General features: G+C 59.9%; 37 protein-coding genes and 1 pseudogene. 17 read left to right on the top strand and 21 right to left on the bottom strand.

Features of this window, described 5'->3' with window-relative positions; genetic code table 11:
* Positions 1–626: DEAD/DEAH box helicase (locus AC1DVH_RS05365; RefSeq protein WP_477752917.1), on the bottom strand; the 626-nt coding region annotated here is incomplete at its 3' end.
* A 192-nt stretch (positions 627–818) separates the two neighbouring features.
* Between AC1DVH_RS05365 and AC1DVH_RS05360 the strand changes: the two genes are divergently transcribed.
* Positions 819–2,117 (top strand): mechanosensitive ion channel family protein, encoded by a 1,299-nt coding sequence (locus AC1DVH_RS05360; protein ID WP_477752916.1) that lies wholly within the window; start codon positions 819–821, stop codon positions 2,115–2,117.
* Between the two features lie 125 nt (positions 2,118–2,242).
* On the opposite strand, the gene AC1DVH_RS05355 is transcribed toward AC1DVH_RS05360, so the two are convergent.
* The gene (locus AC1DVH_RS05355) at positions 2,243–2,887 is read right to left on the bottom strand and encodes a hydrolase (RefSeq protein ID WP_108218556.1); all 645 of its coding nucleotides are present in this window, start codon (positions 2,885–2,887) and stop codon (positions 2,243–2,245) included.
* Positions 2,888–3,045: 158 nt separating this feature from the next.
* Here AC1DVH_RS05355 and AC1DVH_RS05350 point away from each other — a divergent pair, with 158 nt between their 5' ends.
* Positions 3,046–3,933, top strand: coding sequence for a LysR family transcriptional regulator (locus AC1DVH_RS05350; protein ID WP_108218555.1), 888 nt, complete (start codon positions 3,046–3,048; stop codon positions 3,931–3,933).
* 135 nt (positions 3,934–4,068) lie between these two features.
* On the opposite strand, the gene AC1DVH_RS05345 is transcribed toward AC1DVH_RS05350, so the two are convergent.
* The 3 genes from AC1DVH_RS05345 to AC1DVH_RS05335 all read right to left on the bottom strand — a co-directional run bounded on the left by AC1DVH_RS05345 (position 4,069) and on the right by AC1DVH_RS05335 (position 6,437).
* Entirely contained in the window at positions 4,069–4,935 is an 867-nt protein-coding gene (locus tag AC1DVH_RS05345; protein ID WP_477752915.1) for a carboxylate/amino acid/amine transporter, read from the bottom strand.
* A 355-nt stretch (positions 4,936–5,290) separates the two neighbouring features.
* Entirely contained in the window at positions 5,291–5,890 is a 600-nt protein-coding gene (locus AC1DVH_RS05340; protein WP_108218553.1) for an FMN-dependent NADH-azoreductase, read from the bottom strand.
* A gap of 232 nt (positions 5,891–6,122) precedes the next feature.
* Positions 6,123–6,437, bottom strand: coding sequence for a 3-phosphoglycerate kinase (locus AC1DVH_RS05335; protein WP_477752914.1), 315 nt, complete (start codon positions 6,435–6,437; stop codon positions 6,123–6,125).
* A gap of 49 nt (positions 6,438–6,486) precedes the next feature.
* On the opposite strand from AC1DVH_RS05335, the gene AC1DVH_RS05330 reads away from it, so the two are divergent.
* From AC1DVH_RS05330 to aqpZ, 5 genes are all read left to right on the top strand, one after another.
* Positions 6,487–7,410, top strand: a complete 924-nt coding sequence (locus AC1DVH_RS05330) for a PA3225 family LysR-type transcriptional regulator (RefSeq protein ID WP_008018223.1) — start codon at positions 6,487–6,489, stop codon at positions 7,408–7,410.
* 14 nt (positions 7,411–7,424) lie between these two features.
* Positions 7,425–8,228: an alpha/beta fold hydrolase gene (locus tag AC1DVH_RS05325; RefSeq protein ID WP_477752913.1), complete on the top strand. Its 804-nt coding sequence runs from the start codon at positions 7,425–7,427 to the stop codon at positions 8,226–8,228.
* A gap of 3 nt (positions 8,229–8,231) precedes the next feature.
* Positions 8,232–8,789, top strand: a complete 558-nt coding sequence (locus tag AC1DVH_RS05320; protein WP_477752912.1) for a peptidylprolyl isomerase — start codon at positions 8,232–8,234, stop codon at positions 8,787–8,789.
* A 94-nt stretch (positions 8,790–8,883) separates the two neighbouring features.
* Positions 8,884–10,716 carry an ABC transporter ATP-binding protein gene (locus AC1DVH_RS05315; protein WP_477752911.1) on the top strand — a complete coding sequence of 611 codons (1,833 nt, stop codon included), beginning with the start codon at positions 8,884–8,886 and terminating at the stop codon, positions 10,714–10,716.
* A 298-nt stretch (positions 10,717–11,014) separates the two neighbouring features.
* The gene (gene aqpZ / locus AC1DVH_RS05310) at positions 11,015–11,713 is read left to right on the top strand and encodes an aquaporin Z (RefSeq protein ID WP_477752910.1); all 699 of its coding nucleotides are present in this window, start codon (positions 11,015–11,017) and stop codon (positions 11,711–11,713) included.
* An 11-nt stretch (positions 11,714–11,724) separates the two neighbouring features.
* Here the strand turns inward: aqpZ and AC1DVH_RS05305 are convergent, their stop codons facing one another.
* Positions 11,725–12,849, bottom strand: a complete 1,125-nt coding sequence (locus AC1DVH_RS05305; protein WP_477752909.1) for a GNAT family N-acetyltransferase — start codon at positions 12,847–12,849, stop codon at positions 11,725–11,727.
* Between the two features lie 280 nt (positions 12,850–13,129).
* Here AC1DVH_RS05305 and AC1DVH_RS05300 point away from each other — a divergent pair, with 280 nt between their 5' ends.
* Positions 13,130–14,461 (top strand): putative porin, encoded by a 1,332-nt coding sequence (locus tag AC1DVH_RS05300; RefSeq protein WP_477752908.1) that lies wholly within the window; start codon positions 13,130–13,132, stop codon positions 14,459–14,461.
* A gap of 255 nt (positions 14,462–14,716) precedes the next feature.
* Here the strand turns inward: AC1DVH_RS05300 and AC1DVH_RS05295 are convergent, their stop codons facing one another.
* From AC1DVH_RS05295 to aceK, 3 genes are all read right to left on the bottom strand, one after another.
* On the bottom strand, positions 14,717–15,838 hold the full coding sequence (locus AC1DVH_RS05295; protein ID WP_477752907.1) for a beta-ketoacyl-ACP synthase III: 1,122 nt from the start codon (positions 15,836–15,838) through the stop codon (positions 14,717–14,719).
* Positions 15,839–16,184: 346 nt separating this feature from the next.
* A complete protein-coding gene (gene hrpA, locus AC1DVH_RS05290) occupies positions 16,185–20,096 on the bottom strand; it encodes an ATP-dependent RNA helicase HrpA (RefSeq protein WP_477752906.1) in 3,912 nt (1,303 codons plus the stop codon).
* Positions 20,097–20,274: 178 nt separating this feature from the next.
* Complete coding sequence (gene aceK / locus AC1DVH_RS05285; protein ID WP_477752905.1) at positions 20,275–21,993, bottom strand: bifunctional isocitrate dehydrogenase kinase/phosphatase; 1,719 nt, start codon at positions 21,991–21,993, stop codon at positions 20,275–20,277.
* Positions 21,994–22,152: 159 nt separating this feature from the next.
* Between aceK and AC1DVH_RS05280 the strand changes: the two genes are divergently transcribed.
* A complete protein-coding gene (locus tag AC1DVH_RS05280) occupies positions 22,153–23,061 on the top strand; it encodes a DMT family transporter (protein ID WP_477752904.1) in 909 nt (302 codons plus the stop codon).
* A gap of 177 nt (positions 23,062–23,238) precedes the next feature.
* On the opposite strand, the gene AC1DVH_RS05275 is transcribed toward AC1DVH_RS05280, so the two are convergent.
* Positions 23,239–24,177 (bottom strand): aspartyl/asparaginyl beta-hydroxylase domain-containing protein, encoded by a 939-nt coding sequence (locus tag AC1DVH_RS05275; RefSeq protein ID WP_477752903.1) that lies wholly within the window; start codon positions 24,175–24,177, stop codon positions 23,239–23,241.
* Positions 24,178–24,442: 265 nt separating this feature from the next.
* Positions 24,443–25,417 carry a cysteine synthase A gene (gene cysK, locus AC1DVH_RS05270; protein WP_477752902.1) on the bottom strand — a complete coding sequence of 325 codons (975 nt, stop codon included), beginning with the start codon at positions 25,415–25,417 and terminating at the stop codon, positions 24,443–24,445.
* A 129-nt stretch (positions 25,418–25,546) separates the two neighbouring features.
* Between cysK and AC1DVH_RS05265 the strand changes: the two are divergent.
* Positions 25,547–25,648, top strand: a pseudogene (locus AC1DVH_RS05265) (hypothetical protein); the annotation flags it as partial.
* Here AC1DVH_RS05265 and AC1DVH_RS05260 read toward each other — a convergent pair.
* Complete coding sequence (locus AC1DVH_RS05260) at positions 25,647–26,147, bottom strand: DUF2442 domain-containing protein (RefSeq protein WP_477752901.1); 501 nt, start codon at positions 26,145–26,147, stop codon at positions 25,647–25,649. The pseudogene AC1DVH_RS05265 and the gene AC1DVH_RS05260 overlap by 2 nt on opposite strands.
* On the bottom strand, positions 26,135–26,365 hold the full coding sequence (locus tag AC1DVH_RS05255; RefSeq protein WP_191624905.1) for a DUF4160 domain-containing protein: 231 nt from the start codon (positions 26,363–26,365) through the stop codon (positions 26,135–26,137). Before AC1DVH_RS05255 ends, AC1DVH_RS05260 begins: the two co-directional genes overlap by 13 nt.
* A gap of 204 nt (positions 26,366–26,569) precedes the next feature.
* Here AC1DVH_RS05255 and AC1DVH_RS05250 point away from each other — a divergent pair, with 204 nt between their 5' ends.
* Both AC1DVH_RS05250 and AC1DVH_RS05245 read left to right on the top strand, forming a co-directional pair.
* The gene (locus AC1DVH_RS05250; protein WP_007984829.1) at positions 26,570–27,415 is read left to right on the top strand and encodes an AAA family ATPase; all 846 of its coding nucleotides are present in this window, start codon (positions 26,570–26,572) and stop codon (positions 27,413–27,415) included.
* A 12-nt stretch (positions 27,416–27,427) separates the two neighbouring features.
* Positions 27,428–28,606: a vWA domain-containing protein gene (locus tag AC1DVH_RS05245; RefSeq protein WP_008049176.1), complete on the top strand. Its 1,179-nt coding sequence runs from the start codon at positions 27,428–27,430 to the stop codon at positions 28,604–28,606.
* A 119-nt stretch (positions 28,607–28,725) separates the two neighbouring features.
* Here AC1DVH_RS05245 and AC1DVH_RS05240 read toward each other — a convergent pair whose 3' ends face one another.
* The 4 genes from AC1DVH_RS05240 to AC1DVH_RS05225 all read right to left on the bottom strand — a co-directional run bounded on the left by AC1DVH_RS05240 (position 28,726) and on the right by AC1DVH_RS05225 (position 32,462).
* The gene (locus tag AC1DVH_RS05240; RefSeq protein ID WP_477752900.1) at positions 28,726–29,652 is read right to left on the bottom strand and encodes a 5-oxoprolinase subunit C family protein; all 927 of its coding nucleotides are present in this window, start codon (positions 29,650–29,652) and stop codon (positions 28,726–28,728) included.
* The gene (gene pxpB, locus AC1DVH_RS05235; protein ID WP_477752899.1) at positions 29,649–30,353 is read right to left on the bottom strand and encodes a 5-oxoprolinase subunit PxpB; all 705 of its coding nucleotides are present in this window, start codon (positions 30,351–30,353) and stop codon (positions 29,649–29,651) included. The genes AC1DVH_RS05240 and pxpB overlap by 4 nt, the downstream gene beginning before the upstream one ends.
* The gene (locus AC1DVH_RS05230) at positions 30,350–31,102 is read right to left on the bottom strand and encodes a 5-oxoprolinase subunit PxpA (RefSeq protein ID WP_477752898.1); all 753 of its coding nucleotides are present in this window, start codon (positions 31,100–31,102) and stop codon (positions 30,350–30,352) included. Before AC1DVH_RS05230 ends, pxpB begins: the two co-directional genes overlap by 4 nt.
* 73 nt (positions 31,103–31,175) lie before the next feature.
* Positions 31,176–32,462: an MFS transporter gene (locus tag AC1DVH_RS05225; RefSeq protein ID WP_477752897.1), complete on the bottom strand. Its 1,287-nt coding sequence runs from the start codon at positions 32,460–32,462 to the stop codon at positions 31,176–31,178.
* Positions 32,463–32,608: 146 nt separating this feature from the next.
* Here AC1DVH_RS05225 and AC1DVH_RS05220 point away from each other — a divergent pair, with 146 nt between their 5' ends.
* The 4 genes from AC1DVH_RS05220 to AC1DVH_RS05205 all read left to right on the top strand — a co-directional run bounded on the left by AC1DVH_RS05220 (position 32,609) and on the right by AC1DVH_RS05205 (position 38,901).
* Positions 32,609–33,538 (top strand): LysR family transcriptional regulator, encoded by a 930-nt coding sequence (locus tag AC1DVH_RS05220; RefSeq protein ID WP_477752896.1) that lies wholly within the window; start codon positions 32,609–32,611, stop codon positions 33,536–33,538.
* A 112-nt stretch (positions 33,539–33,650) separates the two neighbouring features.
* Positions 33,651–35,573 (top strand): IucA/IucC family protein, encoded by a 1,923-nt coding sequence (locus AC1DVH_RS05215; protein WP_477752895.1) that lies wholly within the window; start codon positions 33,651–33,653, stop codon positions 35,571–35,573.
* Positions 35,563–36,774 carry an MFS transporter gene (locus AC1DVH_RS05210; RefSeq protein WP_477752894.1) on the top strand — a complete coding sequence of 404 codons (1,212 nt, stop codon included), beginning with the start codon at positions 35,563–35,565 and terminating at the stop codon, positions 36,772–36,774. The genes AC1DVH_RS05215 and AC1DVH_RS05210 overlap by 11 nt, the downstream gene beginning before the upstream one ends.
* Positions 36,775–36,789: 15 nt before the next feature.
* Positions 36,790–38,901 carry a TonB-dependent receptor gene (locus AC1DVH_RS05205; protein WP_477752893.1) on the top strand — a complete coding sequence of 704 codons (2,112 nt, stop codon included), beginning with the start codon at positions 36,790–36,792 and terminating at the stop codon, positions 38,899–38,901.
* A gap of 44 nt (positions 38,902–38,945) precedes the next feature.
* Here the strand turns inward: AC1DVH_RS05205 and AC1DVH_RS05200 are convergent, their stop codons facing one another.
* The 4 genes from AC1DVH_RS05200 to ltrA form a co-directional block, all read right to left on the bottom strand.
* Positions 38,946–39,488, bottom strand: a complete 543-nt coding sequence (locus AC1DVH_RS05200) for a DUF2937 family protein (protein WP_477752892.1) — start codon at positions 39,486–39,488, stop codon at positions 38,946–38,948.
* Between the two features lie 13 nt (positions 39,489–39,501).
* Positions 39,502–40,278 carry a class II glutamine amidotransferase gene (locus tag AC1DVH_RS05195; RefSeq protein WP_108218526.1) on the bottom strand — a complete coding sequence of 259 codons (777 nt, stop codon included), beginning with the start codon at positions 40,276–40,278 and terminating at the stop codon, positions 39,502–39,504.
* 32 nt (positions 40,279–40,310) lie between these two features.
* Positions 40,311–40,808 (bottom strand): MFS transporter, encoded by a 498-nt coding sequence (locus AC1DVH_RS05190; RefSeq protein WP_477752891.1) that lies wholly within the window; start codon positions 40,806–40,808, stop codon positions 40,311–40,313.
* Positions 40,809–40,903: 95 nt separating this feature from the next.
* Positions 40,904–42,601, bottom strand: a complete 1,698-nt coding sequence (gene ltrA / locus AC1DVH_RS05185; RefSeq protein ID WP_477752890.1) for a group II intron reverse transcriptase/maturase — start codon at positions 42,599–42,601, stop codon at positions 40,904–40,906.
* Positions 42,602–43,789: 1,188 nt separating this feature from the next.
* On the opposite strand from ltrA, the gene AC1DVH_RS05180 reads away from it, so the two are divergent.
* The gene (locus AC1DVH_RS05180; protein ID WP_477752889.1) at positions 43,790–45,844 is read left to right on the top strand and encodes a S9 family peptidase; all 2,055 of its coding nucleotides are present in this window, start codon (positions 43,790–43,792) and stop codon (positions 45,842–45,844) included.
* Positions 45,845–45,953: the final 109 nt, after the last annotated feature.

Genomic DNA, 45,953 nt, shown 5'->3' with positions numbered 1-45,953 from the left:
GCGTTGAGTTGCAAGTGCTCAGGGTTGTTCAGGACCTTGGCGATCATCTCGCGCAGACCCGAACCACCGGTCGTAGCGGAGAACAGCATGGTCTGCTGACGGTTGGTGYACTCGTCCACCAGACGCTGCACGTCTTCGGCGAAGCCCATGTCGAGCATGCGGTCGGCTTCGTCGAGCACCAGTACTTCAACTTCCTTCAAGTCGAGGTTGCCGGCGTTCAGTTGCTCGATCATCCGGCCCGGCGTACCGATCAGGATGTCCGGCACCTTGCGCAGCATCGCGGCCTGGACCTTGAAGTCTTCGCCGCCGGTGATCAGTCCGGACTTGATGAAGGTGAACTGCGAGAAGCGTTCAACTTCTTTCAGGGTCTGCTGGGCCAGTTCGCGGGTCGGCAGCAGGATCAGGGTCTTGATGCTGACGCGGATTTTCGCCGGGCCGATCAGACGGTTGAGGATCGGCAAAACGAATGCAGCGGTTTTGCCGCTACCGGTTTGCGCCGTCACCCGCAGGTCACGCCCCTGGAGCGCCAGCGGGATGGCCGCGGCTTGCACAGGCGTTGGCTCGACAAATTTCAGCTCGGCCACGGCTTTGAGCAGGCGTTCGTGCAGGGCGAATTGGGAAAACACGGGTGCTACCTCGAAGAAATGCAAAAAAACAGCTGCATAGGGTAACGGTTTCGAGCGCTCAGGCCGAGTTTCTTTATACAAATGGCGGTAAACAGTTGGTTTTTTGTTGCCTGATTTTTCCCGAAACGTAATACAAAGCGCCTTAAATGCTCTAATCCCCTCTCGCGCCTTACAGAAGAATCGTTTTCGACCATGGATATCAAACAGCTCTGGACCAACGTCCTGGACCTTTGGGGTGCCCTCGACCAGCACCCGCTCGTGCACTCCAGCCTGTCGCTGTTGTTGCTGCTGGCAATTGCGCTGTTCCTCGGACGGGTGGCGCGTTACCTCATTCTGCACGCGGCAAAAATGCTTGGCCGCCAGCCGGCCTTGCACTGGGTCAATGATTTCCTGCAGAACAAGGTGTTCCATCGCCTGGCGCAGATCACGCCTTCGCTGGTGATCCAGTTCGGTCTCAATCTGGTGCCGGACCTGAGCAAGACCAGTCTGAATTTCCTCGGTAACGTCGCGCTGTCCTTCACCTTGCTGTTTCTGCTGCTGTCGGTCAGCGCCCTGCTCAATGCCCTGCTGGACATCTACGCCCGCACCGAGCACGCCCGCACCCGCTCGATCAAAGGCTATGTGCAACTGGCGAAAATGGTGTTGTACGTGTTTGGCGCGATCGTCATCGTCGCCACGCTGATCGACCGCTCGCCGCTGTTGTTGCTGTCGGGTCTGGGTGCCATGTCGGCGGTGATTCTGTTGGTATACAAGGACACCCTGCTGTCGTTCGTCGCCAGCGTGCAGTTGACCAGCAACGACATGCTGCGGGTCGGCGACTGGATCGAGATGCCACAGGTGGGTGCCGACGGCGATGTGGTGGACATCACCCTGCACACGGTCAAGGTGCAGAACTTCGACAAGACCATCGTCTCGATCCCGACCTGGCGCCTGATGTCCGAGTCGTTCAAGAACTGGCGCGGCATGCAGGCTTCCGGTGGGCGCCGGATCAAACGCAGTCTGTTCATCGACGCCAGCGGCGTACGCTTTCTGCGTGACGACGAAGAGCAGAAGCTGTCCCAGGTGCACTTGCTCACTGACTACATGACCCGCAAACAGGCCGAACTCAAGGCCTGGAACGAAGCTCAGGGCAACGTCGCGGCCATGTCGGCCAACCGTCGGCGGATGACCAACATCGGCACTTTGCGCGCCTATGCACTGGCCTACCTGAAGAGTCACCCGGAGATCCAGCCGAACATGACCTGCATGGTGCGTCAGATGCAGACAACGGCCCAGGGTATTCCGCTGGAAATCTACTGTTTTACCCGCACCACGGCGTGGGCTGATTACGAGCGGATCCAGGGGGATATTTTCGACTACCTGCTGGCGGTGCTGCCGGAGTTTGGCTTGAGCCTGTATCAGCAGCCGAGCGGAACGGATTTGCGTGCGGGGATATTGCCGGCGGTGCTGGGCGTGAGCCATATTCCCGAAGCGGAAAAACGCAGGGTGTAACACCCAAAAAAACTGTGGGAGCGAGCCTGCTCGCGATGGGGGAGGGTCAATCRACAACATTGTTGAATGACCCAGCGCCATCGCGAGCAGGCTCGCTCCCACAGGTGTCGCGATAATTTTCTCGGTTACTTCACCTGCCGCTGCGGTGCCTTGTGCACCATGGTGTAGGCGTAATCCACGCCCATGCCGTACGCGCCGCTGTGTTCCAGCACCAGTTCCATCACCGCTTCGTAAGTATCCTTGTGCGCCCAGTCACGCTGGTATTCGAGCAACACTTGTTGCCAGGTCACCGGTACCGCGCCGGCCTGAATCATCCGTTGCACCGACATGTCGTGGGCTTCCTTGCTGGTGCCACCGGAGGCGTCGGTGACGATGTACACCTCGTAGCCTTCAGCCAGGGCCTCCAGTGCCGGGAAAGTCAGGCAGACCTCAGTCCACAGCGCGGCAATGATCAGCTTCTTGCGACCGGTGGCTTTCACCGCGTCTACCAGTGCCTTGTCTTCCCAGGAGTTCATCGAGGTGCGCTCGATCGGCTTTTGCTCCGGGTGCACTGCCAGCAATTCAGGCCAGATGTAACCGCTGAAGCTTTCGGTTTCGACCGAGGTGTAGATGGTCGGCACGTTGAAGATCTTCGCTGCCTTGGCCAGGCCCACGGTGTTGTTCTTCAGGGTCTGGCGATCAATGGACTGCACGCCGAAAGCCATTTGCGGCTGGTGGTCGATCAGGATCAGGGCGGAGTTGGTTGGGTTGAGCAGTTCACGAATAGACATGGCGCGTTCCTTTTGATGTCGATACTTCGAATGGGTAAGGGGTTAGTCGACCTTGCCTTCAGCAGCGTTGTTGTCGGCTTGGATGTCACTTTAGGGGCTAGCGATAAAAGGGACAATTACCTAAAATAGAGAATCATTGATTCTAAAATAGGGACAATATGGATCGCATCGAATGCATGCGCGCCTTCGTCGTCACGGTCGGCGAGAACGGCTTCGCCGCAGCCGCCCGGGCCATGGACGTGCCGCGCTCGAAAGTCAGCAAACAGATTCAGGCACTGGAAGAAGCCATCGGCGTGCAATTGCTGCAACGCACCACCCGCAGCCTGCACCTGACCGAGGCCGGAGCCGAGTATTTCGACGCAGCACGGGAGGTGCTGGCGGCACTGGACGAGGCCGAGCAACGCGCCCGTGACGGCATCGGCGAGTTACGCGGTGTGTTGCGGGTCAATGCGCCGATGTCGTTCGGTCTTCGGCGGCTGGGGCCATTGATTCCGCTGTTTCATGAACAGCACCCGAACATCGAGTTGCAACTGGTGCTCAGCGACCAGCAGGTCGATCCGGTGCGGGGCGGCTTTGACGTAACCATCCGCATCGCCAGCATGCCCGACTCGACGATGATCGCCCGGCAGCTGGCGCCCGCACCGCGCATCATGGTGGCGTCCCCGGCTTATCTCGAACGCGCCGGCGTTCCGCAGACTCCGCAGGATCTGCGCGCCCATCAATGCCTGAACTACGGGTATCTGCAGAGCGGTGTCAGCCTGCAACTGTGCAATGGCAAGGAAACCCAACGGGTGAACGTCACCGGCCCACTGCACGCCAACAACGGCGACCTGCTCGCCCAGGCCGCCGAAGCCGGCATGGGCATCGCCCTGCTGCCCGACTTCATCGTCGAAGATGCGCTGGCGGCCGGGCGGCTGGTGCCGGTGCTGTGCGAATGGCAGGCTCCGGCGATCACCATCAACGCGGTGTATTCGTCGGCGCGGCGGGTGCCGCAGAAGACCCGGGCGTTTATCGAGTTTCTGGTGGGGCAACTGGCGCCGAAGTGATTTTTCGAAATCATACAATTCATTGTAGGAGCGAGCCTGCTCGCGATGGCGGAGTGTCAGTCGACGATGATGTTGCCTGATCCACCGCAATCGCGAGCAGGCTCGCTCCTACAGGGATATCGGGTTATCCAGGGTTCAGTGGACGGCCAGAGGTTTGCGTATACCCAACCGACTGATCCACACCGCCAGCAAAATCACCGAACCGCCGAGCAACAACCGCCCCAGTTCTTCATGCTGGTTCCATATCAGCAGGTTGATCAGCAGTCCCACCGGCACATGCAGGTTGTTCATCACCGCCAGCGTCCCGCCGTTGACCAGGCACGCGCCCTTGTTCCACCAGTACAGCCCCAAAGCGGTCGAGACCAGGCCGAGGAACAGCAGCACGCCCCATTGCAGCGGCGCTTCGGGCAGGAAGTTCTGTTTGCCGAATAGTAGAAACGCCGGCAACACCACCGCCAGCGCGCCGAGGTAGAAGTAGCCGAAGCGACGGTAATGCGGCAGATCGCTTGGGTGGCGCGCGACCAGGTGTTTGTAGAGCACCTGCCCGGCAGCGAAGGTGAAGTTGGCCAATTGCAGCAACAGGAAACCCATGAGGAAGTCCGGACTGATCCGGTCAAGGCGAATCACCGCCGCCCCCGCCACCGCCACCAGCGCCGCGACCAGGGCCCAGGGATTGAAGCGACGGTTGAGCGCATCTTCGATCAGGGTCACGTGCAGCGGCGTGAGGATGGTGAACAACAACACTTCCGGCACCGTCAGTACACGAAAGCTCAGGTACAGGCAGACGTAGGTCACGCCAAACTGCAACGCGCCGATCAGCAGCATGCCGCGCATGAATGCCGGCTCCACCGAGCGCCAGCGGGTCAGCGGGATGAACACCAGCCCTGCCAGCAGTACGCGTACCAGCACGGCAAAGTAACTGTCGACATGACCGGCCAGGTATTCGCCGATCAAACTGAAGGAAAACGCCTGGATCAGCGTGACAAAAAGTAGATAGCCCATGCTCGCCTCATTTCGAATGGCGGCGACGATAGCGGTTTTTGCCTTGAATCGCGATCCCCGAAAGCTGTCGGAAAACACGCAAGTCCCTGTAGGAGCGAGCCTGCTCGCGATWGCGGTGGATCAGTCAACATCATTGTCGACTGACACTCMGYCATCGCGAGCAGGCTCACTCCTACAGGGGTTTTGTAGGTGTTCGTCAGATCACAGACAAAAAAAAGCCCGATCTCGCTAAAGCGTTCAATCGGGCCAGAGCACTCAGGAGCAACAAGTGCGAAGGGAGGTTCGATGCGCGTACAGGCTTGAAGGGTTGCGCCAGGTCACTAGACCATCCAGCGATTATCTGGCGATTAACGTATCAGGCCACTTGCGAAAGCTTGGCGTTCGCCTGGTTCAAGCCTTTCTCCTGGAAGTCACCGCCCAGGTTCATGCCTTCGGCGTGGATGAATGTCACGTCGTGGATACCGATGAAGCCCATGACCTGACGCAGGTACGGTTCCTGGTGATCGGCGGTGCTGCCGGCGTAGATCCCGCCACGAGCCGTCAGCACGTAGGCACGCTTGCCGCTGAGCAAGCCTTGCGGACCGGTTTCGGTGTACTTGAAGGTCACTCCGGCCCGCAGCACATGGTCAAGCCAGGCTTTCAGGGTGCTGGGGATGGCGAAGTTGTACATCGGCGCGGCCATCACCAGTACATCGGCGGCGAGCAATTCGTCGGTCAACTGGTTGGAGCGTTCCAGGGACGCCTGTTCGATGTCGCTGCGCTGCTCGGCGGGTTTCATCCAGCCACCCAGCAGGTTGATGTCCAGGTGCGGCACCGGCTTGACGGCCAGGTCCCGGATAGTGATCTGGTCATTCGGGTGAGCGGCTTTCCACTGGCTGATGAAGGTCTGGGTCAGTTGACGGGAAACCGAGTCTTGCTGACGGGCACTGCTTTCGATGATCAGAACGCGGGACATGGGATGTAGCCTCCATCTGAGAATGCTGTAGGTCGATGGAGTGAAGGTTAAACAGAGTCATATCGATGAAAAAGCGCAAATAACTGCTATAACCCATCGATAAATTCGTTTATAAGCACAGCATACCCTGCCTCTGTAGGAGCGAGCTTGCTCGCGAGGGTGTATCAGACACAGTGGTGTCGATTGACCCACCGCATCGCGAGCAAGCTCGCTCCTGCAGAAGAGCCAGGCGTCATTTCGGGGTGCAGGACAGTTCGATGCGCAGCTTGATGATGCTACGGGTGAATTTGACGGTGGCATTTTTGTGCTTGCCGGCCGGTACGTCGATCTTGCGGGTACGCGGTGCTTCCGGGCCATTGATGAAAACGGCCTTGCAGCTGGCATCGACGTCGCCGTAGTTGGCCACCTGAATGGAGCCGATGTCGCTATCCGTGTCGTAGGTCTGGTAATCGATCTTCATGCCGTTGAGTTCTTTCTTCACGTCGATCGGGTAAGCCATCGCCGTCAGCGGCAGCAGCGCCAGCATCACACAACAGATTTTTTTCATTCAGCAGCCTCCAGTAAGGGCTGCCAGCTTAGGACAAGAGGAGCTCAACATGAAAGCGCCCCGCGTGACCCTTGATCAATGGCGAACGCTACAAGCCGTGGTCGATCACGGTGGTTTCGCCCAGGCCGCCGAGGCGCTGCATCGCTCGCAATCGTCAGTCAGCTACACCGTGGCCCGCATGCAGGATCAACTCGGTGTGCCGTTGCTGCGCATCGACGGACGCAAAGCCGTGCTGACCGAAGCCGGCGGCGTGCTATTACGCCGTTCCCGGCAACTGGTGAAACAGGCCAGTCAGCTGGAAGACCTGGCCCATCACATGGAGCAGGGCTGGGAAGCCGAAGTGCGCCTGGTGGTCGATGCCGCTTACCCAAGCGCCCGCCTCGTCCGCGCCTTGACCGCGTTCATGCCGCAAAGCCGTGGCTGCCGGGTGCGCCTGCGTGAGGAAGTGCTGTCGGGCGTGGAGGAAGTCCTGCTCGAAGGCGTGGCTGACCTGGCCATCACCGGGTTCAGTATTCCCGGTTACCTGGGCGCGGAATTGAGCGACGTCGAGTTCGTGGCGGTCGCCCACCCGGAGCATCCCCTGCACCGCCTCAACCGCGAACTGAGCTTCCAGGACCTGGAAAGCCAGATGCAAGTGGTGATCCGCGACTCGGGCCGCCAGCAACCACGAGACGTCGGCTGGCTCGGTGCCGAACAGCGCTGGACCGTTGGCAGCCTGGCCACCGCTGCGACCTTCGTCAGCAGCGGCCTGGGGTTTGCCTGGCTGCCCAGGCACATGATCGAACGGGAACTCAAGGAAGGTACGCTCAAGCTGCTACCGTTGGATCAGGGCGGCAGCCGTAACCCGAGCTTTTACCTGTATTCGAACAAGGACAAACCGCTCGGGCCGGCCACGCAGATTCTCATCGAACTGCTGCGTACGTTTGACACCGCACCACTGGACGCACCGTTCGCCGCCCCCGAACAAGCCTGACACGGAGTGTATGCATGGCCTATTTCGAACACGAAGGTTGCAACCTGCACTATGAGGAATATGGCCACGGTACGCCGCTGCTGCTGGTCCACGGTCTCGGCTCCAGTACGCTGGACTGGGAAAAACAGATCCCGGCACTGGCCACCCGCTACCGGGTGATCGTCCCCGATGTCCGCGGTCACGGCCGTTCGGACAAACCCCGGGAGCGCTACAGCATTGCCGGATTCAGCGCTGACCTGATTGCACTGATCGAACACCTCAATCTCGGCCCGGCACATTATGTCGGCCTGTCGATGGGCGGCATGATCGGCTTCCAGTTGGGCGTGGATCAGCCGCAACTGCTCAAGAGCCTGTGCATCGTCAACAGCGCACCCGAGGTCAAACTGCGCAGCCGCGATGACTACTGGCAGTGGTTCAAGCGCTGGAGCCTGATGCGCGCCCTTAGCCTGGGCGCCATCGGCAAGGCGCTGGGCGGCAAGTTGTTCCCGAAGCCCGAGCAGGCCGACTTGCGACAAAAGATGGCCGAACGCTGGGCAAAAAACGATAAACATGCTTATCTCGCCAGCTTCAATGCCATTGTCGGCTGGGGGGTTCAGGAACGACTTTCGAAGGTCACCTGTCCAACCCTCATCGTCAGCGCCGACCGTGACTACACACCGGTGGCGCTGAAGGAAAACTACGTAAAACTGCTGCCCGACGCGCGGCTGGTGGTGATCGCCGATTCCCGCCACGCCACGCCGCTGGACCAGCCGGAACACTTCAACCAGACACTGCTGGAATTTCTGACCGCAGTCGACACCACCACTCAGGATCACTGACCCATGCTGAAAAAAATCGCCCTCGCCGCAGGCTCCGTCCTGTTTGCCGCCAACCTGATGGCCGCGACGCCGGAAAAGGCACCGCATGTGCTGCTGGACACCACCAATGGCCAGATCGAAATCGAACTGGACCCGGTCAAGGCCCCGATCAGTACCAAGAACTTTCTTGAGTACGTCGACAGCGGCTTCTACAACAACACGATTTTCCACCGGGTGATTCCGGGTTTCATGGTCCAGGGCGGCGGCTTCACCCAAGCCATGCAGCAAAAAGACACCAAGGCGCCGATCAAGAACGAGCACAAGAACGGCCTGGTCAACGTGCGTGGCACCTTGTCCATGGCCCGTACCTCGGTGCCTGACTCGGCCACCAGCCAGTTCTTCATCAACGTCAAGGACAACGACTTCCTTGACCAGGGCGACGGCTACGCGGTGTTCGGCAAAGTGGTCAAAGGCATGGACGTGGTCGATATCATCGTCAATTCGCCAACCACCGTTCGTGGCGGCATGAAGGACGTGCCAGCCGATCCGGTGTACATCAAGTCGGCCAAGCGCATCGACTGAGACTAAGCTGGACAAGGATGTCCGAGCCGTTGCCGGTGCTTGCCGGCAACGCTCAAACCGTTAAAAGGAGAGCCCGTTCGCGGGCGAAAAAAACATGCTTTATCGCCGTTTTGAAAAATTGATCGATGTTTTCCGTGAAGCACCGACGGCGTCTCCGCCGGACCGGGTTTTCCCTTTTTATACCTATTACCTCAAGCAGGTCTGGCCGAGCTTCGCCGCCCTGCTGATCGTCGGCCTGATGGGTGCCTTGATCGAAGTGGCATTGTTCAGCTACCTGAGCCGCATCATCGACCTGGCCCAAGGCACGCCGAACGTCAGTCTGTTCCAGGATCATGCCCTCGAACTGACCTGGATGGTGGTGGTTGCGCTGGTGCTGCGCCCGATCTTTGTCGGCCTGCATGACCTGCTGGTGCACCAGACCCTGAGCCCCAGCATGACCAGCATGATCCGCTGGCAGAACCACAGCTACGTGCTCAAGCAGAGCCTGAATTTCTTCCAGAACGACTTCGCCGGGCGCATCGCCCAACGCATCATGCAAACCGGCAACTCACTGCGTGATTCCGCCGTCCAGGCCGTGGATGCCCTGTGGCATGTGCTGATCTACGCCATCAGCTCCCTGGTGCTGTTCGCCGAAGCCGACTGGCGCCTGATAATCCCGCTGTTGACATGGATATTCGCCTTCATCGGCGCCCTCTGTTACTTCGTGCCACGGGTCAAGGATCGCTCGGTGGTGGCGTCCGATGCGCGCTCCAAACTCATGGGGCGGATTGTCGACGGCTACACCAATATCACCACCCTGAAGCTGTTCGCCCACACCAACTTCGAACAGCAATACGCCCGCGAAGCCATCAAGGAACAGACCGAGAAGGCGCAACTGGCCGGCCGCGTGGTCACCAGCATGGACGTGGCCATCACCAGCATGAACGGCTTGCTGATCGTCTGCACCACCGGCCTGGCCCTGTGGTTGTGGACGCAGTCGCTGATCAGCGTGGGCGCGATTGCCCTGGCCACCGGCCTGGTGATCCGCATCGTCAACATGTCCGGCTGGATCATGTGGGTGGTCACCGGCATTTTCGAAAACATCGGCATGGTGCAGGACGGTCTGCAGACCATTTCGCAACCGGTCTCCGTTACCGACCGCGACCAGGCCAAACCCCTGGCGGTGGCCCGTGGCGAAGTACGCTTCGAACAGGTGGACTTCCACTACGGCAAGCGGAGCGGGATCATCGGTGACCTCAACCTGACCATCAAGGCCGGTGAAAAAATCGGCCTGATCGGCCCGTCCGGTGCCGGCAAATCGACCCTGGTGAACCTGCTGCTGCGCCTGTACGACGTCGAAGGCGGACGCATCCTGATCGACGGCCAGAACATCGCCGACGTCAGCCAGGAAAGCCTGCGCGAACGCATCGGCATGATCACCCAGGACACGTCGCTGCTGCACCGTTCGATCCGCGACAACCTGCTGTATGGCAAACCCGACGCCACCGACGCCCAACTCTGGGAAGCGGTGCAYAAGGCCCGGGCTGACGGGTTCATTCCGTCGCTGTCAGACGCTGAAGGCCGCACCGGTTTCGATGCCCACGTCGGTGAGCGCGGGGTGAAACTCTCCGGCGGCCAGCGCCAGCGCATCGCCATTGCCCGAGTGTTACTCAAGGACGCGCCGATCCTGATCATGGACGAGGCCACCTCGGCACTGGATTCGGAAGTCGAAGCGGCGATCCAGGAAAGCCTCGAAACCCTGATGCAGGGCAAAACCGTGATCGCCATCGCTCACCGGCTCTCGACCATCGCCCGGATGGACCGGCTGGTGGTGCTGGAAAACGGCAAAATCGCCGAAACCGGAACCCATGCCGAGCTGCTCGCCCATGGCGGTTTGTATGCGCGGTTATGGCAACACCAGACCGGTGGGTTTGTCGGGATCGATTGAGTATTACGGTGGCCGAAAACCTGTGGGAGCGAGCTTGCTCGCGATGACGGAGTGTCAGTCGACAGCAATGGCGTCTGATTCACCGCAATCGCGAGCAAGCTCGCTCCCACAGGGATAAGCGTCATACCGAAAGATCGAAATAACCGCCAGGCCCCGCCAACAACGGGCCCTGGCGGTTTTTTATGCCTGCTGGAATTCTGAAAAAACCGTGCTGTACTGACTTCAACGTTCTGGAGGTGGTTCTGCAGTCCATCGGCTGGATGCTAAAGGCAGCATAATCTCGAAAGGACACTCTCTTATGTCTCTGTTAAAACGTTCGGCTACCGAGTTGGTAGGTACGTTCTGGCTGGTGTTGGGTGGTTGCGGCAGTGCGGTGTTGGCGGCGGCTTTTCCGGATGTGGGGATCGGTCTGCTCGGGGTATCCTTCGCGTTTGGCCTGACAGTGCTGACCATGGCTTTCGCCATCGGCCATATTTCCGGCTGCCATCTCAATCCTGCGGTGTCCCTCGGCCTTGTGGTAGGTGGGCGGTTTCCAGCCAATGAATTGCCGGCCTACATCGTTGCCCAGGTCATTGGCGGCGTGATTGCAGCCGCCCTGCTGTATTTCATTGCCAGCGGCAAACCCGGTTTCGAACTGGCAGGGGGCCTGGCGTCCAACGGCTATGGAGAACACTCGCCTGGCGGCTATTCAATGGCCGCAGGTTTTGTCTGTGAGCTGGTGATGACCGCAATGTTCATCCTGATCATCCTCGGCGCCACCGACAAACGTGCACCGGCAGGACTGGCGCCGATTGCCATCGGCCTGGGGCTGACGCTCATCCACCTGATCTCGATCCCGGTCACCAACACCTCGGTCAACCCGGCGCGCAGCACCGGCCCGGCGCTGATCGTCGGCGGCTGGGCAATTCAACAACTGTGGATGTTCTGGGTCGCACCGCTACTCGGTGCCGTGGTCGGCGGCGTGCTGTATCGCTGGCTGGGCAAAGAAGAAAGCTGAAACGCTGAAGATCAGCCTTGTCGATAAGGCAAGGCTGACTTCGCATCCTCAGCATAAGCCAACACTCCCAGCCGCTCCTGCTCCAGAAAGTCTTTAACCGCTGCTTTCAATCCCGGATGCCGCAAGTAGTGCCAGGAATGCGTAATGACTGGCTCGAATCCGCGAATCAGTTTGTGCTCACCCTGTGCCCCGGCATCAAAACGCTGGAAACCGTTGGCGATGGCATAGTCCATGCCCTGGTAGAAACAGGTCTCGAAATGCAGGCGATCGAACTCCGCCAGGCATCCCCAGTAACGGCCATAAAAGCTGTCGCCCCCCACCAGACTGAACGCCATCGCCACCGGCCGTGAACCTTGCTTGGCCAGCACCACGCGAATCGACTCCGGCATGCGTTCGGCCAGCAGGCTGAAAAACTCCCGTGTCAGATACGGCGCTTGCCGGCGCACCGCATAGGTATTGGCGTAGCAGGCATAGACGAAATCCCATTGCGCCTGACTCAGCTCCCGCCCTTCAAGCCACTCAAACTCGAAGCCCTGCCCGGCCACCTGCTCGCGCTCCTTGCGCATCTGTTTGCGCTTGCGCGAACTCAGCACATCGAGGAAGTCCTGGAAATCCCGGTAGCCGCGATTCTGCCAGTGGTATTGACAGCCAACGCGCTGCAGCCAGCCGGGCTGCTCACTCAGTGCCGCGTCGGTAAACGGATCGGTGAAATTGATGTGGGCACTGGAGAGCCCTTCAAGCTCAAGGTAACCCGGCAGGCTTTTCAATAACTCGAAGCCGTCTTCGACCGTGGCCGCCAACAGCCGCGGCCCGGTGACCGGACTGAACGGCACCGCGGTCAACAGCTTGGGGTAGTAGTCGATGCCTGCACGTTCACAGGCATCGGCCCAGGCGTGATCGAACACGTATTCGCCGTAGGAATGCCACTTGCGATAACCGGGTAGCGCGGCGATCAAGCGCTCACCTTCAACGTGAAGCAAATGCTCAGGCTGCCAGCCGGTATGGGGTCCGATGCTGCCGCTGTCTTCCAGTGCGCTCAAAAAAGCGTGACGCAGAAAAGGCTGAGTCTCGGGCACCAGTGCGTCCCAGGTCTGCGGGGCGATTTCTGACAGTTTTTGCAGGCGTTGCAACGGCATCACCATCCTCACTCTTCATGGCGTGAAAGCCCCGCGAGTATCGCCTATCGCTCCGCATTGCACACGAGCAAACCGACGACAGTGCTCTAACTCAATAGTTCACGGCGACTTTGTATCGTCATCGACATGACATCACAGTGCCGCTGCTCTGTCATAAACCATCGCGATACTGGCGCCTGTTTTTAGAGCGCCGGGTTATACCCGGTCAGTGTTTTCCGCCCCTAACGGTCGGTTGTGTCCCGGATGGCTCTGTCATCCCCTCTCATCTTCGGAGATTGATATGCGTCTTGCTTCCACGAAAACTGCGGCGGCCTTGTGCGGTGGCCTGTTGCTGGCCATGAGCGTTCCGGCCAGTGCTGCAGTCGACGCCAAACTGCTCGACATGCTCAAGGCTAACGGCTCGATCACCAATGCGCAGTACAGCGAACTGCAAGCCGAGCTGGCCAGGGATCAGAAAGACCAGCAGATCGCCCGTCAGGCTCAGCAAGAGACTAACGAGCAAATCGCGGCCACCGCGAAGAAAACCGACGCACTGAGCACCTTTGACCAGAAGTTGGCATGGGCCGCCAAGACCCAGTTCAAGGGTGACGTACGCTTCCGTGAAGAAACCGTGCACAACGATGGCGTGCCAAACAACAAGGACCAGGACCGTCAGCGCATTCGTGCCCGTCTGGGTGCCTACAGCGAAATCAACCCGCAGGTCGACACCGGTATCCGTATCGCCACCGGCAGCAACGACGACGCTCGCTCGACCAACCAGGACCTGAACAACTACTTCGACAAGAAGCAGATCTGGCTGGACCAGGGTTACATCGACTACCACCCGGACGCGATCAAGAACCTGCACCTGGTTGGCGGCAAGATGCCGCAACAATGGGTGAGCATGGGCGACATCATCTGGGATAGCGATATCAACCCGGAAGGTCTGGCAGTCACCTACAAGTACCCGCTGAGCGGCAGCACCGAGCTGTTCGGTAGCGCCGGTCACTACACCCTCAAGGACAACGTCGACGGCGAAGGCGTGCAGTTCAAGCACGACCTGCGTCTGTACGCGGGCCAGTTGGGTGGTCGCTTCGCCATCACCGACAGCATGAAAATGACCTTGGGCGGCAGTATCTACTCCTACGACAACGACAGTAGCAGTGCCTGCCCTACCTCCGGCACTGTTACCACGCCATGCGCCCTGGCCGTCAACGGCAACAGCCCGAACGAAACCTTCAAACTGTACGAAGGCTTTGGTCAGCTGGACTTCAGCAACCTGCCAGTTCCGCTGTCGATCTACGGTCAGTACGTCAACAATACCGATGCCAGCAACGACCAGGACACTGGCTGGCTGGCCGGTGTGAAGTCCAAGCTCTACGGCTTCAACCTGGACTACAACTACCGCGACGTGCAGCGTAACGCTGTGGTGGGCGCCTTCACCGACTCCGACTTCGCCAACGGCTTCACCGGTTCGCGCGGCAGCAAGCTGAAAGTGAGCTACGACCTGGACAAGAACTTCGCCCTGGGCGCGACTTACTTCATGGCGACCTCGGACCAGACCAACGCCAACATCAACAAGAAAGATTCGGACATCAACACCCTGCAACTGGATGCCGAAGCGAAGTTCTGATTCACCCCGCTACACGACTCGGGCAAGGAAGCCCGGGCTCCTTTTACAGCCTGGCGTTGGTGTGTCGGTCCCCATCATCCTCCGACACATCAACGCCGGGCTGTTTGTTTTTGCCAACCCTTCCCTGTAGGAGCGAGCTTGCTCCGGGCGGCGTTCCGACGAAGAACTCAAAAACTCTGCGTTCATCCAGATTGCACGCGTTATCGTTGACGACCTTCGTCGGAACGCCGCCCGGAGCAAGCTYGCTCCTACATCCTACAACTTGCGCAGCAACACGCTACCAATCGAATAACCTGCGCCGAATGAGCTGAGCACGGCCAGCGAACCGGCGGCCAGATCGTCCTGGTTCTTGTGGAACGCAATCACGGAACCGGCGGAGCTGGTGTTGGCGTAGGTATCGAGAATCACCGGCGCTTCCTGTTCGGTGGCGTCGCGACCCAGCAGTTTCTTGACGATCAGGTGGTTCATGCTGAGGTTGGCCTGGTGCAGCCAGAAGCGCTTCACGTCGCTGACGTTGAGCTGGTTCTCCTGCAGATGCTCACTGATCAGCTCGGCAACCAGCGGGCAGACTTCCTTGAACACCTTGCGGCCTTCCTGCACGAACAGTTTGTCCTTGGCGCCGATACCCTCTTCTGCCGCGCGGTTGAGGAAGCCGAAGTTGTTGCGGATGTTGTTGGAGAACTTGGTCAGCAGCTTGGTGCTGACGATGTCGAACTGGTACTTGGACGTCGCCAGGTCGGCACGTTCGATGATCACCGCGGTGGCGGCATCGCCGAAGATGAAGTGGCTGTCACGGTCACGGAAGTTCAGGTGGCCGGTGCAGACTTCCGGGTTGACCATCAGGACTGCCCGGGCCTGGCCCAGTTGCACGCTGTTGGCGGCGGTCTGGATACCGAAGGTCGCCGAGGAACACGCCACGTTCATGTCGAAACCGAAACCCTGGATGCCCAGCGCTTCCTGGACTTCGATGGCAATGGCCGGGTAAGCGCGTTGCAGGTTGGAGCAGGCGACGATCACGCCGTCGATGTCTGCTGCGGTCTTGCCGGCACGCTGCAAGGCTTGTTCGGCCGCGCCGATGGCCATCTGGCAGAGCACCGACCATTCGTCGTTGGAACGTTCCGGCAGGCGCGGGGCCATGCGCTGCGGGTCGAGGATGCCGTCCTTGTCCATGACAAAGCGGCTCTTGATGCCGGAGGCTTTTTCGATGAACGCTGCGCTGGATTCGGTCAATGCCTCCACTTCACCGCGTGCAATAGCATCGGCGTTGTCGGCGTTGAATTGCGCGACGTAGGTATTGAAAGACTGCACCAGCTCTTCGTTGGAAATGCTGTTGGCCGGGGTGTAAAGGCCGGTGCCGCTGATGACGACGTTATGCATGGTCGTGTCTCTAATCTGTTCAGGCAGAAAGCATTGGTACCGACGTACCAATACACAAAGGATCTATTCCCATCCGGGGGACGCAAACCTGGCATCGCTTTATTCCGACCTGCCCGAGACCGTGAAGGCTCAAAACCGCGGGGCCGGCGTTTATAGGCGCGAAGTTTGCCATAAACCCAGGGTTTTGGCCCCTTTTTGCTGGATGGACCGTTTGCCACAGACACTACATCAACCTGTGGGAGCGAGCTTGCTCGCGATGGGGCCATCACATTCAACATCTATATTGCATGTCAGGCCGCCATCGCGAGCAAGCTCGCTCCCACAGGGTTTTGCACAAGCCTCGGGTCTACGGTTCGACTTGCGACCACTGCTTGTTCAGGCGCTTGTCGGAAATCGGCACCTTTGTCCCCAATTGCTGGGCAAACAGCGAAACCCGGTATTCCTCCAGCCACCAGCGATACAACTCCAGTTGCGGATCGCGTTTGCCTTCCTGGGCGTGTTTGCTGGCGCGGGTCTGGTATTGCGTCCACAGGCCGCTCAATTCGCCACTCCAGACCCGGTCGCGCTGCACCTGGGCGCCGATTTTTTCGAAGCGCTGCTCGATCGCCTTGAGGTAACGCGGCAACTCCTTGAGCCACTGCATCGGCGTTTCCCGGACAAACCCCGGATAGACCAAGTGGCTGAGCTGTTGCTTGATATCGTTCAGGGCCACGGCTTGCGCCAGATCGATCTTGCCCTTGAAGCGCTTTTGCAAGCCGTGCCAGAACTTGAGGATTTCCAGAGTCAGCTTGGCCACTCGCTCGGCGTGCTCGGTCCAGGCGCCACGTTTGCGCTCGGCCAGCGACGCCAATCCAGCGCCATCGCGTGGCAGCGGGTCTTCGCCTTCAAGAATGCAGCTGTCGAGGCTGGCCAGCAGAATGTCTTCCACCAGCGCATCGACGCGCCCCATGTCGCGGTACAGCAGGCCCAGATCGGTCAGCCCCGGCAATTTGCCGCGCAGGAATTTAGCCGACTCGGCCAGTTGCTGCATCAGCAGGCGTTGCAGGGCACGGCGATGCTGGAACTCGGCCTCGGCCGGCGTCGAAAAACGCCCTTCCTTGACCGTACCGCTCTCCTCCACCAGCGCCGGATACACCGTCATCGACAGCCCGGCGATCTTCTGTTGGGTTTTCTCGGCCACGGCGGCGAATACTTTCGGCCCCACCGGCTGCTGGCTCTTCGCGGTTTGCGRCACCGCCAATGCCGCCTGGCTGGCCTCGGCGAAACGCGCCGTCAGTTCGGCCAGATCGCGACCTTCACCGAGGAACTTGCCCTGGGCGTCGACGATTTCCAGGTTCATCCGCAGATGGCTTTCGACCTGCTGCGCCGCCTCACTCCAGGCTTCGTCGCTGACCCGCGCGCCGGTCATGCGCAGCAGCTCGCGACCCAGGGCCTGAGGCAGTGAGCCCTCGGCAAATGTCATGCGTTGCAAGGCCGCTTTGACGAAGTCCGGCACTGGTACGAAATTCTTGCGCAGGGCCTTGGGCAGGTTGCGCACCAGGGCAATGCACTTGGCTTCGATGACACCGGGCACCAGCCATTCCAGGCGTTCCGGTGGCAGCATCGGTAACAGTGGTGCCGGCACGCGCAGGGTCACGCCGTCCCGTGGATGGTTGGGTTCGAAGTGGTAACTCAAGGCCAACTCCAGATCGCCGATGTGCAGCGTATCCGGGTAATGCTGGGCGGTGACTTCACTGGCTTCGCGGGCCAGCACGTCTTCTTCGCGCATGATCAGCAGTTGCGGGTCTTTCTGGCTGTTGATCCGATACCAACTGTCGAAGGTCGCCGTCTGATGGATCTCCGCCGGCAATCGCGCGTCATAGAAGGCGTACAGGGTTTCTTCGTCGGCGAGGATGTCGCGGCGACGGGCCTTGGCTTCCAGTTCGTCGAGTTGCTCCAGCAACTGCTTGTTGGCCGTCAGGCACTTGGCCTTCGACTGGATTTCGCCACGCACCAGTGCTTCGCGGATGAACAATTCACGGGATACCACCGGGTCCACCGGGCCGTAATGCACCGGCCGACGCCCAACCACGATCAACCCGAACAGGGTGATCTGTTCGAACGCCACGACCTGGCCGCGCTTCTTCTCCCAATGGGGTTCGAAGTGGTTTTTCTTGATCAGGTGCCCGGCCAGTGGCTCGATCCAGTCGGCATCGATCTTCGCCACCATGCGCGCATAGAGCTTGGTGGTTTCCACCAGTTCGGCGGTCATCAGCCACTGCGGACGCTTTTTACCGATACCCGACGACGGATGAATCCAGAAGCGCCGCTGACGGGCGCCGAGGTAATCGCCCTCTTCGGTTTTCTGGCCGATCTGGCTGAGCAACCCCACCAGCACCGCTTTGTGCAGTTTCGGATAGTCCGCCGGTTCTTTATTGAGGCTCAGCTGCATGTCGCGGCAGATCAGGCTCAACTGACGATGAGAGTCGCGCCATTCGCGCAGGCGCAGGTAATTCAGGAAATTCTTGCGGCACCAGTTACGCAGCGGACTGGCGGTCAGCGCCAGGCGTTGTTCTTCGAAACCGCGCCACAGATTGACCAGCCCGGCGAAGTCCGAATCGGCGTCTTTCCACTGGGCGTGGGCCTGATCCGCCGCTTGCTGACGCTCCGGCGGGCGTTCGCGCGGGTCCTGGATCGACATGGCGCTGGCGACGATCAGCACTTCCTGCAAGCTGCCGAGCTTCGCCGCTTCCAGCAGCATACGGCCCATGCGCGGGTCCACCGGCAGACGCGCCAATTGCCGGCCGAGCGGCGTCAACTGGCTGTTGCGGTCCACCGCCGAGAGTTCTTGCAGCAGGTTGTAACCGTCGCTGATGGCCTTGCCATCCGGCGGCTCGATGAACGGGAACGCGCTGACCTCGCCAAGGCGCAAATGCAACATCTGCAGGATGACCGCCGCGAGGTTGGTGCGCAGGATCTCCGGATCGGTAAATTCCGGGCGACCGAGAAAATCCTCCTCGCTGTACAGGCGCACGCAAATGCCCGGCTCGACCCGCCCGCAACGACCTTTACGCTGATTGGCGCTGGCCTGGGAAATGGCTTCAATCGGCAGGCGCTGGACCTTGGCCCGGTAGCTGTAGCGGCTGATGCGCGCGGTGCCGCTGTCGATCACGTAGCGGATGCCCGGTACGGTCAGCGAGGTTTCCGCGACGTTGGTCGCCAGGACCACGCGACGCCCAGGGTGCGACTGGAAAATTCGCTGTTGCTCGGCCGGCGACAGGCGCGCGTACAACGGCAGGATTTCGGTGTGCTTGAGCTGGGCCTTGCGCAGCATGTCAGCGGCGTCGCGAATCTCGCGTTCACCGGGCAGGAACACCAGCACGTCACCGGGACTACGACGTTCACTGCGCTCATAAGCGGCGATTTCGTCGAGGGTGGCGAGGATCGCCTGATCCACCGTCAAGTCATCCTCGACGCGGTTGCCCTCTTCGTCCTGCTCAAGTGTTAGCGGGCGATACCAGGTGTCCACCGGGTAGGTGCGGCCGGACACCTCGACAATCGGCGCGTCATCGAAGTGCTTGGAGAAACGCTCCAGGTCGATGGTCGCCGAGGTGATGATGACCTTCAGGTCGGGACGGCGCGGCAGCAGGGTTTTCAGGTAGCCGAGCAGGAAGTCGATGTTGAGGCTGCGTTCGTGGGCTTCGTCGACGATGATCGTGTCGTAGCGTTCCAGGTAGCGGTCGTTCTGGGTTTCCGCCAGCAGGATGCCGTCGGTCATCAGCTTGATCAGGGTGCTGGAATCGCTCTGATCTTCGAAACGCACCTGATAGCCGACCAGCGTACCCAGCGGCGTGCCGAGTTCTTCAGCTACGCGGCTGGCGACGCTGCGCGCAGCGATCCGCCGCGGCTGGGTGTGGCCGATCAGGCCGTGCTGGCCGCGACCGATTTCCAGGCAGATCTTCGGCAACTGGGTGGTTTTACCCGAGCCGGTTTCGCCGGCGATGATCAGCACCTGGTGCTTTTCCAGCGCCTTCTTGATTTCGTCGCGCTTGGCGGCGATCGGCAGGCTGTCGTCGTAACGAATCACCGGCAGGCTTGCCTTGCGCACCAGCACCTGCTCACAAGACGCCTGCATCCGCGTCACCCACTGGCCCAGCCTGGCCTCGTCGGGCTTCTTGCGCAGCTCAAGCAACTGCCGCCGCAGCCGGTGGCGGTCGGCGAGCATGGCGTGATCGAGGTTTTTCAGCAGTTTGTCGATGGAGGGCGATTCGTCGGTCATCGGGTACGCAATTCAGTCGTCTAGTGGCGCAGGTCGGGGATTGTCGCAGATTTTACGACCGCTGCGCGGCCGATCGCGAGCAAGCTCGCTCCCACACTGGATCTATAGCGACCACAAAATCGAGGCACACCGCAGTCAAATGTGGGAGCGAGCTTGCTCGCGATGGCGTCGCTGAGAACTACTCGTTGTCCAAACTTTTACGTCGATACGGAAACACATCAATCACCTTCCCCGCCCGAATCGCCTCTTGCAGGCTTTTCCAGTAATCGGCGTTATACAGTTCACCGTGCAACTGATCGAACAATCTGCGCTGCCCCGAATCGGCAAACAGGAACGGCGGAAACTCTTCCGGGAACACGTCCAGCGGCCCGATCGAGTACCACGGCTCGGAAGACATTTCATCTTCGGGTGTACGCGGTAGCGGAATGTGGCGGAAGTTGGCCTCGGTAAGGAAGCAGATCTCGTCATAGTCGTAGAACACCACACGACCGTGACGGGTCACCCCAAAGTTCTTCAGCAGCATGTCGCCGGGAAAGATGTTGGCCGCCGCCAGTTGCTTGATCGCCAGCCCGTAGTCTTCCAGGGCTTCGCGCACTTGCGCCTCGTTGGCGTTTTCCAGGTACAGGTTCAGCGGGGTCATGCGGCGCTCGGTCCAGCAGTGGCGGATCAGCACCGTGTCACCTTCCACCGACACCGTGGACGAYGCGACTTCCAGCAGTTCCTCCAGGCACGCTGGGTCGAACTTGCTCAGCGGGAAACGGAAGTCGGCGAATTCCTGGGTATCGGCCATGCGTCCGACGCGGTCGACACTCTTCACCAAACGGTACTTTTCGATCACCGTGGCGCGGTCGACGTTTTTCGACGGTGAGAAACGGTCCTTGATGATTTTGAACACGGTGTTGAAACCCGGCAGGGTGAACACGCTCATGACCATACCGCGCACACCGGGGGCCATGATGAACTGGTCGTCGGTGCTGGCCAGGTGATTGATCAGCGCCCGGTAGAACTCCGACTTGCCGTGCTTGTAGAAACCAATCGAGGTGTACAGCTCGGCAATGTGCTTGCCGGGCAGGATACGCCGCAGGAAGCCAATGAACTCCGCCGGCACCGGCACATCCACCATGAAATACGAGCGGGTGAACGAGAAAATGATCGAAACGTCTGCTTCGTCGGTGATCAGCGCATCGATCTGGATGCCGCGCCCTTCGAGGTGCAGCAATGGAATCGCCAGCGGCCATTGCTCGTCGGCGGTATAGATGCGCCCCACCAGGTACGCGCCTTTATTGCGATACAGCACCGAGGAAAACAGTTCGACGCTCAGTTCCGGGTCCTTGCATACCCAATCCGGCAAGTTCTCGCGCAGTTGCGCTTCGAGGCGCTTCAGGTCACCGGGCAGGTCGGCGTAATCCTCGCTGAAGCGGTAGTCGGCGAAGATGCTGGCGAGCATGGCCGACAATTGGCCTTGCGGCTTGTAGGTGCGGGTTTGCGCGGCCCGGGCACGGCGCAGGCTCGGCCGGGTGGTGTGAATGAACATGCAGCCGTCGCTGATCAGGTCATGGCTGAACAGCCCGCAGAAGATCGAGTTGTACCAGGTCTCGGACAGTTCATCGTCGAAGCGCAGGTCGATCAGGCTGATGTAGGCGCTTTTGACCAGCGGCCAGCAGCTGACGTCCAGGGTGCCTGGGTCAAACGCGGTGCGCAGTCGCTCCACCGTTTCACCGACTTTTTCTTCGTACAGATTGATCCGTGCCGCCGACGCCGATTGCGTCTCTTGCCACCTGGCCTGTTCGAAGCGGGCCCGGGCGCCGTCGGTGATCTGGCGAAAATGCTCGCGGTAATCGTCAAAGCCATCGAGGATCAAGCGGGCGATGTCGGCGGCTGGCCATTGCTGCGGCATGGTGAGACCTCTGCGGGAATTCGGGAGGCTTGAGCTTAGCCAGTGAACCGGGTGCAGGAGAAGCGTAATTTTCCGGGCGAATTGAATGTCCGGTTTTCGGTTGCCATCGACCACACGCTCAGCAACACTTTCGCCCCTCCATCAAGGAAGGAACGCGCTGTGAACCCCGTCGATATTTTTCGTTTACTGTCACTGGCGGCCATTTGGGGTGCGAGTTTTTTGTTCATGCGCATCATCGCTCCGGTGATCGGCACTATTCCCACGGCGTTTTTCCGTGTGTCGATTGCCGCGGTCGGACTGTTGGTGATTCTTGGCCTGATGCGCATCAGCTGGGATTTCAAAGGCAAACTCAAGACCGTGATGCTGCTCGGGGTGATCAACTCCGGCATCCCGGCGACGCTCTACTCGGTCGCGGCGCAAGTGTTGCCGGCCGGTTACTCGGCGATTTTCAACGCCACCACGCCGCTGATGGGCGTGCTGATCGGCGGCCTGTTCTTCCATGAAAGACTCAGCGCCGCCAAGCTCGGCGGGGTTTTCCTCGGGTTGCTCGGCGTCGGCGTCCTGACCCGCGCCGGTCCCGTGGCGTTCGACATGCAACTGCTGATGGGCGCCCTCGCCTGCCTGCTCGCCACCACCTGCTATGGCTTCGCCGGCTTTCTCGCCCGGCGCTGGCTCGATCAGGCCGGTGGGCTGGACAGTCGACTGTCGGCGCTGGGCAGCATGCTCGGCGCCACGCTGTTCTTGCTGCCGCTGTTCGGCTACAGCGTGATCAGCCAGCCACCGGCGAGCTGGGGCGGCTGGAATGTCTGGTTATCACTATTGGGATTGGGGCTGGCGTGTACCGCGTTTGCCTACATCATTTACTTCCGGTTGCTCAGTTCGATCGGCCCGGTAAAGTCATCGACCGTAACCTTCATGATCCCGCCGTTCGGGGTGTTATGGGGCKCGATGTTTCTCCATGAGCCGCTGTCGTTGGCGCATCTGTATGGCGGGTTGTTGATTGCGATGGCGTTGTGGTTGGTGTTGAAGCCGGCTGCTGTGAAGCCGGGCTTGGTGGCTGACCGGTAGCATTGTTGCGTTGCGGATGACGAAACGTAACATCAGGAAGGCGAAGGGCGACGCATGGGCCAGCAACGACAGTCGGCACAGCGTCCGCATTGTGCGTTCGGAGGGGCTCGGAACTCCGTGAAGAACCATAAAAAAACCGCTCACAACGAGCGGTTTTTTTATTTCCGAGAGCGGATGTCACCCAAACAGCCAATACCCCAACAACGTCAGCACCACCACCGCCAAARCCGGGCGCATCACGCGGTAGACCTTTGGATTTCGACGCTTCCACTGCTTGACCATGCCGCTGAATTTGTCGCTGGAATTCTTGCTCCAGGCATAGGCTTTATTGATCCCTCCTACGCGCTCGTCATCAAGGTTCTGCGGTGCAGTCGCACGACCCAGCCAGGCGCTGATACTGCGATTGATGCGGGTCATGAAGCGATTGCTCAGTGGACGCTCGATATCGCAGAACAGGATGACGCGGGTCTTTTCCGTTTCATTCTTGACCCAGTGCACGTAGGTTTCGTCGAACATCACGTCTTCCCCATCGCGCCAGGCGTAAACCTGACCGTCGACAAAGATACGGCAATCGTCGGAGTTCGGTGTCGACAGCCCCAGGTGATAACGCAGGGAACCGGCAAACGGATCACGATGCGGGTTGAGGTGGCTGCCGCCCGGCAGCAGCGCAAACATAGCGCCCTTGACGTTGGGAATGCTGCTGACCAATTCCACGGTTCTCGGACACAAGGCTTCGGCAGAAGGCAGCGGTTTGTCATACCACTTGAGGTAGAAACGCTTCCAGCCCTTCTTGAAGAACGAGCCAAAACCGGCGTCGTTGTTCTTTGCCGCCGCACGGATATAGCCCTCGTCGAACAAGTGCATCGCTTCATCGCGAATCACTTCCCAGTTGTCCCTGAGCACATCCAGTTCCGGGAACTTGCTGCGATCCAGATACGGTTTCGATGGCACACCGGAAAACAGGTACATCAAGGCGTTATAGGGTGCGAACAGTGCCGAATGGTTAACAAACTGGCGCAACACCGGCAGACGCGCCTTGCCGCGCAAATGCACATAGAGGGTGCTGCCGAGAAACAGCAGCAACAACGAGGCCTTCGCGGCAAACGATAAGGTCATCAACAACTCCTTTGAAGATAAGCGACATTGCGCCACGTCCATTGCCCGACGTGGCTGCTGGCATGATAAACACTACCGATCTGGCGAAAAACCTGCACTTTTCAACATTCATTATAAATGAATGTGCAACAAAACATTTCCTAACATGAAACGCCTGAACGCTGGCTGATGCAAATCCATCATCAACCGGACCCGATCAATAGATCGCAGCCAGTGATAACGCCTCAAGCATCACCGCCAGCCACGACCCATCAATGTTCAGCGCTTACTGCTGATTCTCCTGTTCGGTAAACAGATCACTGAACAGCATGCTCGACAAATAACGTTCACCGGAATCCGGCAGGATCACGACGATGGTCTTGCCCTGCATTTCCGGGGTCTCCGCTAGCCGAACAGCCACGGCCATGGCGGCGCCGCAGGAAATCCCGCACAAGATTCCTTCTTCCTGCATCAAGCGCAAGGCCATGGCCTTGGACTCTTCGTCACTGACCAACTCCACCCGATCGACGATCGACAAATCGAGGTTCTTCGGCACAAAACCGGCACCGATGCCCTGGATCTTGTGCGGGCTCGGCTTGATTTCCTGACCGGCCAGGGTCTGGGTGATCACCGGCGACACCGCCGGCTCCACCGCTACCGAGAGTATCGGCTTGCCCTGGGTATTCTTGATATACCGTGAAACCCCGGTGATGGTTCCACCGGTTCCGACGCCTGCCACCAGCACATCGATCGCGCCGTCGGTATCGTTCCAGATTTCCGGGCCCGTGGTTTTTTCGTGGATGGCCGGGTTGGCCGGGTTGTCGAATTGCGCCGGCATGAAGTACTTCGACGGGTCACTGGCAACAATTTCACCGGCCTTCTCGATGGCCCCCTTCATGCCTTTGGCCGGCTCGGTCAACACCAGTTCGGCACCCAGTGCCTTGAGCACCTTGCGGCGTTCGATACTCATGGACGCCGGCATGGTCAGCATCAGTTTGTAGCCACGGGCGGCGGCCACGAAGGCCAGGCCGATGCCGGTATTGCCGGAGGTCGGTTCGACGATGGTCATGCCCGGCTTGAGTTTTGCGCTGCTCTCGGCATCCCAGATCATGTTCGCGCCGATCCGGCATTTGACCGAGTAACCCGGGTTGCGCCCTTCGATCTTGGCCAGGATGGTCACACCACGCGGCGCAATGCGATTGATCTGCACCAGCGGCGTGTTGCCGATGGAGTGGGCGTTGTCAACGAAAATGCGGCTCATGGCTGGGTCCTTAACGACAGCATTGAAATAGGGCATCAAGGTAAGCCTCTTGCCCGCAGGCGTCCAGTCGGGTCGAACGTCCGCTTATCAGTGCAGCCAATGGCTTTGGATCGCCGCAGATTTGCCACCATGAAACGTCGATACAACTGGCCCCTGTGGTCCCTCWTCGGCYTCGTTGTRCTGCTGATWWCGCTACACATCGCCTTGCCCTATCTGGTGCGCGACTACCTCATTGAGAACGAGTGACTGTGTAGCGGCCTGTTTCCTCGGCCGCCCGTGGCGCATTCGCTTGCAACTGCAGGAAATCCCACCCAAGACAGGCCAGTGCCAGGGACCGCGGCACCGCTTCCTTGCCACGGCTGTAACGACTGATGCTGCGGGTACTGACTCCCAGCGCCTCGGCGGCCTGTGTGAGTGACAACCCGGTGCGAGCGCGCCAGTCGATGAAAATCCGGGTATTTTCGTCGGAAGCATTTTGTGCGATCGCATCCAGGAACAACGTATCTGCACCAATCTGGATGTCCTGCTCAGACCACTCGACGCACCAGCCATCATCACCCAGAGCCGCGCCATCGAAAGCGCGTCCCTGCAATGGTTGCAAGCCTGGAAAGGCCAGCAAATCCCGGCTCAGGTCGAGAGTCAGTTGCTGGCCGTCAATAAAGGTCAACGCCAGGCGATACTCCGGTAGTGCCTGTACGGCCAGCAGTCGTGGTCGTTTCATGGGTAACATCGTTTCCAGTCCTCGAGCAGTTGCGCCTGATGGGCCCTGACCCAATCCAGTGCTTCCCTGATGATCAGGGGCGGAGCCCTGCCTACCATCACCTCGACGGTTTCCAGGCTGAGCATGACGTCCAGGCCGCCACCGGTCAGGTGGACATGAGGCGGCGGATGATCCTTCTCGCGCAATTGAATGCGGTATGTGTCGCGAAATCGGTATTTAGTAGACATACCCGGCAAGCTATCGCCAAAATGGCGATAGCTCAATACTGGCCAGCAGCCGAGACTGAGTCAAGATGTGACGCCCCATTCAGAGACTGAATAAGCCGTCTGCGTTCACAGTCGACCGGGCACCGCGTTATAGTCGGGGCTGACCATTTTATAGCGCCCCGCCCTGCCTCGTTCAGGTCGGCGTTACCGTTCGAGGATTAGCAGATGAAGTTCGAAGGCACCCAGGCCTACGTCGCCACCGATGACCTGAAGCTGGCGGTCAACGCCGCTATCACCCTGGAGCGGCCGTTGCTGGTCAAGGGCGAACCGGGCACCGGCAAGACCATGCTCGCCGAGCAACTGGCCGAATCCTTTGGCGCCAAGCTGATCACCTGGCACATCAAGTCCACCACCAAGGCTCACCAGGGCCTCTATGAATACGACGCGGTCAGCCGCCTGCGCGATTCGCAGCTCGGCACGGAAAAGGTCCACGACGTTCGCAACTACCTGAAAAAGGGCAAGCTCTGGGAAGCCTTCGAATCCGAAGAACGGGTCATCCTGCTGATCGACGAAATCGACAAGGCCGACATCGAGTTCCCCAACGACCTGCTGCAAGAACTCGACAAGATGGAGTTCTACGTTTACGAGATCGACGAGACCATCAAGGCCAAGAAGCGCCCGATCATCATCATTACCTCCAACAACGAGAAAGAGCTGCCGGACGCCTTCCTGCGTCGCTGCTTCTTCCACTACATCGCCTTCCCCGACCGCGTGACAATGCAACGGATCGTCGACGTGCACTACCCGGACATCAAGAAAGACCTGGTCAGCGAAGCGTTGGACGTGTTCTTCGACGTGCGCAAGGTGCCGGGCCTGAAGAAGAAGCCTTCGACCTCCGAGCTGGTGGACTGGCTGAAGCTGCTGATGGCCGACAACATCGGCGAAGCGGTGCTGCGTGAACGTGATCCGACCAAAGCCATCCCGCCGCTGGCCGGTGCGCTGGTCAAGAACGAACAGGACGTGCAACTGCTGGAGCGTCTGGCGTTCATGAGCCGTCGCGGCACCCGCTAAGAGGCTGATGCCATGCTGCTCAACCTGTTCAATGAAATGCGCGCAGCCAAGGTGCCGGTCTCGGTGCGTGAGCTGCTGGACCTGATCAACGCGCTGAAACAACGCGTGACCTTCGCCGACATGGACGAGTTCTATTACCTGTCCCGGGCGATCCTGGTGAAGGATGAAAAGCATTTCGACAAGTTCGACCGGGCGTTCGGTGCCTACTTCAATGGCCTGGAAAAGCTCGACGATCATCTTCAGGCATTGATCCCCGAAGACTGGCTGCGCAAGGAGTTCGAACGCTCGCTGACCGATGAAGAGCGGGCGGCGATCCAGTCCCTCGGCGGCCTGGACAAGCTGATCGAAGAGTTCAAGAAACGCCTCGAAGAACAGAAGGAACGCCACGCCGGTGGCAACAAGTGGATCGGCACCGGTGGCACCAGCCCGTTCGGTTCCGGCGGTTTCAACCCGGAAGGCATTCGGGTCGGCGATGCCGGCAAGCGCCAGGGCAAGGCAGCCAAGGTCTGGGACCAGCGCGAGTACAAGAACCTCGACGATTCCGTCGAGCTGGGCACGCGCAACATCAAGGTCGCCTTGCGTCGCTTGCGCAAGTTTGCCCGTCAGGGCGCGGCGGAAGAACTGGACATCGATGGCACCATCGACCACACCGCCAAGGATGCCGGGTTACTGAACATCCAGATGCGGCCGGAGCGGCGCAACACCGTCAAGCTGTTGCTGCTGTTCGACATCGGCGGTTCAATGGATGCCCACGTGAAGATTTGCGAGGAGCTGTTCTCGGCCTGCAAGACCGAGTTCAAGCACCTGGAGTACTTCTACTTCCACAACTTCATTTATGAATCGGTGTGGAAGAACAACATGCGCCGCACCTCCGAGCGCACCTCGACCATGGACCTGCTGCACAAGTACGGCGCCGACTACAAAGTGATCTTCATYGGCGACGCCGCCATGGCGCCCTACGAAATCACCCAGGCGGGCGGCAGCGTCGAGCACTGGAACGAAGAAGCCGGTTACGTGTGGATGCAGCGGTTCAAGGAGAAGTACAAGAAGCTCATCTGGATCAACCCGTACCCGAAGGACACCTGGGGCTATACCTCCTCGACCAACATCGTGAGGGATTTGATTGAGGACCAGATGTATCCGTTGACCCTTCGCGGGCTGGAGGAAGGGATGCGGTTTCTTTCCAAGTAATCTTTGTTGCCTGGTTTGACGCCATCGCGAGCAAGCTCGCTCCCACAGGGGTCAGTGTTGTTCATGAAACTTGTGAACGACACAGATCCATTGTGGGAGCGAGCTTGCTCGCGATGCTTTTAGCTGTTCAAAAATCGCTGCAAATACTCGACCTGTTCGCGATGCGCCACTTCCTGCACCACCGGCCGTAACCGCACCTGCGCCCCCGGCAGACACTGCGCCAGCCGCGCCAGCGCCAACGGTGTCAACGCTCCCAGACGCGGATAACCGCCAATGGTCTGCCGATCATTGAGCAACACAATCGGTTGCCCATCCGGCGGCACCTGCACCGCCCCCAGTGGAATACCCTCGGAAATCATCGGTTTGCCCTGGTACTGCAGCGCCTTACCCAGCAGGCGAATCCCCATCCGGTCGGCACGACTATCGAGGCTCCACACGCTGTTGAACGCGTCGAACAGGCTCTGCCCGCTGAACTCACCGATCTGTGCACCGAGGACCAAGTCCAACGGAGCATCAAGGTTCAAGTCCGGCCGCTGGTCTGCGCTCATTTCGCACAGCAACATCACCGAGTTGCCCGAATAGCTCAATGACGCGCCCTTACCCAGCGCATGGCCCATTCCGTCCAGGCCGCCGAGCTCCTCACGGACCACCGTCGCGCTGCTGCCCAGCACTTTCGGTRCATCAAACCCACCCGGCGCCGCCAGATAGGCCCGGGCGCCGAGCAACGGCCGGGTGAATTGCAAACGCTGACCTTTGTGCAGCCTGAAACTGCGCCACGGTGCCAGCGCCTCGCCGTCCACCCGCGCGCCCAGATCCGCTCCGGCCAAGGCCAGCACGCATTCCTCCTCGGCCACCACGGTGAATCCGCCGAGGGTGATTTCAATCACCGGCGCATCCAGCCCGTTGCCCAGCAGCCAGTTGGCCCAGGACATCGAACGCCAATCAGCCGCTCCGCCCTGGGTCACACCCAGATGCCGCACGCCGAATCGACCGGCATCCTGCAACAGGCACAGCGGCGTACTCGCTTCAATCGTCAGACGGCTCATGCCTGGGCCTCCAGTGGCGTATCGTCACCGCCCAGGTTAATGAACTCGGCATGGCTGACCGCTTCGAACCGTACGGTGTCACCGGGTTGCATCAGGCTGTAGCCGTCACGGTTGCGATCGAACAATTTGGCCGGCGTGCGGCCAATCAGGTTCCAGCCGCCCGGCGACACCACCGGGTAAGCCGCCGTCTGCCGTTCGGCGATGCCGACACTGCCGGCCGCGACTTTCTTGCGTGGCGTGTTCAGACGCGGCGCGGCGAGTGCCTCTTCCACCAGCCCCATGAAGGCGAAGCCCGGCGCAAAACCCAGGGCGAACACCTGATATTCACGCTCGCAGTGACGACGGATCACCTCCTCCACCGCCAACCCGCTGCGCTGCGACAACAGGCTCAACTCCGGTCCGACGCTCAAGTCGTACCACACCGGCAACACATGACATTTACCGCGGGCATGGGTGTTGGGCGACAGATCGATCAACGCTTCGGCAATCAACTCCCGGGCCTGGGCGGGACTCAGCTCGGTCAAGTCGTAATGCACCATCAAGGTGGTGTAGGACGGCACCAGATCAATCAGATGCCCGGCGAACGCCGCCCGCAGACTTTCACTGGCCGCCAGCATCCACGGCATGTTGGTTTCGGCAATTTCATCGAACAGGCGCACCATCAGGCAATCCAGCGCCACCACTTCAACCCGCAGCTTCATGACGCACTCTGCCGGTTCAAGGCTTCACGGATACGTTGTACGGCAGCGACCGAACTGGCGTTGTCGCCGTGCACGCAAAGGGTGTTGGCCTGCAAATGCAGGGCGCTGCCATCGCTGGCGGTGAGGTGATCGCCACGGGCAATGGTAAGCGCCTGCTCGCTGATTTTTTCCGGGTCGTGATGCACCGCTCCCGGCAGTTGTCGCGACACCAGCCTGCCGGCGCTGTCGTAAGCACGATCGGCAAAAGCCTCGAACCACAGCGTCACGCCGTATTCATCGCCCAGTTGTTGGGCGGCGCTGTTGTCGCGAGTCGCCATCAACATCAATGGCAGGTTGCGGTCATAGGACGCCACGGCTTGCAGCACGGCGCGTAATTGCGCCGGGTTGGCCATCATGTCGTTGTACATCGCGCCATGGGGTTTGACGTAACTGACCCGCCCGCCCTGAGCCCGGCAGATGCCGTCGAGGGCGCCGATCTGGTAATGCAGAATGTCTTGAAGTTCCTGGGTGGCATAGGCCATGGAGCGGCGGCCGAACCCCACCAGATCCTGATAGGCCGGATGCGCGCCAACTTGCACACCGTGGCTGAGGGCCAGGCTGACGGTCTTGCGCATGATGCTCGGGTCGCCAGCGTGAAAACCGCAAGCGATGTTGGCGCAATCGATAAAGGGCATGATTTCTGCGTCCAGACCCATGGTCCAGCTGCCGAAACTCTCGCCGATGTCGCAGTTCAATAGCAGGCGGCTCACGCTGAACACTCCTGTAGGCATTAATCTTTTTAGCTGTGGGACATATCTGTAAGACAAGCCCGCAGGTTATCAGTTACCGGGCGTCGAGTTGCTTGCCACGGGTTTCCGGCAGGCTCAGGGCCGCGAGGATCACCACGCCGTAGGACACTGCCGCAAAGGCACCGATGCCCACACTCAGCGGCACGGTCTGGCTGAGCAGGCCGATCAGCAGCGGGAACAACGCCGCCAGCGCCCGGCCGATGTTGTAGCAAAAACCCTGGCCCGAACCGCGAATGCGTGTAGGGAACAACTCGGTCAGGAATGCACCCATACCACTGAAAATCCCCGAGGCGAAGAAACCCAGCGGGAAGCCCAGCCACAGCATCACGCCGTTGCTGACCGGCAGTTGGGTGTACAGCAACACAATGGTGAACGAACCCACGGCGAACAGGATGAAGTTCTTTTTACGTCCCAGGATGTCGGTCAAATAGGCGCTGATGACATAACCCACGTAGGAACCAACGATCACCATCGCCAGATAACCGCTGGTATTGAGTACGCTCAAACCGCGTTCGTTCTTCAGGAAAGTCGGCAACCAGGAAGTGATGGCGTAGTAGCCGCCCAACGCGCCGGTGGTCAGCAACGAAGCGCGAATCGTGGTGAAGAGCATGCCGGGGGCGAAGATCTCGTAGAACTTCGACGGGTTGCCCGGCTCCTGTTTCGCTTTGGCTTCACGATAGATTTCCGGGTCCTTGACCAGACGGCGGACGAAAATCACGAAGATCGCCGGCACGATGCCGAGGATGAACAGCGCACGCCAGGCATCCTCCGGTGGCAATACCGAGAACAGCAGCGCATACAGAATCGCGGTCAGCCCCCAACCCAGCGCCCAGCCGGACTGCACCATGCCAACGGCCTTGCCACGGTCCTGGGCACGAATCACCTCGCCGATCAGCACCGCGCCGGCCGTCCACTCACCGCCGAAACCGAATCCCATCAGGGTCCGTGCAATTAGCAGTTGCTCGTAGCTCTGGGCAAAGCCGCAGAGGAAGGTGAAGAAGGCAAACCACAGCACCGTCAGTTGCAAGGTGCGCACACGACCAATGCGGTCGGAGAGAATCCCCGCCACCCAGCCACCGATGGCCGAAGCGATCAGCGTGCTGGTGTGAATCAGCCCGGCCTGGCCGGTGGTGATGCCCCACATGGCAATCAGGGTCGGCACCACGAAGCTGAGCATCTGGGTGTCCATGCCGTCCAGGCCATAGCCGATCTTGCAGCTCCAGAAGGTGCGGCGTTCCTGCTGATTGATGTTGCGATACCAGTCGAAAGGTCCCGGACGGGCCGAGGCTTTCGGGGTGGCGGTGGTGTCGGGCGCACTCATGGCAAATCTCCGCGCTGATTTTATTGGTATTGTTCTGAGCCCCGACGACGCCTATCGTGGGAACCGGATGCGTCGATTTTTGGACGCGCGCCCCTGCTACGTCCAACTAATAAAAACCCGCCTTAGCCATAAGAAATCTTTATCCCATGAACCTGAAGTTTCTCGAGACCTTCGTCTGGGTCGCCCGACTCAAGAGTTTTCGCCTGACCGCCGACAAGCTCTTCACCACTCAGGCCTCGATTTCCAGCCGAATTGCGGTGCTTGAAGGCGAGCTCGGGGTAAAGCTGTTTCTGCGGGATTCGCGCGGCGTGAGCCTGACGCCCGAAGGCCTCAAAGTGCTCGATTACGCCGAGCAGATGATGGACACCATGCAGGCACTCAAGCAGTCGATCGAGACCCGTTCGAGCAAGGCCGGACGGGTGCGCATTGGCGTGATGGACACGGTGATCCACACCTGGCTAAGCCCGTTGGTGGCGCAGATGACCGATCACTACCCACTGGTGGAAATCGAGCTGGTGGCCGATACCTCGCTCAACCTCTGCGATCAGCTGCAAAAAGGCTTTCTCGACGTGATCCTGCAAACCGACCTGCTGCGCCAGGAAAGCGTGCGCAGCCTGGAACTGGCCAGCCACCCCATGGGCTGGATTGTGGCCAGCAATTCCCTGTACAACCGTGAGTATTCAGGCGTCGCCGATCTGGCGAAAGAGCGGATCATTACCTACTCGAAAAACTCCCACCCGCATCAGGAAGTGCTCGCCCTGATGCAGGCCAATGGCGTGATGACGCCACGGTTGAACTGCGTGAACTCGGTGTCGGCGATTACCCGGCTGCTGCGCGACGGTTTTGGCATCGGCGCGTTGCCGCCGGTGCTGGTGGCCGAGGAACTGGCGCGTGGCGAATTGACCTTGCTGGACATCGATCAGCGACCACCCGACTTGCAGGTGGTGGTGTCGTGGCGGGTGGGCGTTGAGTGGGTCGAGGAGATTGTGGCCTTGTGTCAGCAGGTGTTGGAGGAGTATGCGCGGAAGGTGGGAGAGCGCTACATGGTCTTGAGCAAACCCCTGGCCGGCCTCTGAAAAGGAGTTTTCCACACCACAAGTAGGAATTACTATCATTTGCATTATTATTTGAAAAATGTATTCTCTGCGCGCATTCAGTTAAACCACTGTCCAGAAGGAGTCGGACTTGATGCGCGCTTACACGCAAAAACAGCAGCAATTGCTCTCAAACTGGAGCGAAGCCCTCGGCACTCCTGCCTTCCAGTCCCACCGCATCACCCTCGACCATTTGAGCAATGCCCTGGAGCCTGCCGCCCAGCGCTGCTTCCAACGCCTGATCCAGGCGCTGTTTCGCGAACGCCTGATCAACCCCGACGCCTGCGAGTACGACGACAACGGCCGTTGCTGGCTGCCGCTTGGCGACGGTATGCAGCTTTGCTTCGACCACCTGACGGGCGGAAGAATGAACAGCTGGGACCTGCGTGGCAGCATCGTCCTGCACACCCCCGACAGCCTGCCGCACAAAATCCAGTTGCCCAGTGAACTGCTCGCTCACCTCAGCACTCAGCTCAACCCGCCCGCCTCCCCGCAGGTACTGGAACGTCTGGCCCGCGAGCTGGACGATAGCTACAGCAACGACACCCTGTGCCTGGCGTTCCACCATGGATGGACCGAGCGCCTGAGAGAGCAGATCGACACCGAGCACAACGACAATCTGTTCGCCTGGCTCAAAGCCAGCCCCGACCACCAGAACCCGACATCATTGCTCGAACAGTGGGGCACGCTCGGTCACCCCTGGCATCCGAACTACAAGACCAAGCTGGGCTTGAGCGCTGCGCAGGTCATCGCCTTCTCACCGGAATTCGAAGCGAGTTTTCCGATTGTGCTGTGCGCCCTGCACCGTCAGTACACCCACGTCGAATCACTGGCCGGCACCGCCGATTACTGGGACTGGTGGCAGGGCCACTTCCCGCAGGCCGCCGAACAATTGCAGCGTCATTTGCAGCAACGGGGCCTGGAGGCAACGGACTACCTCCCGCTGCCGTCGCACCCATGGCAAGCCGATGAAGAACTGCCCAATTCGTTCACCAGCGAGATCGCCGACAACCTGCTGATCGTCACCGACATCGTTGCCTTCACTGGCCACCCGACCATGTCCTTCCGCACGGTCCTACCAGAGGCCAGCCGTGTTGCGCCGATGGTCAAACTGCCGGTGGCCTTGCGCCTGACCAGCGTGCAGCGCACCGTGTCGCCGCGTTCGGCCCGGATGGGACCGCGCATCAGCCAACTGCTACTGCAGATTCTCGATCACGAACCGCAGATTCAGCGCCGGCTGAACATCGTGCCGGAGCGCATCGGCGTGCACTACGCGCCACAACCGGCCAATGACGAACTGTCCCGGCATGCCGCCGTGCTGTACCGCGACAACCCGCTGACCCTGCTGCAAGAAAGCGAACTGGCCGTGCCGGTCGGCAGCTTGTTCGCCGTAAACGAATTCGAACAACCGTTGCTGCGTGACTGGGTGCAACTGGCTCAGGGTCGTGACGACAGCGAGGCCATGCTGGCGTTCTTCGATGATTACCTGTCGATTGCCGTCCCGAGCCTGCTGGGCATCTACCTGATGTATGGCGTGGCGTTCGAAGCGCACCAGCAAAACAGCTTCATGGTGATGGGCGCTGACGGGCAGTTGAATCGGCTGCTGCTGCGTGACTTCGGCGACATCCGCATTGATCGCAAAACCCTGCACGCCAAGGGTCTGGATATCCAGCTGCACGATCCGGAAATGACCCTGTACGACGACGCCGGTTTTGTCCGCGACAAGCTCCTGCACACCACGTTCATGTGCCACCTCGGTGAGTTGACGTTGCTCTGCGCCCGCCACTGGAATGTGCCGGAAAATAGCCTTTGGGAGCGTTTGGCTACGCACGTTGAACAATGCTTCGAGAGCGTGCGCGAGCATGTCGAACCGGCACGCTGGGAAAGCGAGCGTCAGGCCCTGCTGGAACAGGATTGGCCGGCCAAATCGTTCATGCGCATGCGCTTGCACGACAGCCACGCCGACATCGTCGGACGCCTGAGCAATCCGCTGCGAACCAACGCCGATGCTCGCTGATGGCCGTGCGTTGCGACTGCTGATAGTCATCCAGTTTGTCTCCATGGGTGCCATGGAAATGAGCGGCCCGTTCTGGCCCTTGCAGATCCAGCGTCTGCTTGGGCCAGAGGGCGCCGGCTACACCGCGCTGCTATCGGCGCTGGTCTATGCCGGCCCGATGCTGGCGGCCATGCTGCTGACGCCCGCGTGGGGGCGGTTGGGTGATCGCACCGGGCACAAGCCGATGATCGTTCGGGCGTTGCTGGCACTTGCGCTGTGCCAAGGGCTGGCGGCGATTACTCTCGACCCGTGGCTGCTGGTGGGCATTCGCGTGATGCAAGGCGCATTGGCCGGATTTCTCGCCGCCGCGCAAGCCTATGCCCTGGCCTGCTGCGACAATTCCCGGCGCGGTCACACCCTGGCCCGTCTGCAATCGGCGACCGCCGTCGGCTCGTTGATCGGCCCGGTGCTGGGTGGCTGGCTGATGGACATCTCGGGGTTTGCCCTGCTCTGTTATGGCGCGTCGGCGATTTGCCTGCTGTGTGCACTGGGGAGTTTTTTCCTGCCGGCCGACAAGGCGCGAGCCTCGACGAAGAAACCGGTTGCGCCGGTGGCCCTGCCTAAAGGCTGGCTCAGTGGAATCCTGTTGGTGATCGTGTTGATTCAAGCCGCGAAGATGATGCCGCAACCCTTCTACGCGCTGTACGTCGCCGACATTCTGCACGCACCGGGCTGGCTGATCGGCGCTACTTACGCGGCGAGCGCCGCGACCCTGGCCATTTCCGCACCGCTGTGGGGGCGTCTGTTCGACCGCTGGCAACCGGCTTACACCTTGCGCGTCATCGAAGGCATTGCCTGGCTCTGCGCCCTGACGCTCGCGGCCACGGCACTGGCCAGCGAATGGCTGGGTTTTCTCGTCAGCCGGTTGGTCTGGGGCATCTGGCAAGGCGCACTGCTCCCCGTCGCCTACGCGCTGATCGCCAACACCGTGTCTTCAAGCCAGCAGGGTTTTGCCCTCGGCCTGGGCAACAGCGCGGCCAAGGCTGGCGCTCTGCTCGGTGCCGTCSTCGGCGGGATCGGCATGGGGCTGGTCGGGCTGGCCCACAGTTTCTGGCTGGTGGCGTTGACTTACGCACTGGCCGCCATCGGGATCCGCTGGGTGCGCTCATTCACCTCCACACCGGCCCCCGCAATCTTGTCTACCAACACTAATCACGACTAAAAAAAAGACCCACTCATGACCCGAACCAAACTTTCCTTGATGATTCCGCTGCTCGGCTCCTTCAGCGCCCAGACCTGGGCCGAGGACACCGACCAGCAACCCGGCACATTGAACATGCAAGCCACCGTCGTTTCCGCGACGCGCAGCGAAGCGACCATTGCCTCGATTCCAGGCTCGGTCCAGGTGATCGACGAACAACAGATCCGCCAACAGAGTGGCGCCGGGCGTCGGGTCTCCGACATTCTGGGGCAACTGGTTCCCGGCCTGGCGCCGTCCAGCGGCGGGATGAGCAACTTCGGCCAGACCCTGCGCGGGCGCAACATGCTGGTGTTGATCGACGGCGTGTCGCAGAACGCCACGCGGGACAACTTCCGCCAGCTCAACAGCATCGCACCGGCCAGTATCGAACGCATCGAGGTGGTTTCCGGCGCCAGCAGCATTTATGGTGCCGGTGCTTCGGGCGGCATCATCAACATCATCACCAAGCGCAACCAGGGTCAGGACCTTGCCTACAGCAGCAAACTGGGCCTGACCACCGGCAACAACCTCAACAGCAAGGGTTTCGCCTACGAGGCCTTTCAGAGTGCTACCGGGCGCAAGGATGCCCTGGACTGGTACGTGTCCGCCGACCTGACCCAGCGCAACGATCAGTACGACGGCAACGGCAATCGCATCCCTCAGGACACATCCCAGGGCAGCAACATGGACACCGACACCTATGACCTGCAAGGTCGTTTCGGTTACGAACTGGATGCCGATAAAAAACTCAGCCTGTCGCTGCAGGACTACAAGGACCAGCAGGACACTGGCTACACAAAAGACCCGAAAAACCTGCAAGAGGCCGTGGCGGTCAAAGGGCTGAAACTCGACGACCAGCCCTACACCCATAACCAGGCGGCCAACCTCAACTACACCGACAACGACTTCTACGGCCAGGGCCTGCAACTGGAAAGCTACTGGCGCCGGGCCGACGCGCTGTTCTTCCCGGACCTGTCGCGGGGCAAGGCCGGGATCGCCGACAACAACAGCGTGCAGGATGTCTACGGCCTGCGTGCGGCCATCGACACGCCGTTGCCGGCCATCGGCAGCGCCACAGGCAACCTGGTCTGGGGCGCCGACTATGATCACGAACGCTCCCGCCAGCGCGGTGACCAATACACCGTCAAAGGGCTGACCTACACCAAGACTGGCACCACTTACGAGATGGGCCCGGATATCGAAACCACCACCAAGGCGCTGTTCGGGCAGATGTCCTGGGACATCGGTGACTGGACCTTGCGTGGCGGTGTGCGCCGCGAATGGATCGAAAGCGAAGTCTCCGACAGCGTCGCTTACGGCGAGATCGTCCAGACCGGTGTACGTGCCATCCTGCCCGGCGATACCCTCAAATACGACGCGACGCTCTATAACCTGGGCGCGGTCTATCACCTGAGTGAACATCAGGACGTCTTCGCCAATTACAGCCAGGGGTTTTCGCTGCCGGACATCCAGCGCTTCTTGCGTGACGTGAACAGCACCTTCGACATCCAGAGCCTCAACGCCCAGGCCATCAAGGTCGACAGCTACGAGCTGGGCTGGCGCGGTGACTGGGACCGGTGGCAGGCCGACGTCACCGTCTATGAAAACACCTCGGACGTGACTCAGTTCTACGATGCCAATGACCGTGTCTTGCGTCTGATCAACCAGAAGGAGCGGGTTCGCGGTATCGAAAACAGCCTGACCTACCTCGCGACCGATCACTGGTCGGTGGGTGGCACCTATGCCTGGGCCAAAGGCGAGACCGAGCAGAACGGGAAATGGATCGATCTGCCGGCGACACGCATTTCACCGGCCAAAACCACGCTGTTCGTCGGCTACGCCGAAGACGACTACACCCTGCGCCTGCAAGGCATGCACCTGTCCAGTTACGACGCTGCCGCCAAGGACAACAACGGGCGCGACATCGATGGCTATACGCTGGTGGACCTGCTCGGCTCCGTGTACTTGCCGGTCGGTCGCCTGGAAGGCGGGGTGTACAACCTGACCAACCGCACGTACGTCAACCTGTTCGCCCAAGCCAACGCCAGAGCGCCATTCCCCAACGCCGAAGGCCGTACCTTGAGCATGACCTATTCGATTGATTGGTAATCAAGCAAGGAGCCGGCTTGCCGGCTCCTTGACGTTCGACGGTGTTACAAACCGCGCAAATCCCGCTCTTCGATTGGCCGGCTCTGGCGCAGACGCTTGCCGCCCAGCACCACCCAGTCGATCAGTCGGAACAGGCATTCAAGACCTAACGACAGCAACAATGCGCCGCTCATGCCCCAGCTCATCGCTTCGGGCGTCAACAGGATCTGGTAGCTGTAGCCATTCCAGGTTTCCTTGCGGATGTCCGGATCGGCAGCCAGCGCCACTTGCAGGAAGCGGATGTACCACGGCCCCTGCATCGCCTGGAACTGCTTGTCCAACGCCAGTTGGCGGGTCAGCAGGTTGCTCAGGCTGTCGGCATCGCTGCGGAAGATCGGGTCTTCGCTGGCGCGGTAATGCGCGACCAGAGCCTGCATGTCACCCTTGAAAAACTGATTGGCGGTGTTCTGAAAGCCGCTCAAGCCGGCTTGCGCCTCGATCAGATGGGCTTCGACCCGCTTGGCGTAATCGCTGATGAAGCCCGGCACCTGGACACCGATCAACAGGCCCGCCGCAAACAACACCAGCCGTAGATAACTGAGCAACATGGAAAGCAGATCCTTATTCGGTCTTGCCCTGGCTGACGCATTCGCCACGTCGCCACAGGCTCCATTGGCCCGGTTCGTAACGGGTCCAGGTTTCGTTTTCGGTCAGGGGTTCGGTGGCGATGACGGTGACCACGTCGTTAGGCGTGGTTTCGGCCTGAAAGTCGACGATCACGTCGACGTCTTTCAAGCGTGCGGGGCCAAACGGTGCGCGACGGGTGATTTGCGCCAGTTTGGTCGAGCAATAGCAGAACAACCAGTCGCCATCGCTGAGCAGGCAGTTGAATACGCCTTTGCTGCGGTATTCGGCGCAAGCGGCCACCAGGTCCGGCAGCAGCGCTTCGACCTCGACCGGTTCGGGGAACGCCGCACGCACACGGTTGAGCAAATCACAGAACGCCGCTTCGCTATCGGTATCACCCACAGGGCGATAGAAACTGGCCGCAGGCTGGAAATCCGCCAACTGGCCGTTATGGGCGAAACACCAGTTGCGCCCCCACAGCTCACGGACGAACGGATGCGTGTTGGACAGGCAGACCTTGCCGACGTTGGCCTGGCGGATGTGCCCGATCACCACTTCGCTCTTGATCGGATAGCGCTGCACCAGGTTCGCGACTTCCGACTCGCAGCTTGCCGCCGGATCCTGGAACAGTCGCAGCCCACGGCCTTCATAGAAGGCAATGCCCCAGCCATCGCGGTGCGGGCCGGTGCGACCGCCGCGCTGCATCAGCCCGGTGAAGCTGAACACGATATCGGTCGGGACATTGGCGCTCATGCCCAATAACTCACACATGCTCGGACTCTCGCTCAATCGCAGGGGCAAGGTTACAGACGGGGTTCGACTCGCATCCGCTGAGGATTGCTCGGCACCGGTGGACGACCGTAACGATCATCGCCGGCACCGCCGAACGGTTGATCATCTTCGGGTTCTTCGGCGCGCACGGCGGCTTTGKCCGCGGCAGCCTGTTCCTTGCGGGCGTTGGAGGCGCGCTCGATAGGGAAACGGATCGCCACCAGCACCAGATAGAGGCCGAACGCGATCATGCCGTACATGAACAGATCGGAAATCGCCCGCCAGGCGTTGTTGCCGACCTTGAACAGCAGGTCGAGGGCGGTAATGGCGACGGCCGGTGCGACTTTATCCTTGACCGGGTCGATGATGGTCGGGCTGAACAGCAGCACGGCCATGGCCAGCCGTAGCGGCTCACGCAGCCAGCGCCACATCCAGCGGGTCAAGCGCATCCACACCAACAGGCAGCCCAAAGCGGCGAAGGCGTAGAGGCCCCAAGCGATCAGATAGTCGTTCTCGGTCATGGTGTCCATGGCAAGGCAGGCAAGTCGGGTAGAGACAGGCCATTACTGGCCTGCCTCCCCCTAAGAACCGTACGTGCGCCTTTCAACGCATACGGCTCAAGTCTTTAGAAARCCCCTTGCGGAGCCGGTTTGTTCACTGTCAATCCACGGCTGTGAAGCTGTTGGTGACAAATAGGATGCAATAGTACCCGGTTATCCAGGGTGTCTCTACCGCCATGAGTGCGGTGGATAATGTGATGGTCATGCCATCCCGTTTCCTTCGTAATCGGTTGTTTGCACATCAGACACAGTCCTTTCTGGCTTTGATAGAGACTGAGAATCTGTTTGCGATACTTCAGCTTTTTCAGCATCTGTGCCGTCCGCAGCTTCTCGCCCATTTCTTCCATGGAAGGGTCAAAGGGGTTGTACTCCCCACTAACCTTCCTGTGTCGTTCGATCGGTGTACTCGCAAGCGAATACAGAGCGACCTCCTTTTTCGTCCCGTTTTCCTCCAACATCGTGGTGGCAAACACCCAACTTCTGCTTCCTTGAGTTCGGAAATACTTCTTCCCTATCCATTGCAGTGACTTGTTCGGGTGCCGCCGCTTTGCCCAACGCCATAGAGCATAAAACAACAAATTATCCATGYGGCTGTAGGCCTGCTTGGCTACTACAGGCTGGTGATACAGCGCCCAGCCTTTCAAGATGGGATTGAGCAATCGAATCAAATACTCCTGCTTCGCCATCTTGTTGGCGTCGATGACCTCCTTCACCTTGTGATAGAACGCCTTGACGTTCTTCTTACTCGGTTTGATCAGAAGCTTCCCGTCGTACTTACGGAAATTCCAACCCAGAAAGTCGAAGCCTTGATCGGTATGGACGATATGTGTTTTCTCAGGGGATAACTGCAACCCGCGTACTGCCAGGAATTGCTCCACCCAAGGTCTGATTTCGCTTTCCAGTACCTCTTTCGAGTCTCCAGTAATCACGAAATCATCCGCATACCGCACCACGTTGATCTTCAGCTTTCTGGCCCTTGTCACGCCCAGATACTGCTTGAGCTGTGTTTCCAGACCATCGAGCGCCATATTTGCCAAGGTAGGCGAGATAATCCCGCCTTGTGGCGTACCAGCATCCGTTGCCTGTAGCTGGCCTTTATGAATCACGCCAGCCTTCAACCATTTCCGAAGAATCGCTTTGTCCATAGGGACGTTGGCGAGCATCCAGTCATGATTAATGTGATCAAAGCAGCCTTGTATGTCCGCCTCCAGTATCCATTGGGCCGAAACCTTCTTGGACAGGCAAACAAACAACTGCCCCATCGCATCCGCCGTAGAGCGTTCGATCCTGAAGCCGTAGCTGTTCGGATCGCCCTTGGTTTCTGCAATGGGTGCCAGAGCTAGCAAATACAGCGCCTGCATAGCCCTGTCAGTCATGGTTGGGATACCCAAAGGGCGTTCCTTCCCATTCGACTTCGGAATGAACACACGCCGTAAAGGTCGTGGCTTATATCCGTGACGCTTCAACCCATTTGCCGCTTTCCATTTTGCGTCGGGTGTATCCCAGAGCACGCGGTCGACTCCCGCCGTGCGCTTACCCTGGTTTTCAGTGACTCGCCGTACGGCCAAGTATCTGGCCGATCGAGAGCGGGTCARCATCCGTTGCAGGGCTTTCACCCTGCGCCATTTGCCTTCCCGACAAGCCTTCGCAATCCGCACCTGCATTGCCCGAACATTCCGCTGAACACGACACCAATCGATGTCATGCCATTGTTGCGGAGTGCCAGAAAGCGCAGGCACGGCCATTTGGCTGTGCTCTATCATGCTGCCTTCCTCTCAAGTTTCCCCGAGCAGAAGACGTACGCATCCCCTGACGGGAATGGACGCTCCCGTCAGGGTTGGATTAGTAGGAGGCCCAATACTGCTGGGTCTCTAAGATCATTGAGACAGGTTCAGTCAGAGTTCATGCGACGAAAGACCACGCAGAAGTCTGCCCGGTTTCCCGTGGGGTAATGTCCCAACCCCTATCCGAGCCATTACAGCCCGGCTTTCGCTTTCTCTGCGATCCCATACCCACACAGCCAACAGATCCCCTTGCGGTTCACCTGCCCGAAGGCGGCCATACGGGCTTACCACGTTCCCTGCCTGTCACACGATTGGTTTAGGGCCTGCCTTTTCACCGATGGTCCTATGACGACGTACCTCAAGCCTCTACAGAGGTATCCGACCACGTGCCTTTTGGCTCAAGCCTGACAGCAGTTTTGGCTTGTTCATAATTACGGCGTTTATCAGCAGTTCACTTACGTTACCCATGCCAACCAGCCTAGCGTCTCAACCCGGTACTGCTCCGAGTATCTATGCTTTACCTCGCGGCAAAAGCACACCCTGACGGGGACTACATTGTGAGAAGAGCTTCACACCTCACCGTTACCAGTGACGCATGTCTTCCTAGGCTATCGTTGGTCGCACAACGAGTCCGCTGCCACCTTGCGAGCAAGGTAGATGGACAATGACAGACAGAGCTTTCGCTCATGTCTCCGGTTTGATGTGAGCAGGGACTGCCGAGGCAGCATGCCCAAAGAATTGTTACCTCCTGTTTCAAAAGCAGGAGGGAACCCCAGCGGGGATTCTCTCCCGCATGGGTTTAACCCTGAATAGGGCTGATGTGTAGTAGGCACTCCAGCACCGGAAAATCTGGTACTGCGGTCGAGCTACCGAGCGCTAATCGACCTTGAGTTTGCCACCGCCGCTGCGGCAAGTCCTTGAAGGCATTGGACTTCTGGGAGGGTTTTGTTTCTTGGGGTTGGGTACCCAAGCTCTTGGCTTCCTTTCGGAAGCCCTTCAAGATGACTCTACACCTCGAAGTCTTGGAGACACGCTACGCGTGTCGCACAGAGGCGCTTATGATAACGGCTTTTCGCCCGTCAGGCTGCATCAATGCCTGACTGTTGGGCGCGGCCCGCTCCCACCGGTTGCCAAACCCCTATTCCGTACACTGTTCGAGAGCCCTTCATGCCCCTATCCGCCAACATTCACGACGCTCCGATTGCCCACATGGCTGATGGCTCCGACCCGTATGCCTGGCTGCAAGAGCGCGACACAGAAGCAGTGCTCGACTACCTCAAGGCCGAAAACAGATATCAGGAAGCGCAAACCGCCGACCAGGCCGGGCTGCGTGAAACCCTGTTCGAAGAGATCAAGGGGCGGATTCTCGAGACCGATCTGTCCCTGCCCTCGCCGTGGGGACCGTATCTGTATTACACCCGCACCACGGCGGGCGATGAGTACGCCCGGCACTACCGCTGCCCGCGTCCGGCCGATGACAGCCTGACCCTCGACGAAAGCCGCGAACAACTACTGCTGGACCCGAACGAACTGGCCAATGGCGGCTTCTTTTCGCTCGGGGCGTTCAGCATCAGCCCGGATCACCAGCGCCTGGCCTACAGCATCGACTCCAGTGGCGAGGAGATTTACACGCTGTTCGTGAAGGAATTGTCCGACGGCCGTGTCAGTGAACTGGAATTCCAGGACTGCGACGGCAGCATGACCTGGGCCAACGACAGCCTGACGCTGTTCTTTGGCGAACTGGATGACACCCATCGTCCGCACAAGCTGTATCGCTATCGACTGGACGGCACGGCGGCCGAAGAAGTGTTCCATGAGCCGGACGGGCGCTTCTTCATGCATTGCTACCGTTCAAGCTCCGAGCAGCAATTGCTGCTGTCCGTGGGCAGCAAAACCACCAGCGAAGCCTGGGTCCTCGACGCCAACCAGCCGCAGCAAGCCTTTACCTGCATCGCGCCACGGGTCGAGGATCATGAGTACGACGTCGACCACGGCGTACTCGACGGTCAATGGACCTGGTTCATTCGCAGCAACCGTGACGGCATCAATTTCGCCTTGTACACCGCTGTAGATACCGGTGCCGCGCCCACCGAAGCCGACTGGCAGAACCTGATCCCCCACAGTGACACGGTGATGATCGACGGCATCAGCCTGAACACCGGGGCCATGACCCTCAGCCTGCGGGTCGGCGGCTTGCCGGTCATTGAGGTTCACCCGCAAGGCCTGGCGCCCTATCGCGTGCAACTGCCGGATGCGGCCTACAGCCTGCACGTGCAAAACAGCCTGGAGTTCGAAAGCGAGCGGATTCGCCTGCGCTACGAAGCGTTGAACCGTCCGGCGCAAATCCGCCAACTGGACCTGGCCTCTGGCGAGCAGAAAGTGCTCAAGCAAACTCCGGTGCTCGGCCCATTCGATGCCGATGCCTACGTCAGCCAGCGCCTGTGGGCCACTGCACCGGACGGTACGCAAGTGCCCATCAGCCTGGTGATCAAGCGCGCAGACCTCGGCAAACCCGTGCCGCTGTACCTCTACGGCTATGGCGCCTATGGCGAAAGCCTCGACCCGTGGTTTTCCCACGCGCGCCTGAGCCTGCTGGATCGCGGCATGGCGTTTGCCATTGCCCACGTGCGTGGCGGTGGCGAACTGGGGGAAGCCTGGTATCGCGCCGGCAAGCAGGAGCACAAGCACAACACCTTCAGCGACTTTATCGCCTGCGCCGAACACCTGATCGCCCAGGGCTTCACCACTGCACCGCAGTTGGCGATCAGCGGCGGCAGCGCCGGTGGCTTGCTGATCGGCGCGGTGCTCAATCAACGGCCGGAGCTGTTTGGCGCCGCCATCGCCGAAGTGCCGTTCGTCGACGTACTCAACACCATGCTCGACCCTGACCTGCCATTGACCGTCACGGAATACGACGAGTGGGGCAACCCTGAAGAACCGGAGGTCCATGATCGGATCAAGGCCTACGCCCCGTACGAAAACGTCACCGCGCAAGCGTATCCGGCGACCCTGGTGATCGCTGGCTACAACGACAGCCGCGTACAGTATTGGGAAGCGGCCAAATGGGTGGCGAAATTGCGCGCGACCAAGACCGACAGCAATACCCTGCTGCTCAAGACTGAACTGGGTGCCGGGCATGGCGGGATGAGCGGTCGATATCAGGGATTGCGTGACGTAGCACTCGAATATGCATTTTTGTTCAAGGTTTTGGGCATTGTTTGAGGAACTTGGCTGGGTGTGCGGGTCATAGTTCCGAACACAGGAAGCCGACACAACACTGACCCATGTAGGAGCTGCCGCAGGCTCGGGCCGCGTTCGGACGATCTTTTGA

It is taken from the genome of Pseudomonas sp. P4_C3 (assembly GCF_056402075.1).
Note: the sequence above shows the minus strand (reverse complement) of the source record. Positions and strands in the feature narration are given on the sequence as shown.

Bases quoted from the DNA above. Each gene is read 5' to 3' on its own strand.
- AC1DVH_RS05335 (WP_477752914.1), bottom strand. From the start codon at position 6,437: ATGAAAAAAATCTGTTGTGTGATGCTGGCGCTGCTGCCGCTGACGGCG.
- AC1DVH_RS05305 (WP_477752909.1), bottom strand. From the start codon at position 12,849: ATGCCGTTGCAACGCCTGCAAAAACTGTCAGAAATCGCCCCGCAGACC.
- AC1DVH_RS05350 (WP_108218555.1), top strand. From the start codon at position 3,046: ATGGATCGCATCGAATGCATGCGCGCCTTCGTCGTCACGGTCGGCGAG.
- AC1DVH_RS05330 (WP_008018223.1), top strand. From the start codon at position 6,487: ATGAAAGCGCCCCGCGTGACCCTTGATCAATGGCGAACGCTACAAGCC.
- AC1DVH_RS05300 (WP_477752908.1), top strand. From the start codon at position 13,130: ATGCGTCTTGCTTCCACGAAAACTGCGGCGGCCTTGTGCGGTGGCCTG.
- AC1DVH_RS05220 (WP_477752896.1), top strand. From the start codon at position 32,609: ATGAACCTGAAGTTTCTCGAGACCTTCGTCTGGGTCGCCCGACTCAAG.
- AC1DVH_RS05195 (WP_108218526.1), bottom strand. From the start codon at position 40,278: ATGTGTGAGTTATTGGGCATGAGCGCCAATGTCCCGACCGATATCGTG.
- AC1DVH_RS05360 (WP_477752916.1), top strand. From the start codon at position 819: ATGGATATCAAACAGCTCTGGACCAACGTCCTGGACCTTTGGGGTGCC.
- AC1DVH_RS05255 (WP_191624905.1), bottom strand. From the start codon at position 26,365: ATGTCTACTAAATACCGATTTCGCGACACATACCGCATTCAATTGCGC.
- AC1DVH_RS05200 (WP_477752892.1), bottom strand. From the start codon at position 39,488: ATGTTGCTCAGTTATCTACGGCTGGTGTTGTTTGCGGCGGGCCTGTTG.
- cysK (WP_477752902.1), bottom strand. From the start codon at position 25,417: ATGAGCCGCATTTTCGTTGACAACGCCCACTCCATCGGCAACACGCCG.
- AC1DVH_RS05345 (WP_477752915.1), bottom strand. From the start codon at position 4,935: ATGGGCTATCTACTTTTTGTCACGCTGATCCAGGCGTTTTCCTTCAGT.
- pxpB (WP_477752899.1), bottom strand. From the start codon at position 30,353: ATGAAGCTGCGGGTTGAAGTGGTGGCGCTGGATTGCCTGATGGTGCGC.
- aqpZ (WP_477752910.1), top strand. From the start codon at position 11,015: ATGTCTCTGTTAAAACGTTCGGCTACCGAGTTGGTAGGTACGTTCTGG.
- AC1DVH_RS05215 (WP_477752895.1), top strand. From the start codon at position 33,651: ATGCGCGCTTACACGCAAAAACAGCAGCAATTGCTCTCAAACTGGAGC.
- AC1DVH_RS05325 (WP_477752913.1), top strand. From the start codon at position 7,425: ATGGCCTATTTCGAACACGAAGGTTGCAACCTGCACTATGAGGAATAT.
- AC1DVH_RS05260 (WP_477752901.1), bottom strand. From the start codon at position 26,147: ATGTTACCCATGAAACGACCACGACTGCTGGCCGTACAGGCACTACCG.
- AC1DVH_RS05250 (WP_007984829.1), top strand. From the start codon at position 26,570: ATGAAGTTCGAAGGCACCCAGGCCTACGTCGCCACCGATGACCTGAAG.
- AC1DVH_RS05295 (WP_477752907.1), bottom strand. From the start codon at position 15,838: ATGCATAACGTCGTCATCAGCGGCACCGGCCTTTACACCCCGGCCAAC.
- AC1DVH_RS05340 (WP_108218553.1), bottom strand. From the start codon at position 5,890: ATGTCCCGCGTTCTGATCATCGAAAGCAGTGCCCGTCAGCAAGACTCG.
- AC1DVH_RS05355 (WP_108218556.1), bottom strand. From the start codon at position 2,887: ATGTCTATTCGTGAACTGCTCAACCCAACCAACTCCGCCCTGATCCTG.
- AC1DVH_RS05320 (WP_477752912.1), top strand. From the start codon at position 8,232: ATGCTGAAAAAAATCGCCCTCGCCGCAGGCTCCGTCCTGTTTGCCGCC.
- AC1DVH_RS05180 (WP_477752889.1), top strand. From the start codon at position 43,790: ATGCCCCTATCCGCCAACATTCACGACGCTCCGATTGCCCACATGGCT.
- AC1DVH_RS05225 (WP_477752897.1), bottom strand. From the start codon at position 32,462: ATGAGTGCGCCCGACACCACCGCCACCCCGAAAGCCTCGGCCCGTCCG.
- AC1DVH_RS05205 (WP_477752893.1), top strand. From the start codon at position 36,790: ATGACCCGAACCAAACTTTCCTTGATGATTCCGCTGCTCGGCTCCTTC.